This is a genomic window from Thalassolituus marinus (genome assembly GCF_020320395.1).
Taxonomy (GTDB): domain Bacteria; phylum Pseudomonadota; class Gammaproteobacteria; order Pseudomonadales; family Oceanobacteraceae; genus Venatoribacter; species Venatoribacter marinus.
In genome coordinates this window covers 87,221-143,339 of record NZ_JAEDAH010000088.1, presented here as the reverse complement: position 1 = coordinate 143,339, position 56,119 = coordinate 87,221, and the positions used below count along the sequence as shown (strand labels likewise).

Annotated in this window: 51 protein-coding genes and 1 riboswitch; of the genes, 21 read left to right on the top strand and 30 right to left on the bottom strand. The window is 53.0% G+C overall.

What is annotated here, in order from left to right; translation table 11 throughout:
* Positions 1-111: 111 nt before the first annotated feature.
* From I9W95_RS13665 to I9W95_RS13630, 8 genes are all read right to left on the bottom strand, one after another.
* The gene (locus I9W95_RS13665; protein WP_225675820.1) at positions 112-1,302 is read right to left on the bottom strand and encodes a hypothetical protein; all 1,191 of its coding nucleotides are present in this window, start codon (positions 1,300-1,302) and stop codon (positions 112-114) included.
* Positions 1,303-1,312: 10 nt separating this feature from the next.
* Entirely contained in the window at positions 1,313-1,783 is a 471-nt protein-coding gene (locus tag I9W95_RS13660; protein WP_225675818.1) for a DUF6160 family protein, read from the bottom strand.
* The gene (locus I9W95_RS13655; RefSeq protein WP_225675816.1) at positions 1,783-3,183 is read right to left on the bottom strand and encodes a hypothetical protein; all 1,401 of its coding nucleotides are present in this window, start codon (positions 3,181-3,183) and stop codon (positions 1,783-1,785) included. Before I9W95_RS13655 ends, I9W95_RS13660 begins: the two co-directional genes overlap by 1 nt.
* Complete coding sequence (locus I9W95_RS13650; protein ID WP_225675814.1) at positions 3,180-11,453, bottom strand: lectin-like protein; 8,274 nt, start codon at positions 11,451-11,453, stop codon at positions 3,180-3,182. Before I9W95_RS13650 ends, I9W95_RS13655 begins: the two co-directional genes overlap by 4 nt.
* 14 nt (positions 11,454-11,467) lie before the next feature.
* Positions 11,468-12,934, bottom strand: a complete 1,467-nt coding sequence (locus I9W95_RS13645; protein ID WP_225675812.1) for a DUF6160 family protein — start codon at positions 12,932-12,934, stop codon at positions 11,468-11,470.
* Position 12,935: 1 nt separating this feature from the next.
* On the bottom strand, positions 12,936-14,084 hold the full coding sequence (locus I9W95_RS13640; RefSeq protein ID WP_225675811.1) for a DUF6160 family protein: 1,149 nt from the start codon (positions 14,082-14,084) through the stop codon (positions 12,936-12,938).
* Between the two features lie 293 nt (positions 14,085-14,377).
* Positions 14,378-15,427, bottom strand: coding sequence for a DUF2333 family protein (locus I9W95_RS13635; RefSeq protein WP_225675809.1), 1,050 nt, complete (start codon positions 15,425-15,427; stop codon positions 14,378-14,380).
* 145 nt (positions 15,428-15,572) lie between these two features.
* A complete protein-coding gene (locus I9W95_RS13630; protein WP_225675807.1) occupies positions 15,573-17,117 on the bottom strand; it encodes an OmpP1/FadL family transporter in 1,545 nt (514 codons plus the stop codon).
* Positions 17,118-17,388: 271 nt separating this feature from the next.
* On the opposite strand from I9W95_RS13630, the gene tsaA reads away from it, so the two are divergent.
* Positions 17,389-18,108: a tRNA (N6-threonylcarbamoyladenosine(37)-N6)-methyltransferase TrmO gene (tsaA, locus tag I9W95_RS13625; protein ID WP_225675805.1), complete on the top strand. Its 720-nt coding sequence runs from the start codon at positions 17,389-17,391 to the stop codon at positions 18,106-18,108.
* A gap of 9 nt (positions 18,109-18,117) precedes the next feature.
* Here tsaA and tmpT read toward each other — a convergent pair whose 3' ends face one another.
* On the bottom strand, positions 18,118-18,792 hold the full coding sequence (gene tmpT, locus I9W95_RS13620; RefSeq protein ID WP_225675802.1) for a thiopurine S-methyltransferase: 675 nt from the start codon (positions 18,790-18,792) through the stop codon (positions 18,118-18,120).
* 87 nt (positions 18,793-18,879) lie between these two features.
* Positions 18,880-19,290 (bottom strand): winged helix-turn-helix transcriptional regulator, encoded by a 411-nt coding sequence (locus tag I9W95_RS13615; RefSeq protein WP_225675800.1) that lies wholly within the window; start codon positions 19,288-19,290, stop codon positions 18,880-18,882.
* A gap of 84 nt (positions 19,291-19,374) precedes the next feature.
* On the opposite strand from I9W95_RS13615, the gene I9W95_RS13610 reads away from it, so the two are divergent.
* Together I9W95_RS13610 and I9W95_RS13605 are read left to right on the top strand one after the other, a co-directional pair.
* Positions 19,375-20,235 (top strand): SDR family oxidoreductase, encoded by an 861-nt coding sequence (locus I9W95_RS13610; RefSeq protein ID WP_225675798.1) that lies wholly within the window; start codon positions 19,375-19,377, stop codon positions 20,233-20,235.
* Positions 20,236-20,285: 50 nt separating this feature from the next.
* Complete coding sequence (locus I9W95_RS13605; RefSeq protein ID WP_225675796.1) at positions 20,286-20,573, top strand: DUF3861 domain-containing protein; 288 nt, start codon at positions 20,286-20,288, stop codon at positions 20,571-20,573.
* Positions 20,574-20,642: 69 nt separating this feature from the next.
* Here the strand turns inward: I9W95_RS13605 and I9W95_RS13600 are convergent, their stop codons facing one another.
* The 3 genes from I9W95_RS13600 to I9W95_RS13590 all read right to left on the bottom strand — a co-directional run bounded on the left by I9W95_RS13600 (position 20,643) and on the right by I9W95_RS13590 (position 25,868).
* On the bottom strand, positions 20,643-21,128 hold the full coding sequence (locus tag I9W95_RS13600) for an FKBP-type peptidyl-prolyl cis-trans isomerase (protein WP_225675794.1): 486 nt from the start codon (positions 21,126-21,128) through the stop codon (positions 20,643-20,645).
* Positions 21,129-21,281: 153 nt separating this feature from the next.
* Positions 21,282-23,594 carry an ATP-dependent helicase gene (locus I9W95_RS13595; RefSeq protein WP_225675792.1) on the bottom strand — a complete coding sequence of 771 codons (2,313 nt, stop codon included), beginning with the start codon at positions 23,592-23,594 and terminating at the stop codon, positions 21,282-21,284.
* A gap of 348 nt (positions 23,595-23,942) precedes the next feature.
* Positions 23,943-25,868, bottom strand: a complete 1,926-nt coding sequence (locus I9W95_RS13590; RefSeq protein ID WP_225675790.1) for a DEAD/DEAH box helicase — start codon at positions 25,866-25,868, stop codon at positions 23,943-23,945.
* 322 nt (positions 25,869-26,190) lie between these two features.
* On the opposite strand from I9W95_RS13590, the gene ppnP reads away from it, so the two are divergent.
* Positions 26,191-26,472, top strand: coding sequence for a pyrimidine/purine nucleoside phosphorylase (ppnP, locus tag I9W95_RS13585; protein WP_225675788.1), 282 nt, complete (start codon positions 26,191-26,193; stop codon positions 26,470-26,472).
* A gap of 60 nt (positions 26,473-26,532) precedes the next feature.
* On the opposite strand, the gene I9W95_RS13580 is transcribed toward ppnP, so the two are convergent.
* From I9W95_RS13580 to I9W95_RS13570, 3 genes are read right to left on the bottom strand one after another with little or no spacing between them, the layout of a single operon-like run.
* Entirely contained in the window at positions 26,533-29,184 is a 2,652-nt protein-coding gene (locus tag I9W95_RS13580) for a putative bifunctional diguanylate cyclase/phosphodiesterase (protein WP_225675786.1), read from the bottom strand.
* A gap of 27 nt (positions 29,185-29,211) precedes the next feature.
* The gene (locus I9W95_RS13575; protein ID WP_404818757.1) at positions 29,212-29,664 is read right to left on the bottom strand and encodes a PilZ domain-containing protein; all 453 of its coding nucleotides are present in this window, start codon (positions 29,662-29,664) and stop codon (positions 29,212-29,214) included.
* On the bottom strand, positions 29,567-29,872 hold the full coding sequence (locus I9W95_RS13570; RefSeq protein WP_225675921.1) for a hypothetical protein: 306 nt from the start codon (positions 29,870-29,872) through the stop codon (positions 29,567-29,569). Before I9W95_RS13570 ends, I9W95_RS13575 begins: the two co-directional genes overlap by 98 nt.
* 151 nt (positions 29,873-30,023) lie before the next feature.
* Here I9W95_RS13570 and I9W95_RS13565 point away from each other — a divergent pair, with 151 nt between their 5' ends.
* Positions 30,024-30,278, top strand: a complete 255-nt coding sequence (locus I9W95_RS13565) for a DUF3820 family protein (RefSeq protein WP_225675784.1) — start codon at positions 30,024-30,026, stop codon at positions 30,276-30,278.
* A gap of 21 nt (positions 30,279-30,299) precedes the next feature.
* Positions 30,300-31,004, top strand: coding sequence for a glutamine amidotransferase-related protein (locus I9W95_RS13560; RefSeq protein WP_225675782.1), 705 nt, complete (start codon positions 30,300-30,302; stop codon positions 31,002-31,004).
* A gap of 91 nt (positions 31,005-31,095) precedes the next feature.
* Here the strand turns inward: I9W95_RS13560 and I9W95_RS13555 are convergent, their stop codons facing one another.
* The 5 genes from I9W95_RS13555 to I9W95_RS13535 all read right to left on the bottom strand — a co-directional run bounded on the left by I9W95_RS13555 (position 31,096) and on the right by I9W95_RS13535 (position 37,023).
* Positions 31,096-31,329, bottom strand: coding sequence for a GNAT family N-acetyltransferase (locus I9W95_RS13555; RefSeq protein WP_225675781.1), 234 nt, complete (start codon positions 31,327-31,329; stop codon positions 31,096-31,098).
* Positions 31,330-31,344: 15 nt separating this feature from the next.
* Complete coding sequence (locus tag I9W95_RS13550) at positions 31,345-31,653, bottom strand: DUF3301 domain-containing protein (protein ID WP_225675779.1); 309 nt, start codon at positions 31,651-31,653, stop codon at positions 31,345-31,347.
* A gap of 52 nt (positions 31,654-31,705) precedes the next feature.
* Entirely contained in the window at positions 31,706-33,154 is a 1,449-nt protein-coding gene (locus I9W95_RS13545) for a DEAD/DEAH box helicase (protein WP_225675911.1), read from the bottom strand.
* Positions 33,155-33,283: 129 nt separating this feature from the next.
* Positions 33,284-35,176 (bottom strand): transporter substrate-binding domain-containing protein, encoded by a 1,893-nt coding sequence (locus tag I9W95_RS13540; RefSeq protein ID WP_225675777.1) that lies wholly within the window; start codon positions 35,174-35,176, stop codon positions 33,284-33,286.
* Positions 35,177-35,244: 68 nt separating this feature from the next.
* Positions 35,245-37,023: a DUF3592 domain-containing protein gene (locus I9W95_RS13535; protein ID WP_225675776.1), complete on the bottom strand. Its 1,779-nt coding sequence runs from the start codon at positions 37,021-37,023 to the stop codon at positions 35,245-35,247.
* 87 nt (positions 37,024-37,110) lie between these two features.
* Between I9W95_RS13535 and I9W95_RS13530 the strand changes: the two genes are divergently transcribed.
* From I9W95_RS13530 to I9W95_RS13505, 6 genes are all read left to right on the top strand, one after another.
* Positions 37,111-37,665, top strand: coding sequence for a hypothetical protein (locus tag I9W95_RS13530; protein WP_225675775.1), 555 nt, complete (start codon positions 37,111-37,113; stop codon positions 37,663-37,665).
* A 74-nt stretch (positions 37,666-37,739) separates the two neighbouring features.
* On the top strand, positions 37,740-38,069 hold the full coding sequence (locus I9W95_RS13525; RefSeq protein ID WP_225675773.1) for a hypothetical protein: 330 nt from the start codon (positions 37,740-37,742) through the stop codon (positions 38,067-38,069).
* Positions 38,070-39,287 carry a cation:proton antiporter gene (locus I9W95_RS13520; protein WP_225675771.1) on the top strand — a complete coding sequence of 406 codons (1,218 nt, stop codon included), beginning with the start codon at positions 38,070-38,072 and terminating at the stop codon, positions 39,285-39,287. It abuts the gene before it with no gap.
* Between the two features lie 172 nt (positions 39,288-39,459).
* Entirely contained in the window at positions 39,460-40,455 is a 996-nt protein-coding gene (locus tag I9W95_RS13515; RefSeq protein WP_225675769.1) for an HlyD family secretion protein, read from the top strand.
* Positions 40,456-40,464: 9 nt separating this feature from the next.
* A complete protein-coding gene (gene rbbA, locus I9W95_RS13510) occupies positions 40,465-43,200 on the top strand; it encodes a ribosome-associated ATPase/putative transporter RbbA (protein WP_225675766.1) in 2,736 nt (911 codons plus the stop codon).
* Positions 43,200-44,324 carry an ABC transporter permease gene (locus I9W95_RS13505; RefSeq protein WP_225675764.1) on the top strand — a complete coding sequence of 375 codons (1,125 nt, stop codon included), beginning with the start codon at positions 43,200-43,202 and terminating at the stop codon, positions 44,322-44,324. The genes rbbA and I9W95_RS13505 overlap by 1 nt, the downstream gene beginning before the upstream one ends.
* A gap of 16 nt (positions 44,325-44,340) precedes the next feature.
* Here the strand turns inward: I9W95_RS13505 and I9W95_RS18595 are convergent, their stop codons facing one another.
* Together I9W95_RS18595 and I9W95_RS13495 are read right to left on the bottom strand one after the other, a co-directional pair.
* Entirely contained in the window at positions 44,341-44,715 is a 375-nt protein-coding gene (locus I9W95_RS18595; RefSeq protein WP_404818755.1) for a VF530 family protein, read from the bottom strand.
* Positions 44,705-45,997, bottom strand: a complete 1,293-nt coding sequence (locus tag I9W95_RS13495) for a glycosyltransferase (protein WP_225675762.1) — start codon at positions 45,995-45,997, stop codon at positions 44,705-44,707. Before I9W95_RS13495 ends, I9W95_RS18595 begins: the two co-directional genes overlap by 11 nt.
* 125 nt (positions 45,998-46,122) lie before the next feature.
* Between I9W95_RS13495 and I9W95_RS13490 the strand changes: the two genes are divergently transcribed.
* The 5 genes from I9W95_RS13490 (at position 46,123) to I9W95_RS13470 (ending at position 49,338) form a co-directional block, all read left to right on the top strand.
* Complete coding sequence (locus I9W95_RS13490) at positions 46,123-46,938, top strand: hypothetical protein (RefSeq protein WP_225675760.1); 816 nt, start codon at positions 46,123-46,125, stop codon at positions 46,936-46,938.
* A gap of 86 nt (positions 46,939-47,024) precedes the next feature.
* The gene (locus I9W95_RS13485; RefSeq protein ID WP_225675757.1) at positions 47,025-47,591 is read left to right on the top strand and encodes a hypothetical protein; all 567 of its coding nucleotides are present in this window, start codon (positions 47,025-47,027) and stop codon (positions 47,589-47,591) included.
* Positions 47,592-47,746: 155 nt separating this feature from the next.
* Entirely contained in the window at positions 47,747-47,953 is a 207-nt protein-coding gene (locus I9W95_RS13480; RefSeq protein WP_225675755.1) for a DUF2798 domain-containing protein, read from the top strand.
* A 24-nt stretch (positions 47,954-47,977) separates the two neighbouring features.
* A complete protein-coding gene (locus tag I9W95_RS13475; protein ID WP_225675753.1) occupies positions 47,978-48,538 on the top strand; it encodes a nucleoside 2-deoxyribosyltransferase in 561 nt (186 codons plus the stop codon).
* 95 nt (positions 48,539-48,633) lie between these two features.
* Positions 48,634-48,786: riboswitch (FMN riboswitch) on the top strand.
* A gap of 84 nt (positions 48,787-48,870) precedes the next feature.
* The gene (locus tag I9W95_RS13470) at positions 48,871-49,338 is read left to right on the top strand and encodes a 6,7-dimethyl-8-ribityllumazine synthase (protein ID WP_225675751.1); all 468 of its coding nucleotides are present in this window, start codon (positions 48,871-48,873) and stop codon (positions 49,336-49,338) included.
* Positions 49,339-49,430: 92 nt separating this feature from the next.
* Here the strand turns inward: I9W95_RS13470 and I9W95_RS13465 are convergent, their stop codons facing one another.
* From I9W95_RS13465 to I9W95_RS13450, 4 genes are all read right to left on the bottom strand, one after another.
* Positions 49,431-49,853, bottom strand: a complete 423-nt coding sequence (locus I9W95_RS13465; protein ID WP_225675749.1) for a hypothetical protein — start codon at positions 49,851-49,853, stop codon at positions 49,431-49,433.
* A 156-nt stretch (positions 49,854-50,009) separates the two neighbouring features.
* Positions 50,010-50,315 (bottom strand): hypothetical protein, encoded by a 306-nt coding sequence (locus I9W95_RS13460; RefSeq protein ID WP_225675746.1) that lies wholly within the window; start codon positions 50,313-50,315, stop codon positions 50,010-50,012.
* Between the two features lie 578 nt (positions 50,316-50,893).
* Positions 50,894-51,319: an ankyrin repeat domain-containing protein gene (locus tag I9W95_RS13455; protein WP_225675744.1), complete on the bottom strand. Its 426-nt coding sequence runs from the start codon at positions 51,317-51,319 to the stop codon at positions 50,894-50,896.
* 90 nt (positions 51,320-51,409) lie between these two features.
* A complete protein-coding gene (locus tag I9W95_RS13450; protein WP_225675742.1) occupies positions 51,410-51,919 on the bottom strand; it encodes a hypothetical protein in 510 nt (169 codons plus the stop codon).
* A 531-nt stretch (positions 51,920-52,450) separates the two neighbouring features.
* On the opposite strand from I9W95_RS13450, the gene I9W95_RS13445 reads away from it, so the two are divergent.
* The gene (locus tag I9W95_RS13445) at positions 52,451-52,639 is read left to right on the top strand and encodes a hypothetical protein (RefSeq protein WP_225675740.1); all 189 of its coding nucleotides are present in this window, start codon (positions 52,451-52,453) and stop codon (positions 52,637-52,639) included.
* 17 nt (positions 52,640-52,656) lie between these two features.
* Here I9W95_RS13445 and I9W95_RS13440 read toward each other — a convergent pair whose 3' ends face one another.
* Both I9W95_RS13440 and I9W95_RS13435 read right to left on the bottom strand, forming a co-directional pair.
* A complete protein-coding gene (locus I9W95_RS13440; RefSeq protein WP_225675738.1) occupies positions 52,657-52,923 on the bottom strand; it encodes a hypothetical protein in 267 nt (88 codons plus the stop codon).
* A complete protein-coding gene (locus I9W95_RS13435) occupies positions 52,920-53,396 on the bottom strand; it encodes a hypothetical protein (protein ID WP_225675736.1) in 477 nt (158 codons plus the stop codon). Before I9W95_RS13435 ends, I9W95_RS13440 begins: the two co-directional genes overlap by 4 nt.
* Before the next feature lie 312 nt (positions 53,397-53,708).
* Between I9W95_RS13435 and I9W95_RS13430 the strand changes: the two genes are divergently transcribed.
* The 3 genes from I9W95_RS13430 to I9W95_RS13420 all read left to right on the top strand — a co-directional run bounded on the left by I9W95_RS13430 (position 53,709) and on the right by I9W95_RS13420 (position 55,542).
* On the top strand, positions 53,709-54,518 hold the full coding sequence (locus I9W95_RS13430; RefSeq protein ID WP_225675734.1) for a TatD family hydrolase: 810 nt from the start codon (positions 53,709-53,711) through the stop codon (positions 54,516-54,518).
* 9 nt (positions 54,519-54,527) lie between these two features.
* Positions 54,528-54,863: a hypothetical protein gene (locus I9W95_RS13425; protein WP_225675732.1), complete on the top strand. Its 336-nt coding sequence runs from the start codon at positions 54,528-54,530 to the stop codon at positions 54,861-54,863.
* 331 nt (positions 54,864-55,194) lie between these two features.
* Positions 55,195-55,542, top strand: coding sequence for a carboxymuconolactone decarboxylase family protein (locus I9W95_RS13420; RefSeq protein WP_225675730.1), 348 nt, complete (start codon positions 55,195-55,197; stop codon positions 55,540-55,542).
* Positions 55,543-55,597: 55 nt separating this feature from the next.
* Here the strand turns inward: I9W95_RS13420 and I9W95_RS13415 are convergent, their stop codons facing one another.
* Positions 55,598-55,945 carry a RidA family protein gene (locus I9W95_RS13415; protein ID WP_225675728.1) on the bottom strand — a complete coding sequence of 116 codons (348 nt, stop codon included), beginning with the start codon at positions 55,943-55,945 and terminating at the stop codon, positions 55,598-55,600.
* Positions 55,946-56,119: the final 174 nt, after the last annotated feature.

Below are 56,119 nucleotides of genomic sequence, written 5' to 3'. Positions count from 1 at the left end.
TCCCCTGGGAGGCAGTAGGCACTGCGGATTTAAAAGTCGTTTATAGAAAACAGATACCTTTAAAACTGTGGGACAGCAGTGGGCATCAGCCGGTTTTTTTATGCCATACACTCAGTTGGTGTTGTATGTCTGCGACCAGGAAGGCAGTGTATTGATATCGCCATAGTTGGTGTTTCCACCATACAGCTGGAACTTAGGATGGTTAGGGAAATAGTTATTCGGGTGCTGACCTTCCTGCGTTTTCGCAATCAGACCACCATCGCCGCCCAGGTTAATCCAGAAACCAGGAGAAGTAACCTCAGGTGAAAAGCCCTGCACAGCACTCCACTGAATTGAACGGGTTCCCATAGAAAAGAAGAACGCATTGGTATGGTTCAGATAATTCGATTGCACCGGAAATAACTGTGGATGCGGTGACTCATCCAGAAGTTTTTCAGGGCTGGTAACTAAAAGTGATGCAGCCCCGCTTACATTGGTTAAATCCAGTGTTTTGGTGTCCAACCAACCCACCGTACGTACACCGCCAAGAAAGGCTTCAAGTGAAATCGACCCCAACGGCAACTTTCCCAAAGCACCAAGATCCAGCTCAACATCCGCGGTAATGGTTGGCCGGATAAACCCGGAAATTACGTCAATAATATTCCCCTGATAACCGAACGATTCTTCGGCACCAAGACGAAAACCCACCAGTTTTCTCACACCACTGGATTCATCAAAAGCAAACTCCAGGTACGGGTTCTCCTGCACAAACGGCAGCAGCTCGTAAACGCCATTCCCCTTATTAATCGCCTGCCCCATAGTGACGTCACGTAGCTTGATATCGACGCCACCATCCGGTTTAAAGCCCCCCGGGAACACGCTTTCATCGAAGAAACTTTTTTCCCCACCCGTATCATGGGTCAAAGCCGATGACACATACTGATCACTGCCCAGCCCCACCGAGCCACAGGGATTAGCAGTACAAGCCCATTTCACATTATCGTCATAGGTTACGGGCACAACGTTGTTGTAACAGATCTTGTCACCACCAGCACCACCAGTACAGTTAGTTCCTTCCGGACGCCAGTAACGACCCAACGAAATTTCTTCAATGTTAGCGTTTAATTCAACACGAGCTCCAATGGTTAAACGCAACATTTCCAGGGTTGAGCCATCAGCCTGAGACACCCCCTGATCGGTTACTTCAAAAATAGCCTGCCCAAAGGTTTCGGACAGAGCCTGCTCATCCATTGCCTGTAAAGCAGCAGTGGCGGATGGCGAAATTAATACAGCGCCCAGAGCCAAGGTTGTTATTATTTTCATTGTTTTTAACCTACTTTGTCGCAAATACGCTCATGGTAGTTTGCGCAGGAAACTGCAGACTACCATCCATTTCCACCGACATTAAAAAACGAGAGGAGGTATTCTTAACCTTCTCACTGCTCATGTACAAGCCATCGGTTTTTAATTCATCAAATACAATTTCATCCGGCATGGTCCACTGAATAGCACCCGCATTACCTGTAGGTCCGAAGTCGCTGACCAGATCAATTTTCAGACCTTTGACCTCAATCGCACCGGTAATATTGTCTATCACCAACCAGTAATCCTGCCCATCGGCATAGTCTGCATCTTCATTAGTGTAACTGATGCGGGTGCCAGCATCGAATTCTGCACGGGCACTCAGAGTAACGCCGGCCTGACCGCTGGTACTCTGCAGCTCAGACTCCGTTAACTCACTCATTTCAGCCGCGGCAGCCAGAGGCCACAAAGCCATTAAACACAGCGCTTTTTTCATCATCATTAAAGGTCCTGTGTTGTGAATACGAGGCGTTGAATCTCAATCCCTTTAATTTCAATCACGTTCTGATTCGGAATAAACGGAATTTCATTACCGGGGTTATTGTCATTGTAAATGGCAACCTGTTCATTATAAGTAACGGTTTTAGGCACAAAAGCACGATGGGTAACGTCTGCGACGGTATCAACGACAAAACCATTTTCGTCACGCAGGTAAATGTCTTCCACACCGGTAATAATTTCCGGGTCATTCTCATCACCAAAGGCGATTGACTGAATATAGATATTCCCCTGAGGGGCTTGTCCTACATCCTGTGGCAAGCCAGCAATTTCCACACGCAACTGAGTTGTCGCCGGAAGATACTGAGGATTTTTCCAGGTGCCACGCTGAATCTGCGAATACTGTACCGTACTGATGGTCAACGGTTGATCAACAGAACCCAGCGGCAGATAGGCATCCACACCACGCAGTTCAAGCACGCTGGAAGCGGCACCGGTAGGATCCGCAGTGATACGAATGGCATCGGCCCGCAAACCTGTCGTCATGGCCAGCGCCAGCCCCCGATCAGCGTAGGTTGGTTGACCACCTTTGGTATACGCTCCGGCATTAGCTAATGTTTCACCCTGATTATCATGAGCCCAGATATAAGTTGTCGTACCGTATAAACGGGCACCGACAACATCAACCGATGCCAGAAACTGATCATCAGCAGAGAGCGTCCGGTTTTCATCAGTCACAGAGTCCAGGCGGAAATGCAGGTTGAATTTATCCGTTGCATTATCCAGAGCCAGCTCCTGAGCCTCAAGGTAGGCCGCATAATCAGCCCCACGACTGTACAGGTTGCCAACATTGATGCTGTTTGCGCTGGTAAAAAATCCCTGTGGCAGGCCCTGATAGTAAGTTGTGGCTCCCTGAATCTGGCTGGGTTTAAACAGCCCGTTACTGTAAGAGAAAAAATTGCGATTCAGTTGTGTCTCATCCGCCGCCGGAAAACCGGTATACAGCGCTGTGTGGACTTTATTACCGGTAATAAAACTGCCATCACCTTCCGGATCAAAGGTAGCTATATGCTCTTCCTGAATCTCACGCAGGTCGGCAACCACAAACGGATCATCATAAGTACCAAAACGACCACCGCTGCTGGCAGTACCCGGTGTTGTACCGGTTTTATAGAAACGCAGTTCACTGAAAATCAGCGACTCGGGGTCTGCACCCTCAGTCAGGTTAATACGCAGTTTGAAATCATCCGGCGCGCCATAGTCGCCGGAATGAATCACCACATCATCGAATACCGCACCCAGGCCTTCGCCGGTGACATCCCCCAGCTCAGATTCACTGAGGGACTGCATAGCCAGAGCAGACACAGGGGCTGCCAGAAGTAAAATACTTGTTAGTTTAATCATTGGTCTGCCCCCCAGGTAAAGCGATCATCACTGCCAGAGCAGATAAGACCATCGTCAGCAAAATTCCTTACGTTAATGCGTTGGTTGGTACCAATACGACACCATTTTTCACCACCATTCGTCTCGCGAACATTCAGGCTACCGCCATCATCCACAAGCACCCAATCTGTTGGTGAACCATTACAGTCTGTTTTACCAAGATCACCTGTACCTGTAGCACAAGCACCGTCTCCCTTATTAATCATACGATCGCCGTACGGGTCATAGGTCCATAGTTCAGCGTCAGTCACACTACCTGAGCAGGTATTGGCTTCATAACGTCCATCTCCCTCATCCCAGGCAACACAACGACTACCGTCGAACACCAGACGTCGCCAGCGTGGCGTGGTAGTAACGTCAACAGTCTGTGTATAGATCTCGTCAGCGTTTGCCAGTGAAGAATCTGGTCCGCCCCAGACTGTCAGTTTCAAAGAGCTGACAATGTCATCCTGATAGGTATACGGAAGATTCATATTCACCGTAACGGTCCGGGCTGCTTCACTCATACCATCGCTGTAAGTAAAGCTACCAGAAGCACTTGCAGGGGTAACAAACGACATACCGTTTGCGTCAGTAAGCTCCCAGCTGTAGTAAATCGACGCATGCTTTTTATTTACTGCCGTTTTATCCGGCACAGTGAAGCTCAGAGCCATATCTGCTGGATTACCGAGGAAGCTATCAATCGGGTAGTAAGTTCCACCTTGTGACGTTGCATTATTGCTTACCGCGGCCTGACTGATAACAATCAGATCGTTAACACTGATGTCATCGGTAATAACAAAGTCACGATACGTCTGGTTTACACCGCTGTCCTTATTCGCATTATTCGCCGTCCCAAGGCCAACAACCCTTGAGGGATCGGCATCCGCCAGAGTTACCCGCACGGTATAGTCATTACTGCCGTTAAACAGAATATCTTTAGTGCGAATTTTCAATTGGCTTGGTGACACACCACCATTCATTGGGAAGTTCACCTGACTGCTGGAACCGGTTGGGGTGGAATAGTCGAGAGACAGATAATCAGCATCCGTTTTACCTGTCAGTTTATCCAGTACTTCGACGTTACTGATCACGGTAAATTCAGTAGCACTGTTACCCGCGCGGTTAATAGTTGCCGTCAGCAACTCTCCCTCATAGGTAATCACTGCAGGTTCATTAATAGTCACTACTGCCGGACTGGTCACATCCAGCAGAGTCAGGTTAGCCGTTGCTGTTGTAATTACCTCTCCGGCCAGCGGGTTTAAGGTAAAGGTAACAACTTCATCAGTTTCCTGAACATCATCATTAACCACGTTAACGGTAACGGTACGCGTTTCTGACACTGAGTTAGTGGTCACCGAAGGTGTAATAGCGTCCCAGTTAAGCGTCGCATTGTAGCTGAAGTCACTGCCAGCTGCGGGGGTTGCACTGACAGTCAGCGTCGCTGCCGGGGCGTAAATACCGGTATTACTGCGCACAACATTCAGCTCGCAGCTTAGTGGCATAGCAGCTGTAGCAAGGTCATCCGGCAGGGTTTCCGCCAGGTTAGGTTCTTTACAGCTGAAGCTGCTGGCAGAGAAGGCAAACTCACCCGGCGCATAGTCACGGATAATGATCTGAGCAGAGTTCTGAGCAGTCAGAATAGGATCGATACCAGCGCCGCTGTCATATACCAGACCGGTAATGGTTACCGATACATTGCGATCCGCCGTACCAATCTCAGGATTCACGAACACTTCGATATCGAAGCACTCCTGAGCGCTGCCACCATCCGCGAACAGCACTGAACCGGTTGTACCCGCCGGCACAATTCCGGTGGCCGCAAACTGGTAATCACCGGTACTGATATCTACACCCGCTGTGGCACTGCCACCAATGGTGTAGTTCACGGTAACGTCACCGGTGGTGCCAGATTCACGATTGATGCAAATCTGCTCTGTCGAACCGTTGCTCTCCAAAATGATGTTGTCAGCCGGAGCTTCTACCGAGAAGTTACCGTACGGGTTTGGCGTGAGGTCGGTCAGACGCAGGGCAAATGTAGCCGGCGTGCCAATTGTGGCCGCGCCACTATCGGCAACCTTGATGCGTGCCAGCTCGGTACCTTCACGCAGACCATCATCACCACTATCAATGGTGATATCGAAGGTCTGCACACCTTTAGTGTCTGCCGGCCAGGTAACCGGGAAGCCGGTACCTGCGGCATACGCCGCAGCGAAAGCCAGATCAGCACTATTAGCTGCACTAAGCATATCTGCCTGAGTACCCAGTTGTGCCGTGCTGTTAGCGGCATCCAGATCAACGTATACCGTCAGCGGATCTTTACTGCCACGAGTACGCTCGAGCGATACACTTACGGTATTGGCGGCGGCGTATTCATCAACCAACACTCCCGCACTGGCAAACTGTACCTGACCAGCCGGTGGTGGTGGCAGAATCTGGCCACGTTCTGTGGCGGTTAATACGCGATTAAAGAGCTGAATATCGTCAATCAGACCAGTAAAGGATTCCGCCGCACCCGGTACATTACCAACGTAAAGACTACCGTTATTGGCTAATGCGGTTTCACCAACATAGTCGTACTGTGCTACCAGTTCTTCGTCGATATAAACGCGGAATCCGGCAGCATCTTTTTCATAAATCACATTCAGCCACTGCTGGAACGGGATATTCTCTTTATTCACCACACGGTTATCGCTGAGCGTCGTGCTGTTGGTTAAGTGCAGAGACTCTTCCGCCGGGAAGAGGAAAATCCCCGGCTGACGCTCCAGACCGCCATCACCTTTCTGCAATACGCCGCGCCAGTTTCCAGCGGCGGCCTGCTCAATACTGATACGGAAGGCCACGGTGTACTCTGTGGCAGGAACGTCCAGGCCATTTTCAGCATCAGCTGCTGTACCAGGCACCACCATGACGTCATTTGGCGTCAGCGACAGCGCACCGTTAACAACCGCTGGCAGCGGGTTCGAGCTGTTATTCAGCGCGTCATGGCCGTTAGCGGAGCTGTCCTTTTGCGGTGCAGAGGCATCGTCAAAGTCATAACGAGCCAGAATCGGCGCTTTAACCGTAACCACGACATAGGAATCGGAGGTCACCGCCGTCGCCGTGCCTGCCGGGGTATCGGTTACCGACAGACGGAAGACCAGCACCGCATCCTGCTGCAGCAGCGTTGGTGCGTTATAGTCAGCGGTAACAGTACCGGTGCCGTTAGCGCCGGTGACCAGCTGATTATTGCTGACCACCACGTCGGAATCAGCCACGTTACTGAAGCGGCTGTCAGACACCAGCGTCCACTGCGCCGATGCAATCACCTGCTCTTCGTCATCAGCCAGAGCAGCCGTTAAGGTATTGCTGCTCTGCTCCGCGACCACAGTAGCCGTGGCGGACAAATCAGCAACCACCGGGAAGTTGGTTTCTGCACCGTTGGCGGTCCATTCACCTTCTTCAACACGGTCGTGCACGTTAATCCAGGCCTGATCCTGACCGGCAATCTCCATCGCCAGCTTCAGCTTGGCATTGCTGACAGCATCGGTTGGGGCAGCGAAGGTCCAGTCGTCACCGGCACTGTCGAGGGTATTACAGGCAGTAAAGCCTGCTGACCAGCGCATATCCACTGTGGCGTCTGTTTCGACAATTTTCCATTCGTAGCCATTGGTACAGGCGTAGCCACGGGAAATCGCACTGCCACTGGTGTACTTACAGCTATCAGCATACCAGGTGCCGCTACCCGCTGTTGCCCGGTCGAAGTAGCCGCAGTCTTCTTCTTCATTGAATAATGAATCTTCAGCCCAGTTGCTGTAGGCCAGATATGGGCGCCAGCTGCTTTCCACTTCCTGATCGCTCAGGTTCAGCCAGGTATCACGACCATCTGCTGCTACCAGCGCTGCGAGCGTATCCTGGTTCATTTGTGCAGTTTTAGCGCCGTAGCTCATAGGTACGAAGAATTCACCACCGGCAAATTCAGCGGCACAGACAGAGAAGCCCTGCGACCAGATGCCCACTGCGCTGGACACAAACCACTCAACATTGCTGCCGGTAATAACGCGACAGGCAAAAGGCGCCACTTCAACCGAGCACTTAGCTGCGTACCAGTCGCCATTGACAGCCATACGCGCACAATCACGGTTGCTGACGTTAGACGGCTCGCTTGCAGCCCACCAGGCGTAACGCAGGCGGTTAGAAATCCACTGCGATTCCAGTGAGGTATCGGTCAGGTTGATCCACACCGACTGGCCACCCAGCAAGGCTGTCAGTTCATCCATTTCATCCGGGGTACGCGGTACCGCAAACAGGCTGGCGTTTTGCTCCTGACACGCTTCGAAGCCGCTTTCCCACTTACCGCTCAGTCCGGTAATGCTCCAGCTGCCGTTAAAACAGGCGTAGGCGTAGTTACTGTTGCAGGAAACGTCAGTCCAGTTACCTGCAGCATCCAGCAGCGCACAGTCAGAGTTGTTGTAGTTATCGAACACCGGCTTCTGCCATACGCCCAGTTTCAGGCGATCTGCGAACCAGCGGTTGTTCTGTGAAGTGATATCCGCAACGTAGTAATAATTCAGCCAGGTATTCTTAACCTGCGCTGAGGCGTCGCGAATTGCGGCATCCAGAGCCAGCTCTTCTGCCGCCGTTACCGGCGCCGAGAAATAGAACTGCTGACCAAACTGCTCCTTACACAGGCTGTTACCACGATCATAGGACCAGTAATCTTCACCGACCTGAGGTGCGACCTGCAGAGAGCCGTCAACCAGCGCGCCCTTCGACACAGCGATATTCCAGCTGGAGCCATCGAAACAGGCATAATGTGCCGCACCGGATGTACAGCTGGCTGTACGCCATGGGTTATTCTGGCCTGCTGCAACCGTCGACTTAAAGACGCAGGTATTGGCTGGCTCTTCACCCGGATAGGCTGGCGCCAGCCAGTTGGTGAATGGCAGGTTTTTACGGAAAGCAGAACCATCACCGCTACCAGCAACGTTATCTTCCTCACCGCCATCGGTCATGTTCAGCCAGACGCGGGCAATAGCAGAGCCGCGCTCTTTCTCTGCCAGCAGGCGAGCAAAATCGAGCTGAATAGCATCATTACGCGACAGTGGTGCAGCAAAAACGAAACTGGTGCCGTATTCGCTGAAACACTGCTTGTGACCATCAGCCATTGACTGAATGCGGCCCTGAGACTTTGTTACTTTCCATGTGTAGCCATCAGTACAGGCCCATGGATACTCTGCCGCAGAGGTACAGCTGACGTCATCGAGGTAACCATCGTCACGCTGAACCACGCAGTCCTCACCCTTGAGTACTGCGGTCTCTGCGGCTGCATTCAGACCACCGTTATCCGGCTGTGAAACCAGCCAGAACGGATAAGCACCGATCGCTGCCGCGTTGGAAACCCATGCGCCTTCGCGCATCACGTCCGTTGCATTCAGCCATGCTGACGTCTCACCTGCCGCAGCAATCGCTTCTTTCGCTGCCAGGTTTTCGTTAAACGTTTCTGGAGCAGCAAATGCCCAACCTGCACCCAGAGCTCCACAAGCTTCTACCGCGTTGGCAAAGTTACTCAGATCACCGGAAGTGACCGATAATGCCCAGTTATTACCATTACGGCACAGGTAGCGGTAAGCGGATGCCGTATCACAATCGGCGTCTGCCCAGCTGCCAGCACTATCATTATTCAGTAAGGCACAGTTTTCCGTAGCACCACCATTCGGTTCTGCGCTCCCCCATACAGGAACGATTACCGAGTATTGATTCCATTCCCAGGCCACCCCATCGGATAAACGGTTGCCATTAATCCAGAAGTCTCCACCAACACCCTGCAGTTGAGCGAAATACTGCATTTGTTTCGCACCATCCAGAGAACGAGGGGCAGCAAAGAGATAACCGTCTCCCAACTGATCGCAGGCGCGCTGACCATCAGAGAAATCCAGCAACGTGGTAGCGTTATCGGTGAAATACCAACGACCGCCCGTAGTACAGGCCACTGGCAACGAATCTGAACAATCACGGGCAGACCAGAGTGCATCAGCAGCAGAGGCTGAGACACAGGACTCAGATGCCAGTGCTGATGGCTGGCCGTAATCCCAGTTGTTGATATCACGATTCAGCAACCAGGCACCTTCACTGGCACTGTCAGTAGCGTTAATAAAGACATCAGAGATAACCGCAGTGGCCATCACAGACACCAGGTCTGCTTTCTGACTGAGAGTTTCCGGTGCAAAGAACTTGTAGGTACCACCAATCTGCTCACATGCCAGTGTCAGATCAGCAGACGAGGTATAGGTAGTCGCCGGAGCCAGAGCCCAGCTGCCGTTGATACCCGCATTAGGGTCATAGCAGGCAACAGGCAGACTCGCAGTACATGGCACATCATTCCACAAACCCGTGGACTGCTGCTGCACACCGCAATCTTCGTTACCACCAGCGTCATTCGGCTCACCGTCATTCCAGAACGGCGCCAGAACATCCATATCGAGGTTGTAAACGAATGTCTTTTCGTATTTTTTGTCGGTGGCATTAATCCAGACATCTCCAGCCCCTGATGCCTGGGCAACGATCAATAATTCCTGACTCTGAGCGAAGGACACAGGCACTGCAAAAACGAAATTACCGGTTACGCCATCTTTTTCAATGGCGGCACAGGCTGCATGACCGGCACTGATATTTTCTGCCGCATCATTATCACTACCAAGCCCGGTAGCACCGGGTGAAATCGCCCATTCATAACCGTTAAAACAGGCAACACGTTTGGAATTGCCACAGCTCGTATCATCCCACAGGCCGGCAGAACCACCACTGGCATACAACTGCACACAGTCACCACTGTCACTCGGTTCACCGGCTGCAAAATAAGCCTTTACACCACGATTGGCAGCCAGAGCGGCGTCCCGGTCGATACTGGCACCATCAGAGTAACGCTGCCAGGAACTATAGAACTCGTCATCGTTATCCAGCAGGTCGTACCAGACAGCCTTAGCCAGGTCACCACCGCCAATATCGGGTGCCTGGTAATCTTCGTTCCAGATCCAGCTCTGTGTATCAGTAACCTGACGCAGATTAATCCAGATCCGAGTGCCTGCTCCCTGCCCATCGATCAGCCGGGAAACAATGGAGCGATCCTGCTCTGTACGCGGAGCCAGCAACTCATATTGGCTGTATGGGTTACTGCTGGCCGTCGAACTGTCCGGGCGTGAGCAGGCTTCTACCGCTGTATCGAACTGATGCGATGCGTTACGGATCGTCCAGTTGATACCATCGGAACACAGAATTTTTGCCCGGCTTTCACAGTCAGCACTGAGCCATTGACCATCACTCTGGCGCGCCGTTACACAGATACCAGCAGCGACATCAGGCTGGCTTGAGGCCCAGTTAAACAGGCCGTGGTTCATCATCCAGTAACCTTCAACGGCACTGTCACTGGCATTAATCCAGGCACTGCCCAGAGCCGCATTGGTCAGCGCAGTATTCAGAGCAGCCTGATCAACCGATGTGCGTGGTGCAGCAAACTGATAGCCAGCACCGAATTCCTGCTGGCACACAGCGGTCAGCTGATCAACCGATGTGAAAGCAGAACTGCTGGCTGTCACCTGCCAGTTGCTGAAAGACAGATCAGCACAGGCAAGCTGCTGGCTGATAGCACAACTGTTGTCATTCCATACCCCGGATGACGTGCTTTCAGCACAGTTTTCTGCGCCACCCGCATTATCGGGTTCACCAGCATTCCAGAAAGGTGCCTGAGGGGTTGAACCTTTATTCAGAATCCAGGTGCCTTCAGACGCCATATCCTGAGCATTAATGAATACGTTGGTTTCACCCGCCGCACTGATTGCAGAGGTTAACGCGTTGCGCTGTGCCAGCGTTGTCGGTGCCGCAAACTGGCTACCGATATTGGTACATGCGGTTTGTGCAGCAGCCACACTGGAGGAAGCATCATTATCAGCGCCCATAACCACGGCAGCAGACAAACTCCAGCTGCTGCCATTGAAGCACGCGGCACGACGGCTTTGCTCACAACCGATGTCATTCCATACGCCGCCATTTGTCTGCGTCGCACAGTCTTCACTGCTGGAATCGTTCGGCTCACCGCCATTCCAGAAGGATACCGTATCGGCGTTAACCAATTGTGCCTGCGCGGCAGATAAACCACCGGTGACACCTGACGCAAACCAGACAGACTCACCGGCACTGTTCGTTGCAGCCTGAGCGAAAGAAGCGGCTGCAGTTAAGGTGAGAGATATGATTGTTTTTTTATAATTGTTTTTCATAACCTGCTTGCCCTTTACTGGAGCGGTTCTACCCGGAAATAACTGCCCGGTTGCAGTGATACGTTATTCATCACCAGTCGGCCGGTCTGTCCCTGCTGGATCAGACCATCCCCCATACGGATCTGGTTGATGTTTACATCCATACTCTGATTCAGAACACCAACGTGCAGACCTTTTTCGGTCTGGTCGATGGTCTGTGAAACAGACACATTATTCAGCACCACGCTGGCCGTAAGCTGCGGATCAGGATCGCCTGCATTTTCAGCAGGATCGTCTTTAATCGTCAGATCAAACGATGTAGTACCCGCCATGGTCAGATCCATTTGCAGACCCTGAGCACCCACGCCAGGCAAGGTGTACATCTGCATGTCGATGCTGTCACCGTTCAGGTTAAGGTTTTCGATGGCGTACGAACCCATACTCAGACTCTCGTTACTGCCGTCGCCTGAGCTGAGGGTAATTGCGCCGATGGTCAGATCAAGATCAGACACATTGGAAATGCGCGTATCGATGCCGGTAGTAAAACCGGTATCGATAAAGTCCAGCGTGTAATCGATTTCACCATTGGTATTCAGATTGACGTTGTTCAGATTAAGACGCTGATCGCCGGTACGGTAAAACACATTACCCACGGTCAGGTCGGAATTAATACGACCAGCAATACCATCAACATCCGGATCCTGATTGGCAGCAATGGTGAAATAACCGGTATTAACCGTAATATCGCCATAGCCGAGATCACCAAAGTTATTGGCGCCAAAAATATTTTCGCCCTTGTCGTTGAGCAGCGAAATATTGCGGATTTCCAGACTACCCGACGTCTCACCAATTTCCAGTTTCAGTTCGTCGGTATCACCAGTCAGGAAAACTTCACTGCGGAAAGTGGTTTCGCCAATTTTCGGCAGGAAAACAATATCGGTAGAAAATGTCAGACCATCTTCATCGAACTGGTAAGTCAGGCCACTGCCTTCTTCCATGGCTGTTACAAAACCGATTTTTGAACCCGCAGGATCATTCAGCAATACCGTTTCCAGGTAGCTGTCACCGATAAACTTCCACACCGAAAGACGTACGCCACCAAACAATGAGCGGCCACTCAGAGCAATTTCGCCAAACTCAAGTTCGAGTGTATCAATATCACTCTGACGAATATGAACGTTACCCTGATCATCAACATCAATTGTTGTACGGATGGTATCTACGCCGGTCATCACACCATCGGCATCGGTAGTAATAGTGCGCAGCGACATGCCATCAATGGTCAGATTGTCCGCACCCTGACCATCCTTATCTTCCTCGGTGTAACGAATTTCACCCGTGGTCAGCATCTCACCGTTAGCATCATTGGTCGTGACCTCAATGGTAATACCGGACTGACCAGACACGGATGCCATATCGGAATCATCCAGCACCTGCATAGCCTGCGCAGATGAAGCCACAGCGGCCTGAATTACAGCAACAGAAAGCAATGTTTTGTTCATATCAATGCCCCTGCACTTGCAAATAACTGTTGTTAGACAGGTTAATCTGCATATCCAGTGTGCCCAGGCTAACCGGAGTCTCTACCGTACCCACCTTATCGCTGCGCTGCATAGTGACATCCTGAACCACCAGGTTGGCTGAAGCGCCGCTGTTGGCATCGGTGTTGTCAAAGTCGAACACCAGACCACGCTCACCATCAACGTTCATACGCAGACCTTTCACTTCAAAGTCTGAGGCCATCAGCACGCCAGCGGAAAGTTCAAATACGTTGGCATTGGGATAGCTGCCGTCAACTTCACCCGCGATGTAAACGAAATCAAAGCCGGAGTCCTGCTTGATAACGCTATCCATCTCGATACCGTATTCATCAGCACCACGAGCGTTCTTAACCAGCAGGTAGCCGCCCGGCTGAATAATGATGTTGCGCAGTGCCAGGCTATTCAGAACATCTTCACCGATGCGGACGTTGTAAAAGTTGATATTGCCGCCATCAATGGTCGGCAGACCGATACGCAGGCCTTCGCCCACCAGGTCAAAAGAAATGTCTTCCAGCAACAAACCGCCGCCTGCTGCATCATAAGGATCGCCGAAGTCCACCGTCGTCGTCATGCGGGTGCCTTCGTCTTCAAAATAGGTCTCAAACGACATTGATGCCGGGATATCGACATCCAGCGTCAGGCCGTTACCAGGCGTACCATTGACAGGAAAACCACCGGCGTACAGATAAGTGACAACGGCATCACCCGAGCCAATCTGAAAATTGCCCTGGCCATAACCACCCAGAGAGTCGCCATTGATGGCAATAGAGCCGACTTCGATTTCAAATGGCAGGTCACGATTGGTAAACACCAGCGCCTTCTCACCATTAACATCACGCACTTCAAGATCCACCTGCACCGGACGGTTGGTCGGCGTGTAAACGCGCACTGGCGCCATAGACAGTGTTCCAACGGAACTGTCGGCTTCGCCCATGCCATCGTCGTCGATGTAAGTGATGGAATCGATTCGAGCATCAAACTCTGACGTATAACGCAATCCCTGAGCCTGACCTGTCACTTCGGACATAGTCTGCTCATCCAGCGCTTCCAGAGCGATGACGTTGCTGGCAGCGAACACAGCGCCCAGCAATAGACAGCACTTTGATGCCATCAGGATCTCCCTATTTTTATTCTTGTTATACGTATGCGGTTTAAGGTGATACGACAGTGCAATTTATCAGAATCAAAACTGACGTGCTACTTACGTCACAAAACCAATACCCCTTCCCTAGACCCAAAAACTTTAAAAATATGATAAAAATCAGCAAGTTAGAGCCGAGAGAGGGCTTTTGAGAGAAATGTAAAGATGCTGTCCGCCCGGGTGGATTATCCCCCCGGGCCAGAAAGTGCTGTCAGGTTAGTCCTGACAGTCAGGAATAGTGGCCAATAAGGCCAGGAGAGTGCTCAGCCTTGCGACAGCAGCTCACGTAAATCGAGGATCGCCGCATTCGCGCGCGAGATGTAGGACGCCATCACCAGTGAGTGATTGGCAAACATGCCAAAGCCACTGCCGTTCATAACCATCGGCGCCCACAGTGGCTCCTGCGTCGCCTCCAGTTCACGAATGATCTGACGCAGACTGACCAGCGCGTTCTTTTTCACCAGCACATCGTGAAAATCCACTTCAATCGCACGCAGAATATGCGCCAGCGCCCAGGCGGTTCCACGAGCTTCGTAGAAGACATCGTCCACCTGCGACCAGGGCGTTTTGACTTCCTGATCATCAACAGTTGGCGTGGACTGCACCGCTGCCGGATCACCCGCCAAGTCTGTATTCAGACGAGCCTTACCAACCGACGCACTCAGACGCTGAGATAAGCTGCCGAGTCGTGTTTCAACATCAAACAACCACTGACGCAGGTTATCTGCGCGCGCATAGAACTGTGCGGTAGGTTCTTTGGGGTCAGCCAGCCGACGTAAGTAGTTATTCAGTGCCTTGAGGCCGCGCTCGTACTCCGCTTCCGAGGAAGGTACTGCCCAGCTTTCGTTATCGAAATGCATCTGCGGCTCAGCCACCGCGAGATCCTTGTCTTCCGTAGACTGACTCTGAGAACGGCTGAAATCCTTGCGCAGCGCACGGGAGAAGTCACGCACCTGAACCAGCACGCCGTACTCCCAGTTCGGGATATTGTCGAGCCACACCCCCGGCGGGAAAACATCGTTACTCAGATAGCCACCTCGTTTGTGCAGCAGCGTATCGGTTACCTCCATCAGCGTTGCCGTGGTGGTAAAGCCAATCACATTATCCAGCCCCATTTCGGCAGCGCGTTGATCCGCGCGTTCTTTCACCGCAAACAGATCAGGTTCAGAACTCCAGAACATACCAATAATGACGGAGGCCAGCAGGTATAAAACTATAACGGTTACTACCAGACCACGGCCGGCTCCACCATCCGCCCACCAGTCCTGCAGACGTTCGCGGTAATCCTGCACTCGTTCAGATAACTGCCCCATTCCTGAAATCCTTAGTAAAACTCAACAGATACAGCTCAAAGCGTACCTTTCAGCGCCGGTAGCGACAAGTGCGATCCCGCCAAAAAGCAGTTTGCACAAACGAAAAAGCCCGCACAATGGCGGGCTTAGTCGAATGCAACGGCGCTTACATGCGGTAGTTAGCCTGGAAAGACAGACCCAACGCATTCACGTCGTATTCGCCTTGCAGGTTATCCAGACCTTTCTGCTCGTCGTCCAGTGTGTAGTTGTATTCATTGATGGTTGAAGTATCAATGAACAGGTACGCCACAGCAGCGTCGAAGCTCCAGTTGCTGTTCAGGTTATAGGTAGCACCAGCGGTCAGCCACTGGCGATCATTGTCCGGTACACGAGCAGTACGGTGCTCGTCTTTAACTGGCGTTTCGTCGTAAGCGTAACCAGCACGCAGGGTCCACTTCTCATCCAGGGTGTATTCAGCACCGAACGAGAACGCCAGAGTGTCTTCCCACTTCTCAACGATGTGACCAATGTAGTTCTCGCCCAGACCCGCGATATCATCGATCACGCCTTCGTCAGTCGCGATAACGTCGAAGTACTTGAAAGAAGACCAGTCAGTCCAGGTAGTTCCTGCCAGCAGCAGCACGCGATCGTTCAGCTGGTGTGCCAGGCTCAGGGTGGCAGAACGTGGCGCCGTCAGCGGTACACGGGAATCCTGTTTGGAGATGGTGCCAGTCGCTGGAGTACCGTCGGCTTTCAGCGGCGTGCTGTCCGGTGCTCCCTGCTGGGTTGTTTCCAGGATATTAATGTAGGTCACGCCAGCGCTGGTATCGGCAGGAACGATGGCATTCGCCGCGGATGAATAAGCGACAACGCCGTTGCTGCTGGTGAATTTGGATTCACCTTCCAGTTCAAAGTCGATCTCTGAGCGGTAAGCGAAACCGACAGTAGTGCGTGGCGCTACATCCCACATGAAACCAAAGTTCCAGCCGTAACCCATGTCATCACCGGATACTTCGAACTTGTTTTCAAAGCCACGGTAGTCTTCCGGATTGATTGCCTGGCCGCCCTGCGCTGCACTGTATGCCGCTGCCAGAGGTACCAGATCCAGCTCCTTGCTCAGCAAGCCCTTGGCATAAACGATGTCGATACCCATACCGAAGGAAAAGGTATCGCTCAGCTTGTAGGACATACTTGGCTGGAAATCGATGGTTGTCAGCTGAGTTTCATCAGCGAAACCACTGGCCAGAGAGCCATCTTTGTAATCAGTAGAGGTACCATTTGGTGCAAAGATACCGAAGCCGATGGCGGCCTTGTCATCCAGTTTACGGACGTAGTAACCGAACGGAATTATTTTATCCGGCATAAAGTCGCCGCCGTCGTTGTAAACGCCGGCTTCACCGAATGGCGAGGTCTGCGTGGTTGGTACTTCGCTGGAAACGCCCGCACCGTCGGTACGTACGCCAGAGAACTCACCTTCAAGCTTCAGGTAGGTAAAACCAAAGCTCGCCTGAGACTTATCCAGACGGCTCATACCGGCCGGGTTAAAAAACACAACAGATGCGTCGTTCGCTACCGCAGCACTACCTGCAAAAGCACGACCAGCACCACTGGCGCTTTGCTCATTAATTTTGAAACCAGATGCCTGAACACCGGCACTGAACAGAGAGGCGGCTGCTACTGCAACGGCCAGACGGGAAGCGTTTTTAACCATTTGAAACTACCTTGCTGAAGAGCTTTGCAAGCCACGTAAGTGGCGGATTCGGACTTCTTGTTCTTCGGAAGCGGCGGCAGTATGCCGGCGCAAAATGAGCCACTATGTTTCAGTTTGTAAACAAATGGTTAAGTATCGTTATTAATTGAACCGCAAATAAAAACAATGAACACAGGTGTTCAATTATGAATTTCAGGCCCAGCAGGACGGGTATGAGGCAGGCAGACAAAGCGTGGGTATAATGAGCGTAAACCCGTCCAAGAGTTCCCGAATGAGCCTGAGTTCCAGCGAAATTCACCCTGTTGCTATTGCCAGAACCCCCTTTGCCGAGAAGTTCGCCATTCCTCGCCAGCCCAGCCTGGCTCCTGCAGCTTTATCCCGAATCGAACTGGTTGCACCATACAACCAGCCCGAGGCGCTGCAGGGGCTGGAGCAGGTAAGCCATATCTGGCTGTTGTTCAGGTTTCATGGTGTCGCTCCCGATAACCCACAATCACCGCGACTGCGGGTACGTCCGCCACGCCTGGGGGGCAATCAGCAAATCGGGGTGTTTGCCACACGCAGCACTCATCGTCCGAATGGCATCGGCCAGTCAGTGGTGAAACTCGTGGCGATTGAGGGCACCAGCCTGATCGTCTCCGGAGCCGACCTGCTGGACGGCACGCCCATTATCGATATCAAGCCCTATGTGCCTTACGCTGATTGCGTAACCAGTGCAGAAAATGGTATTGCCTCAGATGCTCCGCTACCGATTGAAGTGGACTGGACGGAAGAGGCTACCCGCAGAGCGGCTGATGAAGCTCAGCGTCTGGGCGAAGATGTGAAAGCGGTTCTGAACCAGTGTCTGGCACAGGATCCGAAACCCGCCTACCAGAAACCCGACCCGCAGCGCGAATACGGCGCCCGCTTCTGGGATCTGAATGTGGTCTGGCACTATCCCTGTGCCGATCGGCTGACCATTCTGCGTATTGAACTGGCAGCCAGTCGTTAACCCAGCTGTTTACTCAATCAGGTACACGCGCTGAATAAACGAATCCAGTCCCTGCTCCCGGAAGCGGGGCTCCTGATCGATCAGCTCGCGTTCCTCCAGGCGCTGGACCTGTTTTGCCGTGGCATAGTGCTGCTCAACCTCAGCATCACTAACCGCAAACGGCGGACCGCTGCGCTTCTTCTGATCATAATCCAGAGTAATCAGTAACTGCCGGGCCGACGGGCTCAGACTCAGCAGATGCTTTGTATAATCGGCACGCATGCTATCCGGCAAGGCCACAATCGCTGCACGGTCGTAAATCACCGCCGGAGCCACAAAACCCTCATCGGCCAGCAATTCCGCTGTAACGGCAAAAAAATCACCCGCAATTAACAGTACACCGTCGCCACGATACATCACCCGATCACCTTCCCGACTTTTAATCAGGCTGATGTCCAGCGCCTCTTGCAGCAAGCTGGCCAGCTCATCCAGTGCAATCTCACTCAGCTCTATGCCAACCACAGCATGACCCTGCTGACGCAGCCACACCAGATCCAGTGTTTTGCCGCACAGCGGAATCAGCACGGTGTCGCCTGCGGCGGCATCAACGGATGGCCAGTATTTCAACAGTGCCTTGTTTACTTCCTGCAGATGAAACCCGATTTCCATCCGCTCCCATTTGTCATGCCAGAAATCCGCCTGCATGGTACCTCCTCTTTATGAGTACCCAGTTATACAACAACTGTTCGAGCACTCAAAACCGACCAATGGTTAGCTTGCACCAGCGTTAACTCAGAGTTCTGCCGGAGTCTCCCCGGCATTAGCAGCCCGAAAAGCCATCACCGATGGCGTCAGCAGTTCGATACAGTCAGCCAGCGCCGCGACTTTTTCCGCCACGGTTTCACCACTCTCTGTCAGGCTGTACTCCACATACGGCGGAACCACCGGATAGGAAACCCGTTCGATAAATCCGTCTTCCGCCAGCGCCTGCAACGTCTGTGACAGCATCTTTTCACTGACGCCTTCGAGCTTACGCCGCAACTCACTGAATCGGTGTGTTCCACTGCGCAGCGCAATCAGGATTAACACACCCCAGCGACTGCACACGTGCTTAAGGATATCCCTTGAGGGACAAGGGCCGGCGAACAAATAGCCACGCTCCAGCGCATAAGACAGCGTGACCGGTTGATCATGGTCGCTCATATACTTACCTTTTTGTATGTACTTACTAAAAGTTAGCATGTGATATAGCCTGATGTCACTTACTCATTTAAGGAGCACAACATCATGATTGCTATCACCGGAGCCACCGGCCAACTGGGCCGCCTCGTTATTCAACAACTGCTGCAAACCCTGCCTGCCGAACAGCTGATCGCCGCTGTGCGCAGTCCGGAAAGAGCCGCTGACCTGCAGGCTCTGGGTGTGCAGGTGCGTGAAGCAGACTACAGCAACCCACAAACACTGCAGACCGCATTTGCCGGCGTGAACAAACTGCTGCTGATTTCCTCAAGCGAAGTCGGCCAGCGTGCCGCTCAGCATGCTAACGTGATCGCCGCCGCCAGGGATGCGGGCGTTGCTCTGCTGGTGTACACCAGCATTCTGCATGCTGACAGCAGCCCCCTGCCGCTGGCTGAAGAACACAAAGCGACCGAACAAGCACTGGCCGCCAGCGGCCTGCCATACACACTGCTGCGCAATGGCTGGTATACCGAGAACTACGCAGCGTCTGTTCCGGCAGCACTGCAATTTGGTGTCGTACTGGGCGCAGCGGGCGAAGGCCGCATCGCTTCAGCTGCCCGTGCTGACTACGCAGCCGCAGCCGCTCAGGTGATGCTCAGCGATAATCAGGCAGGTAAGGTGTATGAACTGGCAGGCGACGACAGCTATACCCTGAGCGAATTTGCTGGGGCGATTGCACAGATTTCTGCAAAAAATGTCAGTTATAACGACATGAGTGAAGCGGATTTCACTGTTGCATTAACCCAGGCTGGTTTACCAGCGCCACTGGCGACTATGTTTGCTGAATCCGATACCGGCGCCAGCAAGGGTGGCCTGTTTGATGACAGTCACAGCCTGAGCGGATTAATAGGACGGCCAACAACGCCGTATCAGGAAGTCATTGCGGCTCAACTCAACACTCTGAGCTGATAACCGCAGACAAGGGGCGGAAACGCCCCTTCTTTAATTCAGGAGATTGTATGAAACAACATCAATACCGTATTACGGTGGAACATCTGGCCGATGCCAAAGGCAACCCTTCAACCTATGAAGAACCCCTGGTATTCGAAACCGGAAATCACGACGATATTCTGCGCATTGTCGGTTTAATGAAAAGCCGCGACGATCTTACCGCTGAGCAGGCCACATCCTTTGCTGTAGGCCTTAAATTATTCAGTGAAGTGATGCTGGAAAACAAAGGACACCCTCTGTTTGCCGAGTTTCAGCCGCACTTTCTCGACTTTATGAAGAAGCTGAAAAAGAAGTAAGCATCAGGCAGAAACAAAAAACGCCGGCAAAAGCCGACGTTTCCGATAGTGAGAGTGCAGAACTGCAACTCAGTGGTGATGACCACCTTCACCATGTACATGACCGTGAGCCATTTCTTCTTCGCTCGCGTCACGAACAGATTCAACTTTGATGCTGAAGTTCAGAGCTTTACCAGCCAGCGGGTGGTTAGCATCAACAGTTACAGTGGTTTCATCCACTTCGGTTACGATCAGGTTAACCGGACCATGCTCAGTCTGAGCAGTGAACGCCATACCTGGTTCAACTTTTTCAACGCCCTGGAATGCTTCCATAGGAACCTGCTGAACGCGCTCATCGCTGTAGTCACCGTATGCATCAGCCGGAGCGATGGTCACTTCAAACTCATCACCAACCTGCTTGCCTTCCAGTGCCTGTTCCAGACCCGGAATGATGTTCTGCGCACCGTGCAGGTAAGTCATTGGCTGGCCGCCTTCGGAAGAATCGATCACTTCACCGCTGTCGACATCAACAACCTTGTAGTGAATGGTAACGACTTTCTGCTGAGCAATAGTCATTGGGCATATCCTGTATATCTGTGTCGGTTAAGACATGAATGAACACTCGACGAGTGTAACCTGTATCGCAAAGCGACCCGGGAACAACCCAAAACGACCGATCTCTACGAAAGGCCCACAGTATAACAACTGCTCCGGCCAGTACCAGCGCCGTTACAGAACAGTGAGAAAGGCCAGCGCCGTATGCTTATCCAGTGTGCGTGCCTGAGCCTCACCGTCGAAACGAATCTTGATATAACGCTCATCTTCTGACACCACAGTACCGCTGCCCAGCGAGTCATGACGAATACGCTTAACCGGTGTTTGCGGATGCTGCTTGCGATCGACGATATAACTGCCCGGCGCCGGCGGGTAGCCAGCTTGCTGTCGGACAGAGCCCGCACTGATCGCTTTCATGGTCAGACGTAACGACGATTGCGTGCGCTGAAAATAATCGTCCAGCCAGGCCGCCAGCACTCCGCCGACCGGAGACACCTCAACCGTTTCATTACCGTCATACAACGCCCGGCCAATATCCAGCGCACGTTCGTACTGCATTTCCTGACGAAAGCGGCTCTGCCAGCTTTGTGCCGCACCATTGTGTTTAGCGCTTTTTTCCTGTGCCGGAGCCATCAGGTGCAACTGCTCCCGCGCCCGCGTCATGGCCACATACAGCAATCGACGCTCACTCTCCTCACTGGCCGGCGTGGTGAACTCACCTTCCGGTGAATACGGATAATAATGCGCGTTAAGACCCGGAATAATCACCACTGGCCATTCCAGTCCCTTACTCTTGTGGATGGAGGTTAAATGCACCCCCTGCTGACCTTTTTCCGTCTGCTGTAAACGCTGGGCTTTCAGTTCACGTAAATAGCCATAGGCTTCACGACTGTTTTTTTCCGTATCACGCATAAAGCGCACAAAAGCTCGAATCGTCTGAATGCGATCTTCAACCTGTTGCGCCGAGAAAGCACTGTCGCGAATACCATCTTCCAGATCGGTCTGATCAATATAGTTATGCAGCAAACGCCAGGCCGGCTGAGTAATGTGTTCTGCGTCGGCAAGAATTTCCGCCCGGGCCTGCAACTGTTGCTTCTGCCATTTGCTCAATTCGTCAGGAATCAGAGCAGCAAACGATTCACCATAATCTTTATCCAGCACACTCAACTGCTGCGCCAGATTTTCCAGCAGCGAACGTTTAACCTTCGGATAAGGCGTGGTCAGCACAGTAAGCCAGGCATCGAGCTTTTGCTTTTGCGTGCGTCCGGCAAATACCCCGCCGGATATTTCCAGCAGAATCCAGAAGATCTGCAACTCCCAGCGATCCAGAACCGACTGCGAATTATGCAGCTGATAAGGAATTGCAGCCTGTAGTAAACCCAGCTCAATGGGGGCACACAAAGCCCACAAGCGGTTAATTACCGCGATATGCTCCGCTGGTCGTTTTTCCAGCTCGCTTTTAATAATGGTTAAAATCAGCGCCGCTTCACTGTGCGCTTCGTGCAGTTTAATGCGTGTCTGCGGCGTGCTCTGGTGCGACAGACACAGCACCGGATCACGCTCTTTATTGCAGCTGATTAAATGGTTGGCCAGCAGTGACAACTGGTGACCATAGCGAAAGGTATGCGGCAACTGATAATGTGTTACCTGTCCCATTGACTGTTCAAAACCACTGACAATAAATTCCGGGCGCGAACCACGGAACTCATAAATGGTCTGATCAGGGTCGCCAATAACCATTACATTGCCACGGCCACCGTACAGCACATCAAGAAACTTCTGCTGAATCGCGTTAATGTCCTGGTATTCATCGACCAGAATCCATTGCATATGGCCGCCAAAACGCGCGGCCACTTCCGGTTGATAGACGAAAGCCATCACCGGGTCATAAATCATATCGGCGTAACTGATACGTCGCTGCTGGCGCCGCCAGTCTTCAAACAGATCAAACAGATCAACAAAGATGCGGCATTGCGGTGGCAGCTCCAGCGATTCAAACACCTCGGTTGGTGACGCCAGTCCGGACTTCACCAGATCAATAAAGCCCAGCGCCGGTTCCACCCACTTCTTACGCTGCGACAAAATGTCCTGACGGGTTTCATCATCCGCCAGTTGTTGCAGGAAGCGCCACACCACAGGTTCTGCTTCGCTATCAGACAGCGGTTTGCCCTGAAACGGCGGCAACACCCCATCGGCAATCAGCCGCTGATAAATACGCAATCCTAACGAGTGAAACGTACGGACTTCCGGTAACGGCTGTCGCGGTAACAGCAGGCCCAGCTTGCGCTCAAAATCGACCCGTGCTGCACGGTTGTACATCAGCACCAGCATCCGCCGCGGGCTTACGCCCTGTGTCAGACGTTCTGCGATAAAGTGCGTCAGCGTTGTCGTCTTACCCGCCCCCGCCACAGCGACAACACGGGCATGCCCATCCGGATGACGGATAACCTGTTGCTGTTCAGGGGTAAGGTGACTGTGAGAAGACAAACGAAGGACCGGCTTTGCTGAAGAAAGGCCGGATTCTATCAGAATGGCGGGAAAAGCGGAGCAAGAGCACCTGCAGGCCCATCCATCCTTCGATGCCTGGTGATAGTGACGAAGCCGATACAAGACGCTGCACCGGCCACGCAGACCCGGAAAAAGCTACGCCGAGTAGGACGCGCGCTGCTGCATCGCCTTGTACCAGCGATTAATCGCCGGGTAATCATCTCCAGCACGCAGACGAATTACTTTGGCAAACTCCAGCGTACACAGCGTCGTGAAGCCTGCAACGCCTGAATTGAACAGACATAAAAAAGGAACCCGAAGGTTCCTTTTTTATTTACCTCTGATTACTCAGCGGTCGTTTTTACGTGGTGCGCGTGGCTTGCCATCGCTTTTACCACGGTGTGGCTTCTTCGGGCCACGATCGGAGCGGTCGCCACGGTCTGAGCGCTCACGACGTTCACCACGGTCTTCAAAGTTACGACCACCCTGCTTACGTGGTGGGCGGCTGTTACCACCATTACCGGAACCTTCCGGAGCTTCAGATGGCTTGTATACCTGCATGTCCAGAGGACGGCCACATACACGCGCCTTTTTCAGCTTGGACATTACCGCTGTTGGCATACCATTTGGCAGATCGATGACTGCGAACTGTTCACAGATTTCGATGTTACCGATGTATTCGCTGTCCAGATCACCTTCGTTAGCAATCGCACCCACCAGATTACCTGGCTTCAGACCATCGTCATAACCAACGGCTACCATGTAGCGCGTCATTTCAACTTCCGGGTGACCCTTCAGTGGTTTGGCACGTCCTTCCGGCAGTGCTTTTGGTGCACGTGGTGCACGATCACCGCGTTCGCGACGCTCACCGCGCTCAGGACGATCGCCACGTTCACGACGCTCGCGTGGTTCACGTGGCTCACGTTCACGGCTCATCATGCGCTCGTCGGCTTTCTCATCAATAAACAGTGGTTTTTCACCCTGCATCAGAGAAGCAACAGCAGCTGCAACGTCCAGTGAATCAACCGGATTCTTGCTCAGAATCTCTTCGATCATTTCACGGTAAACTTTGTTTTTCTCGGAGTGAATCGCATCGAGAATACGGCCTTCAAAGCGCTCACGACGCTTCTCGTTCACCTGCTTGGCAGATGGCAGCGGCATTTCTTCAATAGGCTGACGAGTCGCTTTTTCGATATCACGCAGCATGCGCTTTTCACGACCACGAACAAACACAATCGCTTCACCGTTACGACCTGCCCGACCGGTACGGCCAATACGGTGAACGTAAGATTCAGTGTCAGACGGAATATCGTAGTTAATTACGTGACTGATACGCTCTACGTCCAGACCACGGGCAGCAACGTCAGTTGCAACAATAATGTCGAGCTGACCTGCTTTTAATTTTTCAACGGCTTTTTCACGCAGTGCCTGCGGAATATCACCGTTCAGCGGCGCACACTTAAAGCCGTTAGCAGCCATAAAGTCGGATACTTCTTCAGTCGCCTGCTTGGTACGAACGAACACCATCATCGCATCGAAATCTTCGGTTTCGCAGATGCGCAGCATAGCGTCATTTTTATGCGCACCACCGACAAACCAGTAACGCTGACGGATACGGTCGTTAGTGGTGGTCTTGGATTCGATTTTCACCTGTACCGGATCGTTCAGGTGCGTTTCGGCAACACGCTGAATTTCTTTCGGCATAGTTGCGGAGAACAGCGCTACCTGACGTGAACGTGGGGTGTGTTCCAGAATCCAGTTAACGTCGTCAATGAAGCCCATGCGCAGCATTTCGTCGGCTTCGTCCAGAACCACGGCACGGATATCAGCCAGATTCAGGGTGCCACGACGCAGGTGATCCATAACACGGCCAGGAGTACCAACAACCCACTGTGGACCACGCTTCAGTTCGCGCAGCTGGCTGCCGTAATCGGAGCCGCCGTAAATAGCGCTGACGTTTACGCCCGGAATGTATTTGCTGTAAGTCTTAACAGCTTCTGCTACCTGCTGCGCCAGCTCACGGGTTGGTGCCAGACACAGAACCTGTGGGGCAGCCAGATCAACCTGAGTACGCGCCAGTAATGGCAGGGAGAAAGCAGCGGTTTTACCGGTACCGGTCTGGGCCATACCCAGAACATCACGGCCTTCCAGCAGGGAAGGAATACTGTTCGCCTGAATCGGCGATGGAGCTTCGTAACCCAGTTCCTCCAGTGTGCGGAGAATAGGAAACGGCAGGCCCAGGCTGGCAAAGCCTGGAACGGTAGAATCGGTCATATTGTACCTGTATGTGAACGAGGGCTTGGCCGCAATGGATCGCACTCTCTGCTCACACGGCGTTGGCCCGATTACTGTGAAGCCTGGCAATCCGCCGGCTTTCGATTTCCGTCGAAGGCAGTCTTATGGTGCGCCCTGCACACTACTCTGCCTCTCAGAAGGGGGGCGCACTATACAGGATCGACTTGTCACTGTCGCGTAATTTTTTACTACTGGTCGTAAACAGAACGACTTTGCTGGCAGATACGGCCACCAGCACAGTGATTGCCCAATAGCAGCGGACGCGTATAATCGCCGCTCCAATTAACAGGAGTACATCGCTGTGCTTAAAGTGAATGAATATTTCGATGGCAAGGTTAAGTCCATTGCCCTGCAAACCGAAACTCTGCCAGCCACCGTTGGCGTGATGGAGCCAGGCGAATACGAATTCGGCACCAGCCAGAAAGAAGTCATGACCGTGATCTCCGGTGCAATGGACGTTCTGCTGCCAGGTGAATCTGAGTGGAAAACCATCGCTCAGGGCGAGTCTTTCGAAATTGCTGCGAACGTTAAGTTCGGCGTTCGTATGGCTGGCCAGACTGCTTACTTCTGCACTTACGAATAAGTCCGGATAAGCACTGCTGACAGGATGCGCCAGCGCATCCTGTCAGCAGCTCCTCGCATATCAGTACTTCAGCCAGTCGCTGAACGCATCCAGCGGTAACGGTCGACTGAACAGAAACCCCTGACAGATAGTACAACCCTGCTCACGCAGATATGCCCGCTGCCCTTCGGTTTCCACCCCTTCAGCCAGCACCGCCAGCCCCAGGCCACGAGCCATATTAATAATGGTCGAAGTAATCACCCGGCCTTCCTCTTCCTCTTCCACCGAGCTGACAAAGCGACGATCAATCTTCAGTTTGTCGACGCGGAAACGCTGCAGATACGCCAGCGATGAATAGCCGGTACCAAAGTCGTCTACCGCCAGAGAAATCCCCAGTGCTTTCAGACCTTCAATGGTATTGAGCACCTGTGGTGTTGGCTCCAGTAAAGCACCTTCGGTAATTTCCAGTTCCAGCCAGGTCGGATCAATGCGATAACGCGCCAGTAATTCCTGCAGGCGATCAACCAGCCCACCAGCAATAAAGGTTGGCTGGGTAATGTTTACTGCCACCACAAACGGCGGCTGCCCTTCCTGCTGCCATTGCGCCAGTTGCTGGCACACATGAGTCAGTACCCAATGGTCCATATCCGGCATCAGGCCATTGTCTTCCGCCACCGGAATAAAACGCCCGGGATGAATCAGACCTTCCTGCGGATGCTGCCAGCGCAACAACGCCTCGGCACCAACCATATTCCCACTGTCCTGATCGACCTGCGGCTGATACCAGATCTGCAGTTCATCATCGCTCTGTAGCGCCGCACGCAACTGCGAGCCCAACTCCAGCCGGTCTGATGCCGCCTGAGTCAGTTCGTTGGTATAGAAGCGGTAGTGATTGCGGCCCTGTTGCTTGGCAGCATACATAGCGACGTCGGCGTAACTCAGCAGCTGAGTCACATCGCTGCCGTGCTCCGGATACAGCGTGATGCCGAGGCTGGCACCAATAAAGAGTTCACGCCCGGTACCGACATCGAAGCCTTTGGCAAACAGGTCCTGCAGAATACCGGCCACTTGTTCGACCTGTTTCTGGCTGACCACGTTTTCCAGCACCACCACAAATTCATCACCGCCCTGACGGGCGACAGTGTCACTGTCACGCAAACGTTCACGCAGGCGACGGGCACAGGCTTGTAACAGACGATCACCGGCCGGATGGCCAAGACTGTCATTGATGTGTTTGAAGTGATCAAGGTCGATAGTAATAACTGCCACCCGACGACGCTTAATCGCGGCTTTGTCGATGGCTTTCTGCAGGCAGGTCATCAGACCTGCGCGGTTTGGCAGCCCCGTCAGAGCATCGTGTGCCGCCAGATAATCGACCTGTTTCTCGGATTTGCGAATGCGTGACATGTCAGAGAACACCGCCACAAACTGACTGATGCGGCCATGATCATCACGCAGTACGGTGACACTCAGCAGTTGTGGAAACAATTCACCATTGCGGCGACGATTCATAATCTCACCACGCCAGCTGCCCTGGCGAATACACTGGCGCAGCATGGAACGGAAGAATGCGCGGTTATGCGAGCCTTTATCCAGTACCTGCACCGGTACTCCCACCACCTCACTGGCCGGATAGCCGGTAATAGCAGTAAAGGCCGGATTCACCGACTCAACCCGCCCCAGGGCGTCGACGATCAGTACCCCTTCCATTGCCGATTCCAGTACCTGCGCGGCCTGCTGCAGCTGTCGGGTGCGCTCATGGGCTTCCGTTATGTCCTGCACCGAACCAAAACGAGCCACCACCTTACCACTGCCATCTGTCACCACATCCGCCAGCACACGCACCAGACGAAGTTCCTCCGCGCGCGGACAGACCCGGCAGATAATATCGAACCCTTCGCCGGTATCACTGGAGCGCTGCATACTGCCCGCAACCCGATGACGGTCGTCCGGATGAATTCGTTCCAGTAGCTGGCGGGTATTAATCCAGCGGGTGTCTGCCGAGAAACCAAAAATTTCACCGCTCTGAGCGGTAAATGTCAGGCAGTCCTGCACCAGGTCGTTGTGCCAGCTGCCAATACCAGCCAGACGCTCGGTCCGCTGCAGCAGGCTGTCGCGCTGACGCAGTACATCCTGCACGGCCAGCCGGTCTGTCACCAGATAGGCCAGCTGCAAAAATGCAGACAGCAAAGCGCACTCACTGGCATCCGGAATCCAGGTATCAGGCGAGGTACCCAGCATCAGACAGGCGCCCGGCTGCTGATCAATAAAGGTAGAAAGCAGGATCACCCGCTGACAACTCAGCGAGGCACAGATGAACGCTGCTTCATCGCCATCTTCGCGTTCAATAATCTGCACCGTCTGGCCATTCAGCGCCGCCTTCCAGCGGCCTGCCGATGCCATCATCTGTTCTGCCAGCGGTGAACGTTCATGACTGTCGAGCTGCACACAGACATGACCTGAATCGCGGTCGCGCGGACAGATAAACATCAGTGCCTGCGAGCTATGCAAACGCGCAGAAATCTGACTCAGCGACGAGCGCAGATGCTCTGCAAGATTCTGGCGATCAGTACTCAGAAAACGCTCGGTGGCGGATTCCAGCACTTCTTCCAGTTTGGGTTTTCTGCTTCCCGGTAATGCATTCAGGTCTCCCCGAATGGCCTCTCCTTCAACCAGTCTTCTCCAGACTCCGCTCCAGTGCTCCTGCGCCGACGTCGACGGCATCCCAGTCATACAACAACTCCTGATTGGGTAACGCTGTTAATTGTGGATATTGGATAAGACAAATGCGTGCAGTGTGATGCGGTCGGAATCCGACATCTCGGTAAACTGCAGGCCAGCCTGAATTTCAGTTCCCCCACCCGGAGTGAGAGAGCGTACGATGGCAGATACAGTCACTATGCGTTCGATGCCGCTGACTGAGATCTGCGCGGTGAGTTTGATATCGTCGCCAATAGTAGCGGCCATATTACGGGTGTTAATTCGTGCTCCGCCCAGACTCAGGTCGAGAATGCGGGCAGAGGTTTTATCGCGGAAGCCCTCGCCGAAATGCACAGAGCAGATCACATCCACTCGTGCGCGAACGGTTTTGCGCACTTCCCCTAACTGCAACTGCTTAGGCATAGCCAGATGCAGATGCGGATAAGGCACGCGGGATATATGGGTTACTTCCGTGCGGAATGCACAGGCAGAATTTACCTGAGTCGCGAACAAACGTACCGCCAGCGGTGTACCCAGCTTCAGCACCCAGCGGACTGCCATTAACAATCGGCGTGGTCACAATAATGCCCTGGCCGGCTCGATAGCCAACCAGCAGTGAACGATCGCGATCGCTGGAATAGCCTTCGAAATCGAGTTGTAACGGCTGACCCGGCAACAGCTTCAGGTCCTCAAATCGGGTTTGTCTCGGTTCCGCGCTCATGATGAATTCACTGATAACTACAACAATACTCAAATGAGTGTAGACCATAGGGAAAAATGCGACGGGGGCTTGATGCCGGATTACGCAAGCGCCATCATTTACCAGGTGGCTGCTATCGGGGCCGCTGACAATGTTATTCAGAGGTACCTGAGTGTTTGATAAAACTGATTTAATCCGACTGGTAACCACCACCATGCCCTTTGGTAAGTATCAGGGGCGCATACTGGCTGAGTTGCCGGAGGAGTACCTGCTGTGGATGCACAAAAAAGGCATGCCCGCCGGACAACTGGGCATGTTGCTGGGGCTGATGCTGGAAATCCGCATCAATGGTCTGGAAGGTTTACTGAAGCCGCTGAAAGAACGTTATCCACTGGCAGCGCCCGACGCTCCTGATACCCTACAGTGACAAAGGCGACAGAACATCACGATGAAAACGCTGGGACTGCTTGAAACCGATGAACTGTACGACGACCTGCGAAGCGATTATGGCTCCTACGGGCAGATGTTCCGCAGTTTTTTCTCGCAATTGGGCGCACCCTTTAATTACCGTTTCTATGATGTGCATGCCGGTGAGCTGCCGGCCAGTTTCGACGAATGTGATGCCTGGCTGATTACCGGTTCCAAGGCTGGGGTTTATGACGAACTTCCCTGGATTGCACCGCTTCAGCAGTGGATTCGTGAGGCATACGCGCATGACAGCCGACTGATTGGCGTTTGCTTTGGTCACCAGTTACTGGCACACACCCTCGGAGGCTACGCTGCTCGCAGTCCGAAAGGCTGGGGAATCGGTGTACATACCACCCGAGTGGAACACTACCCGGTGTGGCTGAACGAAGACCAGAGCCATATCCGCCTGATATACAGCCACCGCGATCAGGTGGAAACGCTGCCACCTCAGGCACGCCGCCTGGCATCCAGTGAATTCTGTGAAAATGCCGCCTTTTTTATTGGCCAGCAGGTGATGGCGTTTCAGGGGCACCCGGAATTTACCGCAGAATATGCCCGTCGCTTATTACCACGGCGCGAACAGTGTATAGGCAGTGATACATTTCAACGCGGCATGAGCACGCTGGAACAACCTAACGATTCCGAGCGCGTCGGCCGCTGGCTCATGGAATTTATACAACTGTAGACGGAAAACCCGGTTGTAGGAGCGGGCCATGCCCGCGAAGGAAAAACCGGCTGTAGGAGCGGGCCATGCCCGCGAAGATGAACCGCCAGTCTTACAGAAATTTTCTAACATACCAGCAGCTGGCATCAATATTCAGCTGCTGCTCACGCGCCCATTTCAGTCCTTCCTCGACCAGCAGCTCTGCCAGCCCCTGACCACGCAAACGGAAAGGCACATAGGTGTGGGTAAAATCGACATGATTACCCTGCACCACATAGTCCAGTACGCACTCGTGATCGTCTTTACAAAGAATAAAACGCTGCTTGTCCGGCTGATGTTCAATCATGCTGACTCCGGGAATTTATTGAATACGATGAGTCTGCAGGCGCAGACCAATAACCGAACGCCCCGCCAGAATAACCTGCCCCTGATAGCGTTCATCACCGGTGGATGAAAATTCAAAACGATAGGTACGGTGCAAACGACGGCCACCGGGACCGTTGCGCACAGCCATAGATACCAGTTGCAGGGTATCGTCCAGCAGCTGTACGTCTTCTTCGGCACAATGTCTGCGCACGGCAGTCAGCGCCTTAATGCGGGCCTGTTGCTGGCGATTCCAGAACAGATAAAGGAGAGCTAATAAACTGAGGAAAAATATCCAGCCGAGCATAGGTTACTTCCGACACAAACTAAGGCCAGAGTAACCTATCCCCTCAAAGCTGTCAGTCAGCTTTAGCAGCCTGACCCGGACGCTTACGCGGACGGCGACGTGGCGCAGATGGCTTGTCGCCATTCTGTGCGGACGTTTTTACAGCGCCCTGTGGACGCTTACCAGGCGCGGCACCAGAAGATTTGCCTGCTGGCTTCTGCCCGCCGTTTTTAGCACTGCTTTTAGCACCCGGGTTTGCCGCACGCTTCTGGCCAGAGCCATTGCCCTCGCGACGCGGCGGACGCTGTTCAGCATTGCCACTCTGCTCTTTCGGCTTCTTCGCTTTCTTGGGTTTCTTCGGCTTGCGCGGTACCGACACCGGCAGTTCGACCGTCGGCTCAAAGCCTTTCAGCACACGGCGTTCGATGCTTTTACCGATCAGGCCTTCGATACTTTCCAGCTCTTCCAGCTCTTCCACACACACCAGCGATACAGCCTCACCACTGGCACCGGCGCGCCCGGTACGGCCAATACGGTGGACGTAATCCGCTGGCACATTCGGTAATTCGAAGTTCACCACATGCGGCAGTTGTTCGATATCCAGACCACGGGCGGCGATATCCGTTGCCACCAGCACAGCAATGTCACCACTGCGGAACTCGGCCAGCGCACGGGTACGAGCCCCCTGACTCTTATTGCCATGGATGGCGGCAGCGGTAATGCCTCGTTCTTCCAGAAAACGCGCCAGACGGTTTGCACCGTGTTTGGTACGCATAAATACCAGCACCTGTTTCCACTGATTGTCCTTCAGCAGGCTGGCCAGAATACGCGGTTTGGCGCTCTTGTCTGATGGGATCAGCCACTGCTCAACGCTGTGCGCCGTGCTGTTACGCGGGCTGACATCAATCTCCAGCGGATCATGTACCAGACCTTTAGCCAGAGCACGGATTTCGCTGGAGAAGGTTGCGGAGAACATCAGATTCTGACGACGTTCCGGCAGCAATTTCAGAATGCGACGGATGTCATGGATAAAGCCCATATCCAGCATACGGTCGGCTTCGTCCAGCACCAGACATTCCAGCTCGTCGAAGCGCACCGCATTCTGCTGGTACAGATCAAGCAAACGTCCCGGACAAGCCACCAGCACGTCGATACCTTTACGCAGTGCCAGCATCTGCGGGTTGATACCCACGCCACCAAACACCACAGTTGAAGTCAGTTTCAGATAGCGACTGTATTCCTGCACATTGTCACCGACCTGAGCAGCCAGCTCACGCGTCGGCGTCAGAATCAGCGCACGCACGCGGTTGGCGGACGGTTTCTTGCCCTGCGCCAGACGGTGCAGCAATGGCAGGGTAAAACCGGCGGTCTTACCGGTGCCGGTCTGAGCAGCGGCCATCACGTCACGGCCCTCAATAATGGCCGGAATTGCCTGCTGCTGTACCGGAGAAGGCTGGTCGTAGCCCTGATCGGCGACCGCGCGGAGGATGGGTTCTGCTAACCCGAGATCTGAAAACTGGATCATTAAATCTGTGTCTGCCAGCGGTAGAGCACCGCAGTTGGAAGTGAATAGGCGGCGAACTCTAATGCAAGGCAGCAGCCCAGTCCACTGCAACCGGGCCAGTTTGTGAATCAGACAGGTCTGGCAGCACTAACGACTACTGCTGCCCGAATGTTTCTGCATCAGCTTTTTCACTGGCCGCATGACCAGAAAGATCAGCACCAGCGGCATCAGCAACAACCAGACAATGGTGATCACCATGGCCGACACCGACAGTTCGTGCAGTGCCCGCTCATAGACCTTTTTCGCCGGAATCATTAAGGCGAAATACTCGGGCGGTGTCTGATCACGGGTGAATACAGAAGCAAAGGAAAAATACGCCTCGCCGTTCAGAGTAACCTGCGACACCAGATTCTGTTGCAGGGGCTGCTGCGGTAATTCCTGCAAGTGCTTGTACGGCACCACTGACATACGACCAACGCCACTCTTTGTATTGGCGCTGAACCATTTGTTACGCAGTTCGTTGATGGCTTCGGCAGGAATTTTCACCAGCGCCTGATCAATAATCTGCGCCAGCGGCTCGGCTCCGGGGCGTACTTTAAAATGCAGCGTTGTAGGCAGATCGGCCAGAGGAGCCAGGCTGGTGTCCATTTTCAGACCTGTCAGGTAGTACTGACGAATACCCTGACCCAGAATCAGCGCAGTATCCAGTGTGGCATCGGCTTCGCCGCGGCTGACCTTAAGCAGGGCCGTGCGCGCGTCGGCAACTTCCAGCACCTCGATATGCGGAAACATTGCCCGCACCTGCGGGATGACAGACCAGCCACTGATCATCACTAACCGTTTACCATTGAGCTGCTCAAACGAATCAATGTCGTCTTCACTGCGAGTCACCAGTGCAAAGGGCAGATCCACGATGGGCAGCGTCAGGCTTCCGCCAGAGGCATTGCTTGGCCCCACCGGCTGCAGAATTTCTATTTCACCCCGATCAAACTGTTCAGCCAGTTGGCCCCAGGTGTAGCCATTAACAAACGCCAGCGGCATGCCGGTCATCGACGATACCAGGCGCAGTATATCCACGCTGTAACCATGAGGTTCGCCCGCCACAGCAAAATCAATCGGTGCCCAGTCGGTTTCGTTGGAAGCACGAATGCTGCCCATGCTGTTCAGGAAACTACGCTGTTCTGCCGTCAGCGCAATGCGTGGAGAAAACGGCAGCTTGCGCGCCTGCTCATCGCGAACGTTCGATGCCAGCAGCTCGCCATTTTCCTGAAACAGGAATAGCTCGCCTTCCGCACTCAGCGCCTGCGCGCGCAGGTGAGCAGTCATGGTTGAAAAGGTGATATCCAGACCGAGAACATGCTCGCTGCCGGGTAATTTCATGACAAAGCTCTGACCCGGAGCCTGCAGATGCTGAAACAGATAAGCCGGTGTTTTCACCGCTTCGCTGGTGCCAGCGCTGGTGTACCACAATCGTTCCCGCACATCGTAGTCGCTCACTTCTGAACGACTGAAGTTCAGCTCAAACGCATCGCTGTAAAAATCGAAATGGCGCTGGCGTTGTTCTCCCTCGCCTTCCACCCGGATCACCACCCAGCGATCCGATGGGGTGGCATTTAACTGACGCCGCACAGCATCGCTGCAGTTAAGATTAACCAGCTCAAACAAATCACCATTGTCGAAACCGATATACAGCGCATAAAACAGAGGGGTGGCGCGCATCACCTCGGCAAACAGCGCGAGCGTGTCTTTGTGTACCCAGACATCACGCTGCGGATCGCTGCTTGTAATCAGGGATGGGAATCGGGTCAGTACTCTGACCGTTTCACTGGCTTTTCCGTCAATATTGGCGAGGTAGTCACGGGTTGCGGTTGCCGTCAGACGGTATTTATCTTCCGCCGACTCCACCGCCAGCTGACGACTGAAATAGTAATGCAGACTGACCGACAAAAGCGCCGTTAACAGCGTCACCATAATGACAACCAGCGACAGTAGCTGACGCGCTCTCAGATTGCTGCGTCCCGCATCATCATTCCAGACCATCGACTCCCTCCTGTAAGGCTGCGGCTAACACGGTTTACCAGAGCCCGTTTCAATTCATTAAACAGGCACTAGTTAAGTTCATCATCCAGCGCAGCGGTTAAGGTATCTACAATACGCTGACGCAGTGACTCTGCAACATCCTTGCCGAGAATCCCCTCCGCCAGAGTGACCTTTTTACCGTCTGCCTCAGCGACAATACGGAAATACTCTTTCTGCACACCGTCTGTCCCACTTGTCGTCAGCGACTGAGCCACACTGAGCTGAGCGGCGCTATTCAGGGCGACCGTGCGGCGATACAAGCGCATACCGAACATGCTGCGAATCGCCGTTGCACTGCCCGGGCGAATTTCCGCCTCAAGGCCGCGGCCCAGCCAGAAGATTCCCATCGCCAGCACGCCAAAGCCCACCAGAGAAAAAATGGCTGCCATAAACCACAGCATACCGCCCTCTTTTGCCGCCTGATGGAACAGAAACATACCCGAGCCGCCAAAGATCAGACCAAACAACACTGGTACCAGCCCGGCCGTCAGATGACGGCCCTGCTCACTTTCCAGACGCAGGAAGTCTGCTCCCTGCTGATGGTTAATCTGCTCCAGCGCACTGCTGTCAGCTTCCTGCCGCCGCACACGCTGGCGCTGTTCACGCTCATGTTCAGACAGCGGCTGAGTTGCGGCACCGCTTCCTGCCACCACCGGCAGCGTCCACTGTCGCTCGAAACTGATCTGATCGCCTTCCGCCATCTGCAGTAAGCCTTCACAGTTAAGCAGCCACTGTATTGATCCACGATAGCCCGACTGGCGGCCACTGCCGGGATGTTCCGCCGGCACATCAAATAACGCGCGCAAGCTGCCATCGTCCTGTTGCAGAGCAGGCATTTCCTGCTGAAACAACACCTGGCGACGAGTGGTTCGGTCTTTTCCGGATCCCGTCTGATACACATGCACACACTGCAGCCGGAAACGCGGTGTACGCATAAAACGACCATTGTTCAGCTGGAAAGAACCACCTACCTGGCCACCGGCATAACCCGGTGCCGGGTCGGGAAAAAACGGTGTTTTGCCGATGCGTTTCCAACGGCGGATATTACGCAGCCCGCTGGTCAGCATCAGCCCACCGACCACCGGAAAAATCAGCACCGCAAGCACAGCACTATTGCCTTTGGCCATCTCTTCAGGGATCGCCAGCCCACCAATAACCACGCCGGAACCGGCGAACACAGCGCCCATGCCGGCAAGTATCTGATAGCCGGTAAGATTGCCGCTGCTGATGCCTTCAGCAGCGCTGCTACCGTCAAGGATATTATCCATTGCCTCACTGGTTTTCGCCGAACGCAGCGTTGCCCACAGAATCAGTCCGGCAATACCGCAGAACATCACCATAAACAACAGACCAAACATAAACTGTCCGAAGCGGTAGCTGCGATCGAGCACAGATTCACCCGGGTTATCCGGATTAACCCAGGCATGAGACTGGCCCCGGCGGCGCTCGTAGCGCAGGCGTCCCTCCAGATCCTGCCAGAAGCTGCCAACATTATCGCTGCCGCTGTAAAGCGAAACGCCCTCGCTGTGAAAGCTTTGTCCGTACCATTGATAGCTGTAGCGAGCACTGACACTGTAGGTGGTGGAATCATCACCTCGATGAGAATTGAGCTTGAGCGATTCAATCGTAACCGGCACCGACTGCCAGCCCTGCGCTTCGAGCCAGCGAATCGCCGGCACGACCGAGGAGAAAATAAACACGCCTGTGCCGGCAATGAAAAAAATACTAAGAAAGACGTAGATCCCGATCCGGCCACGACGTTTAGCAGCAACCCGATCGTTGGCGGCTGGCGTTTTCTGCTTGTTCATTCTGCTCTCCGGCAAAGGATGGTCATGGCCATAATGGCTGCAATATGGCAGCCTGAGGTTTCAACACTATAACAACGGACGTTCACCATGAACCACCTGCGCAACTGGCTGGGTAATCCTCGCATTGCTCTGCTGTTTTTCATCATTTATGTGATTTCTCAATCCCTGATTATCCGCGTGCTGCACGCTGGCAATGCCGATGCGCTGCTGATTCAGTTGCAGCTCACCTATGATGCCGACACATTCAATCAATTATTAGCACAAGCCAGCAGCGCCCAGATTGCGGCACTGCAGGGCCATTATTTTTACGATTTTATCCATCCTGTGTGGTACGGAATGTTAGCTCTGTCACTGACCAGCTGGTTGCTTAATATTAATCGCCTGTCACAGGGCTGGAGTCTGGCACTGATTCCAGCCATTATTTTTCCGGCACTGGATGTACTGGAAAACATTCTGCACAGCCCGTGGATTTTTCAGACAGCCACGTGGATTTTTCAGACAGCCACCGCCACAGACCCGCTGGTGCTGATTGCCGGTATCGCGGCGACCGTAAAATGGTCGCTGGCAGCGGTTTATCTGCTGGCAGCGCTGCTGCTCAGCGGCCGCTACTGGCTGCTGCGCCCGCAACTTCAGGCAGCCTGAACACTGGCCGGGGATTCTTCTTTCCGGCCAATACTCTATACTGTGTGGTTTACCTCTCTGCGACGTGGTTACCGATGAAGAAACGCCCCACCAAACGCGATTTACGCGATCAGCTGGATCAGGAAGTAGCCGCTTTCCTGCAGCAGGGTGGCGAGGTGAAAACCGTCGAACGCGGCACCAGCGCGCTGATCAACGGTCGCTTTATTGATCATTCGTTGCCGTTTGAAAAACCACGCGAAGAACGTACACCCGTGTCCGATGTGTTAAAAACCATCGACCAGCGTAAATCGACCAAACGTCAGTCGGCTAAAAGCACCACCCCGAAAAAGTCCTCCCGGCCGCGCAAGAAAATTATCTACGATGACTTTGGCGAACCACTGCGCGTTATCTGGGAAGAAGACTGAATGCTGGACAGCCCCTTAGCGCTGATCATCGCCGCGGCGATTTTTCTTTACGGTTTGCTGTCGCGAAAAACAGAAAAAGCAGCGATTACCGCCCCGATGATGTTCGTCGCCTTGGGCATGCTGTGTGGTCCGCTACTACTGAACTGGTCAGCACCGGAACTTGAAGGTGGCGGTCTGATGTTGCTGGCGGAACTGAGTCTGGCGCTGATTCTGTTCACCGACGCCAGCCAGATTGAGCGCTCTCACCTGGTACGTTTTGAAAACCTGCCCATCCGCTTACTGGCCATTGGTCTGCCCCTCACCATACTGCTTGGTGCCCTGCTGGCGCACAGTCTGTTTGCCAGTGGCTGGCTGCTGGCGGCTTTGCTGGCCATTATGCTGGCGCCGACCGATGCTGCACTGGCGCAATCGATTTTTCACAAGCGCGACATTGATGAGTCCCTGCGTCATTCCATTACCGTGGAAAGCGGCCTGAACGATGGCATTGCTCTGCCGGTACTGTTATTTGTGCTGGCCTTACTGGCTGGCAGTCAGCAAGGTGACAGCCACCATGTTGATCATCTGCACTGGTTGCTGTTTATCGGCCAGCAGTTTCTGATTGGTACCCTATGGGGCTTTATGACCGGCCGCATCGGCGGCGCGCTGTCGGAACGCGCTGCACATCAGCAATGGATGACGCCTCTGTATCAGCGTTTGTCTGCCCCCGCACTGGCATTAATTGCCTATTCCGGTGCCGAAGTACTGGGTGGCAACGGTTTTATTGCAGCGTTTCTCGCCGGGCTGTTTTTATCGTCACACCATGCGCGTGTGATTGAACGCCTGAAAGAATTCGGTGAAGCCGAAGGCCAGCTGCTCAGCTTGCTGATTTTCTTTTTCTTCGGCCTGATCTTCGTGCCCGATGCCATTCCCTACATGTCACTGAAGGCATTGATATATGCCGTACTGAGCCTGACGGTAGTGCGCATTATACCGGTGTTTATTGCCCTTCTCGGCACCCGTCTGCAGTTTCGTGCCAGCCTGTTTCTCGCCTGGTTCGGACCACGCGGAATTGCCAGTATTCTGTATCTGCTGCTGGTTATGGAACAGCTGGGCTTTACCAGTGCCGCAGATCGCGAGTTCTTCGCCACCACGGTACTGACGGTATTGCTCAGTATTTTTCTGCACGGTTTATCCGCCCGTTTATTCCATCGTCTGCAGCTACCTCCGACCCAGCGGTAACTCAGTGTTTCAGATCTGATAGTAATCTGGGTCAATTCCGCAACTTTGCGGTTATTCGAATTACATACGCCTCAGTTATACTGCTGCTTTCGTTGTCAGCCCGGATTGCTGACTCAGACACCGTCTGACGCTGCTTCTCCGGACCGCTCACTGATTACTGACCGGAGTTCCCATGAAAAGCAGACTGTTCAGCATCCTTGCCCTGATGATTATCGCCCTGGCGGGTGCAACTATCTGGTACCAGACCCAGGGCAATAACCTGCCGCAGGGTATTTATCAGACCAACGGCCGACTCGAAGCCGAACAGGTAGAAGTCGCCACCAAAACCGCCGGACGTATTGCCGAAGTGCTGGTACGCGAAGGTCAGATGGTGCAGGCCGGAGATCTTTTGGTCACCATCGACAACAAACAGCTGCTGGCAAAAAAACGCGAAGCGCAGGCGCAGATTAACGCCGCCAACCTGGCACTGGAAGAAGCCAACGCCGGTGTTGCTCAGCGCGAAAGTGCACTGACTCTGGCCAGCCAGGAACTGAAGCGCACTCAGACCATGTACAAAAAGCAGGTAGCGCCGAAAGAGAAACTGGATCAGGCTCAGGCCCAGTACGACTCAGCCAGCGCCGCTCTGCGTCTGGCGAAAGCCACCGCTGCTCGCACGCTGGCCAGTATTGATGCCGCCAATGCAGCACTGGCCGAGCTGGAAACCCTGCTTGATGACACCCGCATAGTGGCGCCACGTGCCGGTCGTGTGCAGTACGTATTAGCCAATGCCGGTGAAGTACTGGCCGCCGGTGGCCGGGTTGTGACCCTGCTGGATATTTCCGATGTTTATATGACGGTATTCCTGCCAGCCAGCATTGCCGGCAATCTGGCGCTGAACGATGAAGCCAAACTGGTGCTCGATCCGATTCCGGAATACGTGGTACCGGCACGGGTATCTTTCGTCGCCACCGATGCGCAGTTCACGCCGAAGTCGGTGGAAACCAGCGAAGAGCGCAACAATCTGATGTTCCGCGTCAAACTGAGTATTGAACCCGCATTACTGCAGCAGCATGCCGAAAAAGTAAAAACCGGCGTGCGCGGCCTGGCCTATGTACGCACCTCAGAGATGGCCAGCTGGGGCGCAACACTGAGTAAACCACTGCCTGAAAATCCGCTGCACGCTGAGTAAGGAGGCCTTATGTCCGGGGTAGCCGTACTCGACAGCGTCAGCCATCGCTATGGTGAGGTGGTCGCGCTGGATAATGTCAGCCTGACCATACCGGCCGGCGTGATGGTGGGATTCATTGGCCCGGACGGTGTGGGTAAATCGTCGTTGCTGGCATTAATTACCGGTACCCGCAAACTGCAGAGCGGCAGTCTGCAGGTACTGGACGGTGATATGAATGACAAGCACCATCGCCGTCGCAGCTTGCCGCGCATCGCCTATATGCCACAGGGACTTGGGCGTAACCTCTACCCGACTCTGAGCGTGCGCGAAAACCTGGATTTTTTCGGCAATTTATTCGGCCAGAGTGCTGACGAGCGTCGCCAGCGAATTGAACACCTGACCCAGGCCACCGGACTGTTGCCTTTCCTCGACCGTCCGGCGGGTAAATTATCCGGCGGCATGAAACAGAAACTCGGTCTGTGCTGCTCGTTAATTCACGATCCCGACCTGCTGATTCTGGATGAGCCGACCACCGGCGTAGATCCTCTGTCGCGCCAGCAGTTCTGGCAACTGATCAGCGATATCCGTCGCGAACGTCCGCATATGAGCGTATTGGTCGCCACCGCCTACATGGAAGAAGCGCAGCAGTTTGACTGGCTGGCAGCCATGGATGACGGTCAGGTAATTGCCACTGGTACGCCACAACAGCTGCTGGAAAGCACCGGTGAAAACACACTGGAGCAGGCATTTATCGCCCTGCTGCCGGAAGAAAAACGCCGTGAACACCAGACCGTTGTTGTACCGCCAGCGGTGGATTATGACGGTCCGGCGGCCATTGAAGCGCAGCACCTGACCCGCCGCTTCGGCGATTTTATTGCCGTTAACGATGTCTCATTCAGCATTCGCCGTGGCGAGATTTTCGGTTTTCTCGGCTCCAATGGCTGCGGCAAAACCACCACCATGAAAATGATGACTGGCCTGCTGCCATTTTCATCCGGAGAAGCGCGTTTATTCGGCCAGCTACCCGACCCCAACGATATGTCCACGCGCATGCGCGTGGGCTATATGTCGCAGGCTTTTTCGCTGTATTCAGAAATTTCAGTGCTGCAGAACCTGCAGCTGCACGCTCGCCTCTATTCTCTGACGGACGACAAGGCACAACAGCGCATTGACTGGGTGCTGGATCAGTTTGGTCTGCGCGAGGTCGCTGCCAGTCAGCCGGAAAGTCTGCCGCTGGGTATCCGCCAGCGTTTACAGCTGGCAGTGGCGGTATTGCACGAGCCGGATATTCTGATTCTGGATGAACCTACCTCCGGCGTTGACCCGGTCGCACGCGACCAGTTCTGGATTCAGTTAATTCGTTTATCGCGGGAAGAAGGTGTCACCATCTTTATTTCCACGCATTTTATGAACGAAGCGGAACGCTGTGATCGTATTTCACTGATGCACGCCGGGCGAGTTCTTGCGGTGGGTCAGCCACAGGCACTGGCCGAACAACGCGGCTCGGCATCACTGGAAGACGCCTTTGTCGATTATCTGAAAGAAGCGGCGGGCATTAAGTCAGAACAAAGTCAGGCCAGCGCCGACAGCAGTATCGCCCTGACATCGGCAGCAGCGGCAAAACCATCAGCACAGCGGGTTTTCAGTCTGCGCCGTTGGTGGGCCTATGCCTGGCGTGAAGGTCTGGAAATACAGCGCGATCCGATCCGCCTGGCCTTTGCTCTGCTCGGCCCGCTGATTCTGTTGCTGACCTTTGGCTATGGTATTTCCTTCGATGTCGAAGATATTCAGTACGCCATTATCGACCACGACCAGTCACGCGAAAGTCGCCTGCTGATGGAAGGATTATCCGGCTCGCGCTATTTCCAGCAGGTTGATACGCCTGCCAGCCATGAGCAGGCCATTGGTTTAATGCGTAAAGGGGATCTGACCCTGTTAATTGAAATACCACCGGATTTTGGCCGTCACTTTATGCAGGGCTGGAAGCCGGAACTGGGCGTCACCATTGATGGCGGTATGCCATTTAAAGCGGAAACCTCCGCCGGCTATGTCAGTGGTCTTATTCAGCAGGAATTACAGCAAATTGCTCAGCAGTCACCGCACAGCAGTGGATTAACCTTGCCGGTTAATCTGCAAACCCGCTACGAATACAATCAGGCGTTTAAGAGCGTATACGCCATTGTGCCAGGTGTGATTATGCTGATGCTGGCGTTAATTCCGGCAATGATGACCGCTGTGGGTATTGTGCGCGAAAAAGAAACCGGCTCCATTGCCAACTTCTATTCCACACCGGTAACCCGGCTGGAATTTCTGCTCGGTAAGCAGGCACCCTATGTGCTGATTTCCTTTATCAGCTACGGCATTCTGCTGCTGACTTCGGTTACCGTGTTCGGCCTGCCGCTAAAAGGCTCGCTACTGACACTGAGTAGCGGCGCGCTGCTGTATGTCATTACCACCACGGGTTTTGGCAGCGTAATTTCCAGTTTTACCCGCACACAGGTAGCCGCCATTTTCGCCTCGGCCATTCTCAGTATTCTGCCGGCGGTAAACTTTTCCGGCTTACTGGTACCGGTGTCATCACTTGCTGGCCCGGCCTATGGCATTGGCCTGGGCTTCCCGTCTTCGTGGTTTCAGCAGATTTCCATTGGTTCCTTTACCAAGGGCCTGACCTTCGCCGATCTGTGGCACAACCACCTGATGCTGGTTGTCTTTGTTGTTGTATTCACCACGCTGGCCTGGCTTGGCCTGAAAAAGCAGGAGGCCTGATGAAAGCGAAACACGTCGCCCAACTGGGCATGAAAGAACTGTTCAGCCTGCGCTCCGACCCGGTCCTGATCGCGCTGATTATTTATATTTTCAGCGTTGCGGTTTATACCGTGGCCAACGGTGTTTCCTTTGAGGTAAATAACGCCGCGGTCGCCATTGTCGATGAAGACCGTTCGCCGCTGTCACGGCAGATCAGTGCCGCACTGCTGCCACCGCAGTTCAATCGTCCTCAGGCGATTGCTGCGCAGGATGTGAACAAAGCCCTCGATCGTGGTGAATATCTGTTTGTATTGTTTTTTCCACCTGAGTTTGAAAAAGACACCCAGGCCGGGCGCGTACCAGAAGTGCAGTTACTGGTCGACGCCACCGCTATCGCCCAGGCCGGTAACGGCGCAAACTATATTCAGCAGATTATTATTGCCGAAGCGCTGAATGCCGTGCAGCCGGGCATGCAACTGAGCGACGCCATGCCGGTGAATGTCAGCGTGCGCAAGCTGTTTAACCCGAACTCATCATCGGTATGGTTTAACGCATTAATGCAGGTGATTAACAGCGTCACCATGCTTGGCGTTATTCTCACCGGCGCGGCACTTATCCGCGAACGCGAGCATGGTACCGTAGAACATTTGCTGGTGATGCCGGTGACACCCGCAGAAATTATGCTGGCCAAGATCTGGGCCAATGGTCTGGTGATTCTGGTAGCGTCGATGCTGTCACTGAAACTGGTGGTGGAATGGTTGCTGGATGTGCCGGTACAGGGCTCAATTCTGCTTTATATCCTTGCCAGTGCACTGTATCTGTTTTCGGTCACATCGCTGGGGATTATGCTCGGTACCATCACCAACTCCATGGCACAGTTCGCCTTGCTGCTGATACCCATCGTGATTGTGATGTACCTGCTGTCTGGGGGTACGACACCACTGGAGAGCATGCCCGTGTTTCTGCAGCGAGTGATGATGTTTTCGCCTTCGACCCACTTTGTCAGCCTGTCGCAGAATATTCTTTATCGCGGTGCTGGCATCGAAAGTGTGTGGCCGCAGATGCTGATTCTGACCAGCATCGGCGCGGTGTTTTACAGTGTGGCGCTGGCGCGCTTCCGTAAAGCCATTGTCACTATGGGCTGAGTCAGGGCATACCAGCTTATTGCTGATCTTTCTGGCGCGCTGCGGCCCACGGGTCGCCAGCGGGTTTATTACGCTTCTGCTGTTGCTGCGCCGGTTTCTGACCGGCGCTATTGTTGTTGCCCGGACGGCGGTTTTTCTGACGTAATTCCGCCTTAATATCACTCAGGCTTTTACCCTGTTTAAAGGCAATAAAAATACCTTCAACCTCACTGCGCGCCCACGGTGTGCGACGCAGAAACGTCAGGCTGGAGCGAATACTCGGATTCGAGCGAAAGCAATTAATACGCACCATATCGCTCAGCGTCTGCCAGCCGAATTCATCCACCAGCTGATTTAACAACTGCTCCAGGGTAACGCCGTGTAATGGATCGGTGCCCGGTTTATGCGTCATCTGACGGTTCTCCTGCGGGTAGAATAGAGGGTGAGGTAAGTCGGTTTTTTGCTTCAATCCACTGCGCCATATACTGGGTACTTTTCAGGCTGTGGTGGCGCAGCATCATGCCGTAAAAATGCTGCTGACGATGCGCGTGAATATCGTTTTTAATCTGTGACACAGCGGCCTGTAAGCGCACGCTGTGTTCATTATAGGCAAAGCGCCTGGTTAGCAGTGCTGGCCCCTGCTCACTCAGCTGTTGCCAGAGCTGGGCATCCGAATACAGCTGCACCGCCTGCTGTGCCAGTTGTTCAGCACTGTTGGCAATTAATGCGCACGGCTCCGTACCCGTATACATGCCTTCAGCACCAACCGGGGTGGTAACGGCCGGCGTGCCATTGCGCGCGGCATCAATTAATTTCCCTTTTAAGCCGGCACCAAAACGCAAAGGTGCCAGTAATACCCGTGCTGAGCGAACCACTTGCTGTGCATCTTCTGCCCAGCCCTTAACCAGAAAGCCCTGCTTGTCGTTGTGCAGTTGCGTCGCCTTTTTCGGCGGATAAGCGCCGTACACATGCAACTGCGCCTCGGGTAATTGCTGGCGAATCAGCGGCCATACCGCTTCTTTCAGATAACGTACCGCATCCCAGTTGGGTTCGTGGCGGAAATTACCGATCGAGAGAAAGTGCTGGCGCTGGTCGAAAGCCGGTAGGTTATCCGTCTGTGTGGTTTCTTCCATAAACGGCAGGTACAACAACTGCGATGCCGGCACCCGGAACTGCTGCTGCAGCCACTGCATTTCGAATTCAGAAATCATCAATGTCAGATCGCAGCGCAGAATGGCGGCAATTTCACGAATCGCCAGTTCGCTGTGGGCAAACTCATTGCCGGGAATTAACGGCAGGCTGTCCGGCTGGGCTTTCAGCATGGCGTGGCGCGCATGACGCAGCGAGTGCAGGTCTTCAGTATCCAGCAGGCGTACGGCCTGTGGACAAAACTTCTCGACCCGCCAGCCGAACTGTTCTTCCATCATAAAGCGGTCGAACATCACCAGCGCCGGCTGCAAATCGCCGATAAAGGTATCAAAGCTGGTGCTGTTGAGTTCTATACGCTGCGCTTCGATGTTCAGCGCCGCCAGATCCGGCGCATGATCACTGTGCTCAGCCGGGGAGGCATACACCACCTTATAGCCGTCCTGCTGAAATGCACGGATCAGCTGCAGCATACGACTGCCGGCGGCCGACGAGTTCGGCTCCGGCCAGACGTAGCCAATAACAAGCAGAACAGAAGATTGAGTCATCGGCGGATTATAGCCGCTGCACTGGCGACTGACGACAGACGTCTGACGCCCACAGCATTTCTACGCATACAGTCAGCAACGCAGAGTTGTTACACTGGCGCCACTCAATTTCACCGGACCCTGCCGTGTTACTGCTAGCCAAAATTGTGGTGACCTTTCTCACCGTCGTCCTGCTCGCCAAAGTGGCTGAGCGCATGAGCCCACGCCATGCCGGCCTGCTGGCGGGCTTTCCTCTGGGCACCGCCATAGCGCTGTATTTTTTTGGCTGGCAACAGGGGGCCGGGTTTGCGGCCCACAGTGCGGTTTACACCCTCGGTGGACTGACATCTGCAATATGCCTGGCCTGGGGTTACTGGCTGGTAATCCGCTTAAAACCGCAACTACGCTGGCTGCCGCTGGCAGTTGTCTGTGGCTTTACCTGCTTTTTCTCGGCGGCAGCCTTACTGCAGTTTTTACCGGCCCAGCGCTGGCTTAACCTGCTGGTGATTGTCGCCGCCATTCTGCTGTTCCGCACCCTGCTGAAAGGCATTGCCGAAGTGCAGATTGATCGCAGCAAAACACCCACACACGCGCTGGGACAATGGCTGTCGGGCAAAACCGCTACCCTGCTGTTTCGCGCCAGTATTGCCACGGCCTCTATTCTGCTGATTACCGGCCTGGCCGATATTCTTGGCCCGGCCCGTGCCGGTTTGCTGGCTGCCTTTCCTGTCAGTTTTTTCCCACTGATGCTGATTCTGCACATTACCTGGGGCGCTGGCGTACTCAGCACCACCATCAAGCATTATCCCGATGGCATTGGCGCGCTGGCGGTGTATGCACTGGCGGTCAGCTACCTCTACCCGGTACTGGGCCTGCACTGGGGAACCGCGGTTTCGCTGCTGTGCTCCGTCGCCTATCTGCTGCTTTATGGCCAGATTCGTGAACGTGTGATGAAAGGCTGAAAATCTGTTCACAACTGGTACAATGCCCGCCTTTGCTGCCGTGGACACTGTCCGGCAGCCCCACAGCGAAACTGCGGAACCTGACAATGAAAGAATTTACCACTCCGGATTTCCTCAAAGACTTTGCAGACCTGGTGTCTGAAGATGGTCTGAAAACCTCCAATGTCTGGTATCACGGTACTGCCTCTGGCCTGGTATCCAGCATTCAGGCACAGGGCCTGAAAGGCTCCGGCGATGCCGACCTGCACCAGCGCCAGATGAAAACCCTGGGCACCATTGGCCACGAAGCCGTCGACCAGAAAGACCCGGTATTCCTCACCCAGAGTAAAGAACTGGCAGATTTCTGGGCCAACGCCAAAGCGCACACCCGCAGCGTGTACATGGGCCAGGAAGAAAAGCCAGTAGTCTTTGAAGTAACGCTGCCGGAAGAGCTGAACAAACAGGTGATTACCGATGCCGGCGGTGCGGCACTGGTACTGGAGCCGGGTAATATCTACCTGCTGTGGCTGGGCGAACTGTATGAAGCCAACGGCCACAAACTGCCAGAACTGGACTACAAAATGGACCGCATGGACTACATGAACCGTTTAGGTCTGGCCTACTGCGCAGTGGATATTCCAGCCGAAAACCTGATGCTGCTGCAGCCGAACTGAGTGCTGTTAACGCCATAAAGAACGCCCGCGATTGCGGGCGTTTTTGTATCCGACGTCTGCCATTCCCGACTGTGCTGCAACAGTCTGTCCAGAGCCGACTATTTTTTACCCTTGGTAAAAACCTTAGCATGGCAGCTCGAAACAGAGAGATGCTTATGAAACAACGTATCGCCTTTACCCTGATGATGTCATTTGTACTGTCCAGTCTGATGAGCTGCTGGGTAACCTTTATTAACCTGGGTTACAGCGATCAGTTTCTGCATAACTGGGGACGGGCCTTCATTCTGGCCTGGCCGGCCGCCGCCGTTATCGCTTTTGTGTTCGGCCCCCGTATCCAACGCTGGTCAATGCGGTTTAAATAGAGCCTTTCCCGATGGAGAGGCAGTATGAAATACATCTATCTGGCCGGGCCTGAGGTTTTTCTGCCTGAGGCCGATGCCCTCGGCCATGCCAAGAAGCAACTTTGTCAGCAGTATGGCTTCAGCGGTTTGTTTCCGCTGGATACTGAAATCCGCATGGCCGACGATAAAGAGAACCTCGGCTTCGTGATTAGCCGCGCCAACGAAGGCCTGATTCAGCAGGCCGATATCATCATTGCTAACCTCACCCCCTTCCGCGGCCCCAGCGCCGATGTCGGCACTGTGTATGAGCTTGGTCTGGCGCGAGGGTTAGGTAAGGTGCTGGCAGGCTACAGCAACGATCAGACGCCCTTTCTGCAGCGTACCTTTGCCGAATTCGGCAGCGGCGAACTGCACAGCCAGAACAGCGGCGAGATTCACGACCGCAACGGCCATAAAATCGAAGAGTTCGGCCTGGCCGATAACTTGATGATTGAAGGTGGCATCCATGCCGCTGGCGGCCTGTTTCTGACCCATGATGCCCGCCCTGAGCAACGCTATACCGACCTCACCGCCTTCGAACGCATACTGCAGGCACTGGCTGGCTAACGCTTTGTGCAACAATGCGTTCCGGCCAAATGGCGGCAGCGCACTTTGACTAACTGAGCCAAACTGCCTATATTTCGCGCCGCGGTGTTACACCGCATCGTTCTCGGGGCGGGGTGAAATTCCCCACCGGCGGTAACAGCAAAGGCTGAAGCCCGCGAGCGCCTGCTACGGTTCTGCCGCTGCAGGGTCCAGCAGATCCGGTGAGAATCCGGAGCCGACGGTCATAGTCCGGATGAAAGAGAGCGTGTCAGAAACCGGGGCCAGCAAACGGCCACTACCGGCGCCTGTCCGTTCGCCCTGATTCACTGCATTACAGGAAATGAATCAGAGCCATGAACACTTTTGAAGCAAATACCCAACGCATCGCCTTTATCCACGCCAGCTGGCACACCGATATCGTACTGAACTGCCTTGAAGGCTTCCGTAACGAACTGGTCAGCCGTGGTTACAACGCCGACAACATCGACGTGATTCCGGTGGCCGGTGCCTATGAAATTCCACTGCAAGCCAAACTGCTGGCCAAAAGCGGCCGTTACGCGGCAATCGCTGCCAGCGGTCTGGTGGTTGATGGTGGTATCTACCGTCACGACTTCGTTGCCCAGGCCGTATGCTCCGGCCTGATGCAGGTACAGCTGGAAACCGAAGTACCGGTACTCACCGCAGTGCTGACCCCACACAACTTCCACGAACACGACGAGCACAAAAACTACTATGCCCGTCACTTCGTAACCAAAGGTCAGGAACTGGCCAACGCCGCCGACAACGCCATGCGCGTAACCGCAGCGGCAAAAGCGCTGTAAGCAAAGCGTTTTTCTTGCGGGATTAAAAAAGCCTGAGCTCGTTGAGGTCAGGCTTTTTTGTTTTTAGTTTCCGGAGTCGGACACCTCAGAACCTACCAGTAAGTACTTCTCGAAAGTCCTTCGAGCCATTCAATTACAGCCTGTGAATCCCCTGGTTTAGAAGGCAATTCAAACATTCTTCCTTCTGGACTGCCTATTTCTCCACTTAAAAGTGCCATTTTATCATTATTTATGCTGTATAGAATCGCATCACCATGTATTCCTTGAAGTTCCAAAGAGAAACATATTTCCCGTGGTGGCTGACCGAATCGATGTTCCTGTGTAACTGACAACATCGTATCTCCCAATTGAAAATCCCCAAATATTTTTCTCATTGATGAAATCTTTATTGGAGAAATAGAATTAGATTCGGGATCATCTGGGTTGACTAATTTTTTTAGCGTCCACTTTTCAATGCCTGGCACTTCTTTAACAGACTCACGTTTTAAACAAAACATTCTGTGCTTTTTCATCATAGTTCCTTACAAAATTTTCAATCATGAAAGCTATCATACAGAAAAATTTGGATATAATAATAACCGCATAACGCCCCACTAGACGGCGAGCGGAGCTAGTCCTAGTTACGGCCATGCTTTTTTTTGGCCGTAATGGGTTTAAGAGGCTTGTTAAATTTATGCTTCATCAGAAATATCCTCCCATATTTGGCTATATCCGCTATCTGACATCAAGACATCTAATTCATAAGAAACATCAGGCAACATTGACGTATTATCACTACCACCTAGAACCTCGATACCATTCTCTCGATCTTCAGCCATCATATCGATCATCTTCCAAATGAAATAGCTAAAGTACTTTGCATCATCTTCAGACTGCAAACCGGATTCAAGAATTCCTAGAACTTTTTTGTCAGAAAGTTTATTTGCATAATAAGAAACAAGATCACGAACATGAGAATATCTAAATGTTAAAATCACAACGTTACTCCCGCATCTTCAATAACGGACATCCGATCGGCTATCCACTTGAGTTTTTCAACGAGGGAACTAATTTTCATCCGCTCATTTACCGTTAACAAATAATGACCTTTTGCGACTTCGAAGCCCGTCTATCAGGTTGAAATGACAAGCCTGCTGGAATGTCGGCTCTAGATAACACCCAAAACACATCTACATTCTTACTGTGCCACGAGAGACCATTTTATGCGCACTTTTAAGATGCTGCCAGCTTGAAGAAAATGACAACCCCATCTGATCGTCTGGAAGAACCCATTGACCATCTTCAGATAAGGTGTAATCACAGACCCGAATGCCGCAAACTGTACGATATATTCCGTTAGAAACTTCGGGATATAGCGTCGGATTCTGCCCACGGACTGTGGGTCTTGCATAATATCCATCTAGCTCGCTGATTATTTCCCTCAAGTCAGTGAGGCATTTGAATTGCTTGGTCTCATCCATGTCTAAAACATCCGATCTTAAAAATTTAACGCCGCCATAACGGGCCGAGCGTAGCGAGGTCCAGGGCATGTAATGCCCGATCGTTCATGGCCTTGTTAAGCATTTTTCTTGTACTGTGCATAAATATCATCAAGCCCACCTTGTATAGTATTTGCCATATCAATAGGGCTCCTACCGTGTTTATTCTCTAGGTTGGGATTGGCGCCAGCCTTTAACAATGCGACCACGCAACCATATTCTCCTCTGGAATTCATTGTAGCGGTCCATAGTGGGCCGTTACCGTGGGAATCTGTAAGATTGGGATCAGCACCTAACTCCAAAGCCTTTTGTATAGCCTCTGCGTTATTTACTTGTGCATAGAAATGCAGAGGACACCAACCATTATCATCTTGAAGATTAATATCAGCGCCCTCGTTAACTAGTTTTTCAATTTCAGAGGAAGTTTCTGCATAGTGAACCTTAGTTCTGCCGTATTCATCAATTCCTTTTCTTGGATTTCTCTTAGGTACCTTTCCTACCAATGCTCTCTCCTTGATGCTTAACGACTAGGGTAAGGGACCGCCGCTTTTTGGCGGTCCCTGCGACCAACGGGAGCGAACTTGACCCGCTTGTTAAGCGTTTTCATGGAACAGCCACTCCGGATAAACAGATTTTGCTTTTTCTAACACTTGACTAACCGTAATACTAATTTCCTCATCAGTTATGGGCACACCAAGCAACCATTGTATTATTTGGCCATTTGATACTTTTAGTGAAAAGGCTGATGGTATAAAAGCCATATGGCGATATGTGCTTTTGGCATTATGTTTAACCACATCTTCACATACGAGAGGCCATTCACTACACGACCTTTCTTTTAACCAATAAATTGATGATGCTAGTACATTAGGCAGCCATTCCAGGTTGCCATATGAGGCGAACTCGTAATTACCGGGAGGTAATTTTAGGGACATATCGAACGCACCAATAGTTGAAAATAACTTATGTTTAGAAGAGCCAAACTCACCGATAGGAATTGGGTTTGAACCTTTATTATCACGATATGCAGTCATCTTAGCTTCGCCATCGAATTCATTTTTTAGAAAAATGGCTACTTCTTTATGATGCTCTGACGGTGCCAATGTCCTTTTCCTTTTTACGCTTAACAGCTTATTAGTGTGCGTGCGCACTTATCCTGGGAGTCTCTTTCGAGATTTCCCACGTAACTTATTGACCAGCCTGAAAAATCTTCCATAACTCAAAAGTCCCTTCCAAAAAAACGCGCACGCCTGTTAATTCGGTTTTCCTGCGCACATAAACTTGTAAACCAAATTTCTGACCAACTGATATTCAACGGGTTAATCATCCCCTGCTCTGGCAAAACGCGTACACTCGAATGCAAAGCGTGCCAGATTCCGTGTAATCTGGAAAATATACTGTTTACTCAAACAGTACGTCTTTACATTCGCTCAGCCACAAGCAACAGCAGCGAAGCTACCTGAAATCAATGCCCCTGAAACCTACGCCCTGAGTTCAATACTCTGATCACTGACTGTCATTAATAACAGAAAACTCAGCTTGACAGACTAGGTAACAAGTACTGGTTTTGGCAGTGTATGTCCTTCCCTCAAGCCGCTATAATCACGCCGTTATCCACAGCCAGATCCTGACTCATGAGTAAGAAGAAACGCGACATTACCCACTATGGTCTGCCGATCATTGAGACCCACTTTCATCTCGACTACCTGAAAGAAGGCAGCACCGATGAGATTCTGGCTGCGGCCCGGGCTGTGGGCGTGGAGAAGTTCATGACCATCAGTGTCACTCCGGACAATATGCCGGTGGCGCTGGATCGGGCATAGAAATATTGAGAATAGAGCTAAGGAATCTCGTTATCCCAAACATCTGAATAGCCTGCGTTACCACAATGAATATGTAATGTGGTGTATATCTTTTCCAGAACATAATCCATATCTTTCCTATCAACCGTCTCATCTACTATTTTCCAGTAGAACTTTGCCAAAGCTGAAGCTTCCTCTTCGGAGGAAACGCCAGATTCAATAACTTCAGAAATTTTTGAATCACCAAATTCATTGGCAAAATCGATTAAAATTTCTTTCTCTTTTATATCTTTAAAATCAATCATAACGCATCCTGTGCATCCCGAATTACAGACATTCTATCAGCAACCCACTCAAGTTTTGAACGAAGCTCTGAAACGGTCATTCTCTTAGTTGCAGCAAGAAGATAGTGCTGCTTCTTTTTGTCTCTGGGATCGGCAATAAACTCCAATCCATCAGGAATATCTGCCTTTTCCAGTACCCAATACACGTGAACTCTTTGTTCAGGGTTTCGTTTAGACTTCATTCGATGAATACCCTTCAGGTGCTGCCAGTGAGCAGAAAATGACAGACCATGCTCAGAGGAAGGAATAATCCAGTTCCCGCAGCCCGAGAAAATATAATCGTCCCTTTGGATACCATTCACAACTTCCCGGTTAGAACTTTTTGGATTGAGATGCAATGTTGGGTGCTCGCCTTCTACAATTGGCCTGGCAAACCATTGGCTCAGTCGCTGTATTGCATCTCTTAAGTCTTCCGTTGTTTTAAACTGTTCCACTCCATCTCCTTATGGTTCAGCGATTCCAAACATTAACCGTTCACTGGCTTCATATTTGATTTCATTTCTAAGCCTGGCATTGAGTCTACCGACCTAATCCGCGACGATCACCACTACCATTTACCTATTTATCAGAATGAAATCCGCACAGAGTTCCCGCAGCGAGTATACACGCTACAAATGCATACAGATCTTACGAACCAGGTACTAACTTCAGGCTTTGCTCAACAGCCTCCGCCATAACTCGCATAGTGTATGTCCTTCCCCCAAGCCGCTATAATCACGCCGTTATCCACAGCCAGATCCTGACTCATGAGTAAGAAGAAACGCGACATTACCCACTATGGTCTGCCGATCATTGAGACCCACTTTCATCTCGACTACCTGAAAGAAGGCAGTGCCGATGAGATTCTGGCTGCGGCCCGGGCTGTGGGTGTAGAGAAGTTCATGACCATCAGTGTCACTCCGGACAATATGCCGGTGGCGCTGGATCTGGCGCAGCAGCACAGCGACCTGTTCTGCACCTTAGGGGTTCACCCGCACGATGCGGCGCTGTTTAACGACGAAGCAGCGGCCTATATCAGTACTCATGCCATTCACGACAAGGTGGTCGCCGTGGGCGAGATCGGCCTGGATTACTACTACGACCACTGTGACCGTGAGGTGCAGCGCCAGGTGTTTGCCCGTCAGCTGCAGCTGGCGGTGGAAAGCGAGCTGCCGGTGGTGATTCACACCCGTGAAGCCGATGAAGACACCATGGCCATCCTGCGTGAATACGCCCCACAGATGAAACGCAAAGGTGTGGTACACAGCTTTACCTCGGGAATGGAACTGGCACAGCTGGCGGTGGAACTGGGTTTCTGTCTGGGCATTAACGGCATTGTGACCTTTAACAAAGCCGACAACGTGCGTGAGGTGGTGGCCGCTACGCCACTGGAAAATCTGTTGCTGGAAACCGATGCCCCCTACCTGACACCGGTGCCGTATCGTGGTGCTGAGAACGCTCCGAAATTTCTGCCGTTTGTAGCGGAAAAAATCGCCGAAGTGAAAGACCTGCCGATAGCCGACGTGATTAAAGCCACCTACCAGAATTCGCTTCGCGAATTTTTCCCGGCTGGTTAAGGCGCAACCGTGTTTGGCTGTCTGCCCGATTGTGAATTGTCTGAACTTGGGGTAATCGACAGCCTGTGGCTGCTGGCCTTTGGCGTGACCGTGTACGCACTGTCGCGCCTGTGGGCGAAGTGGGCGTTTACCCGCAACCAGCACCCCGTCAGCGATTTACGCTGGCATATTCCGCGCTTTACCTACATCGCTTTTATTACCCTGATGCTGACGTCAGTGCCACTGTATACCTTTGTCAGCGCAGATACTGGTTACTGGTACAGCCGCTTCTTCCTCGCTCCCACCATGATGATTGCCTACTTCGCCTGGCTGCTGGTTGACAGTACCGACCCGCGTAAGAAATAGTGGCTGTCACATAACATGGCTGCCACATAACATACTGGAAGGTAATATCACCGCGCAGAAGGTCTACCGCGCTGCCGGATTTGCCGGTTATGAACTGGACCCGGCGATGGGCAAAGCACTGTTCTGGCAAAAAGAGTTGTAAATACCGAAGACTGACATAAATACTCAATACTCCGGGTATTACCCTTACCAGGGGCTGAAGATTAAGATGGTAGATTCTACTGTCTCAACGGATGTCTTGCAGAAAACTGCATGATGCTCCGATGGTGATTACGCCACTCAGACCGTAAACTAAAACGCCGCTAGCCGACGACGATCATGGAGAAACGCGATGAAGAACTTTCCCGAACACTTCAAAGAACTCAATGCCTGGATGCAAAAACTGGGCGTCGAGATTCCCGGGGTTATGCAGAGCTTTGGCTCTCTGCACGAAGCCAGTCTGCAAAGCGCGGCGCTGGATAAAAAAACCAAAGAACTGATCTCTCTTGGCATTGCGATTACCGTCCGCTGTGATGGCTGTATTTCGTTTCATGTGCACGATTCGCTTCAGGCCGGTGCCAGCAAGGAGGAAATAGCCGAGACTGTCGGTGTTGCTATTCTGATGGGTGGTGGCCCTTCCGTTGTGTATGGCATTGAAGCGATGCAGGCCCTGAGTCAGTATCAGCAACAGGGCTTGTAAATCAAAAGACAGTAACGGGCTGGTTATTCTGGCCCGTCTGCGTTCTGGCCACGACTTATACTGCCGCGACTACCTTAATCTCGACCTTCCAATCGGGGCTGGCCAGCTTAGCTTCCACCGTAGCTCGGGCCGGTGCACAGCCAGGTGCCAGCCAGGCATCCCAGACTTCGTTCATCGCTGCGTAGTCATCGAGGCTGGCCAGATAAATAGTGGCATCCACCAGCTTGCTTTTGTCACTGCCCACGCGGGTTAACAAACGCTCGATCTGCGCCAGCACATCGCGGGTCTGCTCGCGTGCATCTGCGCTTTCCACTTCTGGCACCATACCGGAACAGAACATCAGTCCGTTGACAATTACGGCTTCTGAATAGCGGGTTTCAGGATCAATACGTTCAATGGTCATAGAGGGCTTCTCCGACAGATGCGATCAGATGGCAGTGTAGCAAACTGCTGTGGACAAAAGAGTATGGCGCAGGGCACTGCTGTCCCACAGTTTTAAAGATATCTGTTTTCTACAAACGACTTTTAAATCCGCAGTGCCTACTGCCTACCCGGGGAACTTACCGAGCGTCGGACC

Bases quoted from the DNA above. Each gene is read 5' to 3' on its own strand.
- I9W95_RS13665 (WP_225675820.1), bottom strand. From the start codon at position 1,302: ATGAAAATAATAACAACCTTGGCTCTGGGCGCTGTATTAATTTCGCCA.
- I9W95_RS13660 (WP_225675818.1), bottom strand. From the start codon at position 1,783: ATGATGATGAAAAAAGCGCTGTGTTTAATGGCTTTGTGGCCTCTGGCT.
- I9W95_RS13655 (WP_225675816.1), bottom strand. From the start codon at position 3,183: ATGATTAAACTAACAAGTATTTTACTTCTGGCAGCCCCTGTGTCTGCT.
- I9W95_RS13650 (WP_225675814.1), bottom strand. From the start codon at position 11,453: ATGAAAAACAATTATAAAAAAACAATCATATCTCTCACCTTAACTGCA.
- I9W95_RS13645 (WP_225675812.1), bottom strand. From the start codon at position 12,934: ATGAACAAAACATTGCTTTCTGTTGCTGTAATTCAGGCCGCTGTGGCT.
- I9W95_RS13640 (WP_225675811.1), bottom strand. From the start codon at position 14,084: ATGGCATCAAAGTGCTGTCTATTGCTGGGCGCTGTGTTCGCTGCCAGC.
- I9W95_RS13635 (WP_225675809.1), bottom strand. From the start codon at position 15,427: ATGGGGCAGTTATCTGAACGAGTGCAGGATTACCGCGAACGTCTGCAG.
- I9W95_RS13630 (WP_225675807.1), bottom strand. From the start codon at position 17,117: ATGGTTAAAAACGCTTCCCGTCTGGCCGTTGCAGTAGCAGCCGCCTCT.
- tsaA (WP_225675805.1), top strand. From the start codon at position 17,389: ATGAGCCTGAGTTCCAGCGAAATTCACCCTGTTGCTATTGCCAGAACC.
- tmpT (WP_225675802.1), bottom strand. From the start codon at position 18,792: ATGCAGGCGGATTTCTGGCATGACAAATGGGAGCGGATGGAAATCGGG.
- I9W95_RS13615 (WP_225675800.1), bottom strand. From the start codon at position 19,290: ATGAGCGACCATGATCAACCGGTCACGCTGTCTTATGCGCTGGAGCGT.
- I9W95_RS13610 (WP_225675798.1), top strand. From the start codon at position 19,375: ATGATTGCTATCACCGGAGCCACCGGCCAACTGGGCCGCCTCGTTATT.
- I9W95_RS13605 (WP_225675796.1), top strand. From the start codon at position 20,286: ATGAAACAACATCAATACCGTATTACGGTGGAACATCTGGCCGATGCC.
- I9W95_RS13600 (WP_225675794.1), bottom strand. From the start codon at position 21,128: ATGACTATTGCTCAGCAGAAAGTCGTTACCATTCACTACAAGGTTGTT.
- I9W95_RS13590 (WP_225675790.1), bottom strand. From the start codon at position 25,868: ATGACCGATTCTACCGTTCCAGGCTTTGCCAGCCTGGGCCTGCCGTTT.
- I9W95_RS13580 (WP_225675786.1), bottom strand. From the start codon at position 29,184: ATGACTGGGATGCCGTCGACGTCGGCGCAGGAGCACTGGAGCGGAGTC.
- I9W95_RS13570 (WP_225675921.1), bottom strand. From the start codon at position 29,872: ATGAGCGCGGAACCGAGACAAACCCGATTTGAGGACCTGAAGCTGTTG.
- I9W95_RS13560 (WP_225675782.1), top strand. From the start codon at position 30,300: ATGAAAACGCTGGGACTGCTTGAAACCGATGAACTGTACGACGACCTG.
- I9W95_RS13555 (WP_225675781.1), bottom strand. From the start codon at position 31,329: ATGATTGAACATCAGCCGGACAAGCAGCGTTTTATTCTTTGTAAAGAC.
- I9W95_RS13550 (WP_225675779.1), bottom strand. From the start codon at position 31,653: ATGCTCGGCTGGATATTTTTCCTCAGTTTATTAGCTCTCCTTTATCTG.
- I9W95_RS13540 (WP_225675777.1), bottom strand. From the start codon at position 35,176: ATGGTCTGGAATGATGATGCGGGACGCAGCAATCTGAGAGCGCGTCAG.
- I9W95_RS13535 (WP_225675776.1), bottom strand. From the start codon at position 37,023: ATGAACAAGCAGAAAACGCCAGCCGCCAACGATCGGGTTGCTGCTAAA.
- I9W95_RS13530 (WP_225675775.1), top strand. From the start codon at position 37,111: ATGAACCACCTGCGCAACTGGCTGGGTAATCCTCGCATTGCTCTGCTG.
- I9W95_RS13525 (WP_225675773.1), top strand. From the start codon at position 37,740: ATGAAGAAACGCCCCACCAAACGCGATTTACGCGATCAGCTGGATCAG.
- I9W95_RS13520 (WP_225675771.1), top strand. From the start codon at position 38,070: ATGCTGGACAGCCCCTTAGCGCTGATCATCGCCGCGGCGATTTTTCTT.
- I9W95_RS13515 (WP_225675769.1), top strand. From the start codon at position 39,460: ATGAAAAGCAGACTGTTCAGCATCCTTGCCCTGATGATTATCGCCCTG.
- rbbA (WP_225675766.1), top strand. From the start codon at position 40,465: ATGTCCGGGGTAGCCGTACTCGACAGCGTCAGCCATCGCTATGGTGAG.
- I9W95_RS13505 (WP_225675764.1), top strand. From the start codon at position 43,200: ATGAAAGCGAAACACGTCGCCCAACTGGGCATGAAAGAACTGTTCAGC.
- I9W95_RS18595 (WP_404818755.1), bottom strand. From the start codon at position 44,715: ATGACGCATAAACCGGGCACCGATCCATTACACGGCGTTACCCTGGAG.
- I9W95_RS13495 (WP_225675762.1), bottom strand. From the start codon at position 45,997: ATGACTCAATCTTCTGTTCTGCTTGTTATTGGCTACGTCTGGCCGGAG.
- I9W95_RS13485 (WP_225675757.1), top strand. From the start codon at position 47,025: ATGAAAGAATTTACCACTCCGGATTTCCTCAAAGACTTTGCAGACCTG.
- I9W95_RS13480 (WP_225675755.1), top strand. From the start codon at position 47,747: ATGAAACAACGTATCGCCTTTACCCTGATGATGTCATTTGTACTGTCC.
- I9W95_RS13475 (WP_225675753.1), top strand. From the start codon at position 47,978: ATGAAATACATCTATCTGGCCGGGCCTGAGGTTTTTCTGCCTGAGGCC.
- I9W95_RS13470 (WP_225675751.1), top strand. From the start codon at position 48,871: ATGAACACTTTTGAAGCAAATACCCAACGCATCGCCTTTATCCACGCC.
- I9W95_RS13465 (WP_225675749.1), bottom strand. From the start codon at position 49,853: ATGATGAAAAAGCACAGAATGTTTTGTTTAAAACGTGAGTCTGTTAAA.
- I9W95_RS13445 (WP_225675740.1), top strand. From the start codon at position 52,451: ATGAGTAAGAAGAAACGCGACATTACCCACTATGGTCTGCCGATCATT.
- I9W95_RS13440 (WP_225675738.1), bottom strand. From the start codon at position 52,923: ATGATTGATTTTAAAGATATAAAAGAGAAAGAAATTTTAATCGATTTT.
- I9W95_RS13430 (WP_225675734.1), top strand. From the start codon at position 53,709: ATGAGTAAGAAGAAACGCGACATTACCCACTATGGTCTGCCGATCATT.
- I9W95_RS13420 (WP_225675730.1), top strand. From the start codon at position 55,195: ATGAAGAACTTTCCCGAACACTTCAAAGAACTCAATGCCTGGATGCAA.
- I9W95_RS13415 (WP_225675728.1), bottom strand. From the start codon at position 55,945: ATGACCATTGAACGTATTGATCCTGAAACCCGCTATTCAGAAGCCGTA.